We start from the raw sequence: 44,100 nt of genomic DNA, 5'->3' as shown, positions 1-44,100 counted from the left end.
AGCCGGTGGTCCAGGTGCGCGTTCAACGCCTCGCAGGTCTGGTCGAAGGTGTCCCGGTAGACGGGGTTGGTGGTGTAGAGGTCGGCGCCCATGCCCGGGTACTGGCTGCCCTGACCGGTGAAACAGAAGGCGGTGCGCCGGACGTCGGTCGCGGCCCCGGTGGCGGCGAGCGGATGCGGCCGCCCGTCGGCGAGCGCGCCGAGCGCGGCGACGAACTCGTCGCGGCCGGCTGCGGTGACCACCGCCCGGTACGGGAACCGGGTGCGCCGGGCGAGCGCGTCCCCGACCGCCGCCGGCGCCACGTCCGCCTGCGCGGTCAGCCACGTCCCCAGCCGCCGGGCGTACGCGCGCAGCGCCGGCTCGGTCCGCGCGGACAGCACCCATGACACCCACCCGTCCCCGGCCGCCCCGGCGGTGTCCACCGGGGCGTCGCGGACCACCACGTGGCAGGTCGTCCCGCCCATGCCGAACGACGACACCCCACCGCGCAGCGGCCGGCCCGGCCGGGGCCAGCCGGTCAGCTCCCGCTGCACCGTCAGGCCCAGGTCGTCCAGCGGGATGTCCGGGTGGGCGGTGACGAAGTTCAGGCTGGGCGGCAGCTCCCGGTGCCGTACGCAGAGCGCCAGCTTGACCAGGCCGACGATGCCGGCGGCGGCCTCCAGGTGCCCCACGTTGGTCTTGGCCGAACCCACCCGCACCGGGCCGATCCCGCCCCGTCCCCGGCCGACGACGGCGCCGAGCGCGGCCGCCTCCACCGGGTCGCCGACCCGCGTGCCGGTGCCGTGCAGCTCCACGTACTGCACCTCGGTCGGGTCCACCCCGGCCCGGCGGTACGCCGCGGCGAGCACCTGCTGCTGACCCTCGCGGCCGGGCACGGTCAGCCCCTCCGTCGCCCCGTCGTTGCCCACCGCCGAGCCGTCGATCACGCAGTAGACGCGATCCCCGGCGGCGACCGCGTCCGCCAGGGGCTTGAGCAGCACCAGCGCCCCGCCCTCGCCCCGCACGTAGCCGTTCGCCCGCGCGTCGAAGGTGAAACACCGGCCGTCGGGGGAGAGACCGCCGAACCGCTCGGCGCCGACCGCGCTCTCCCGCAGCAGGTTGAGGTTCACGCCGCCGGCCAGGGCCACCGTGGACTCGCCGGAGCGCAGGCTTTCGCACGCCAGGTGGACGGCGACCAGCGAGGACGACTGCCCGGTGTCCACCGCCAGGCTCGGCCCGCGCAGGTCGAACAGGTAGGAGATCCGGTTGGCGAGGATGCTGCGGTGCAGGCCGGTCACGGTGTGCGGGGTGATCCGCTCCGCGCCGTCCCGGTACGTGAGGTGGGCGTAGTCGTCCCAGATCGCGCCCACGAACACGCCGGTCGCGGTGCCGGCCAGCGCGGTCGGCGTGGTCCCGCCGTCCTCGACCGCCTCCCAGGCCAGCTCCAGCATCAACCGTTGCTGCGGATCCATCGCGGCCGCCTCGCGCGGCGAGACACCGAAGAAGTCGGCGTCGAAGCCACCGACGTCGTCGAGGAAGGCCCCGTGCCGCACCGTCCCGTCGGCACCCCACCGGTCCGCGGGCACCTCGCCGGCCGCGCTGGCCCCGGCGCGCAACAGCCGCCAGAAGGCCCCCGGCTCCGCCGCGCCGGGCAGCCGGCACGCCAGCCCCACCACCGCCACCGGGTACGGCCGACCACATCCCTCTCCAGGCGCGGTGTCAGGTCGGGTCATGTGCCTTCCCTCATCTTCCGTTCCTTGTGTGGTGGAGGGTCGGCGACAGTGGCACGCCATCCCGGATACGCATTTCCACATTTGTGAGGGACAGCGACGGAACCGGACTGTCTCGACAATGACGGAGGTCGGCGCCGACAATTCTCTGTCCAGTCGACAAGGATAGGTAGCGGCAATCAGCCCGGATAGCCCCTAGCGCCCCTACTTCGACCCCGCGACGCCGGTGCACAACCCCTGCTCACCCCTGTTCCGCAGGCATTTCGCGCGACCGTACCCGCAGCCCGTTCCCGGATTCGCAAGGGGTGTCGGCCATCCGTCGCCGGGCGGCTTGACTCGCCGGATCGGCTCCCATTACGTTCCCGTTCGACACATTTTCGTGCCGGCCGAATCTCCCCGTTGCTCACCCCCGATCGTGGCGAACGGACGTCGCCGGCGTTCCCGGCCGTACGTTCCCGCACGGTCCGGAATTGCGACGGCGCCGGCGTCCGTTCCCCACCGATCGGGAGGAAGAATGAATTCTCGGAAAACGGCGGTACGCGCCGGCGCCGGGTCGCGGCTGCGCCGCGGGCTGGCGCTCGGCGCGACGGCGGTGCTCGGTGCCCTGGCCCTCGGCTCGGCGCCGCCCGGCAACGCCGCGCCGGAGAGTTTCCCGGCGCTCGGCGACGACCTGGCCGCGGTCAACCGCTCCGCCACCGCCGCGCCCGCCCAGATGAGCCAGCTCGACTTCCTGCTCGGCGACTGGAAGTGCCTGGTCACCACGCAGATGCACGGCCAGCCGGCGATGACCAACACCACCTATCTCTCGGTGCGGTCCATTCTCGGCGGCCACTGGTACGAGCTGCGCTCGCTCCAACTGCCCAGCACCTCGAACCCGCAGCGGGTCGTCGCCCGGCAGGTCTACGGCTGGGACCCGGCGGCGCAGCAGTTCACCACCTACTACTTCGACGACGCGGAGGGGCAGGGCACCGGCAGCGCCCCGCAGGTCACCACCGGGCACGCCGTCTTCACCGGCACCTACCTGTTCAACGGGTTCCGCCACATCGGCCGGGACGACCTGTACTCGCCGGCGCCCGACAAGCTCTACAACGACGTCTCCATGGCGATGGAGTCCACTCCGGACCAGCTCTTCCCGGTGGGCACCGCCCGCTGCGACCGGCGCTGACCTCCTCACCGCCCCGGGGCGGGCCGCACCTCCGGCCCGCCCGGGGGCGGACCACTCGTCAGACCGTCACGCGGAGCCGCTCGATGCCGGGCAGCACCGACAGCAACGGCGGGTATCGCCAGTCCGGCGGCCGGATGGTCAGGTCGACCCGCAGCTGCCGCCCGGCACAGACCCGAAGCTCGTCCGACATGGCAACCAACAGCGACGGCGGGTGTCGGTCGTCCGTCGCCGGCCCGATCGCGGCCGCGAGCAGGTACCACCGGCCGACCGGCACCGGGTCCAGCCGGTACGGCCCCGGCTCCTGGACCAGCTCGGAGATGACCGGACGCCCCCGGGGGACGGGGCTGTCGAAGACGCCCACCAGGACCGGGGAATCGGCCCGCGGCACCGCCCGGATGGTGCCGGAGAGGATGCCGGCCGGACGGTCCCGCGGCGATCGCGGCTCGCCGTCCTCGGGGAGCGGCTCACCCTGGGCCACGCGACGGTAGGCGGTGGGGGAGAGGCCGACGCACTCGGTGAACCGGCGGGTGAAGGTGCCGAGGCTGCCGTAGCCGACCTGGACGCTGATCTCGGCCACGCTCAGCGTGGTGGTGGAGAGCAGATGCTTCGCCTCGCTGATGCGTACGGCGGAGAGGAACCGGCCCGGTGTCACGCCGGTGACCCGGCGGAAGGTCCGCAGAAAGTGGAATTTGCTTATCATCGCGGACCGGGCCAGGTCGTCGAGGCTCAGTGGCTCCTCGTACCGATCCCGGATTGCGTCAATGGCTTGCCGGATGCCGTCTTTCACCGTCGCCCCCCGCAATAATCGGTCTCCCAACGGGGAGTCTCCTGTCATCCGCTGCCAGAACGCGCACAGATCACTGTTATGCGAGGCCAGGCTGACGGCAGTTCCGGGAAGGCGTGCTCCACCGTTGCGAAACAGGAAGAAGAACCCGTATCGCGCCAAGATGGTACCGCAATCCTGGCGCTGAGTGACCGGGCAAGTTCGTTGAGTGGCCAAAACAGGTGGTTCCCGGCTAGCGACACCGAGCCCGACAGGCGAGGAAATGGACCGTTGTCGAGATCCGCGCCTTCTGTCGCATTTGGACGGTGAATGTCACTCCGCCACCCGGGTCCGCGTGGTCCACCGGAAGACCACCGGATCCGGGGACGACGCTACGCCGGCCGGCTCCCGCTCGAAGTGCTCGTAGCCGCCCCGGTGGTGAATCTTCACCTTCTGTCCGTCGGATGGCAGCCGCTGGCTGCGGACGGTTGCCGGCAGGTCGCTCGGTCCGCCGACGAGAATCGCCTCGACCATGTTTTCGACGACGTTTTCGGGCGAACTGGTCATCGCTGCCCCCATCCTGCGGGATATGTTTGCGAATTGACTGCTTTCATCATCGCTGGCGGATCTGCGATTGTGCACCCGTAATGCACCCCTATCCTCCGGTGGGGCCTGCGAAAATAGGGGCGCCGGCGGCCGGTGACGCATGCGGCGGCAAATACAATCACCCGAGGCGGTATCGCGCGCGCCACGCCAGCCGCCGTTCCCGGCCCGGCCGGACGCGCCGGCCCTCATTTCCCAGGACGGTGAATGCAGGTGACGACGGCTTTTTCCCAGGACGTCTGGACCCGCCGCTACCATGATGCGGGCCCGGACGCGGTGCGGCTGGTCTGCTTCCCGCACGCCGGCGGATCGGCCAGCTTCTACTTCCCGGTCTCCCGGGCGCTCGCACCGCGTCTCGAGGTGCTGGCCGTGCAGTATCCGGGCCGCCAGGAACGGCGCCGCGAGGCGGCGGTGGACTGCATCCACGAACTGGCCGACCGGATCGCCGAGGTGCTGCCGCTCGACGACGGCCGCCCGACCGCCTTCTTCGGACACAGCATGGGGGCGACCGTCGCCTTCGAGGTGGCCCACCGGCTCGAGCGTGACCGGGGCCGGTCGGTGCTGCATCTGTTCGCCTCCGGGCGGCGGGCGCCCGCCCGGGTACGCGTCGAGGACCTGCACCGGCGGGGTGACGACGCGATCGTCGCCGAGCTGCGGCGGCACAGCGCCACCGACGACCGGCTGCTGGCCGACCAGGAGCTGCTGCGCATGATCCTGCCGGCGCTCCGGTCCGACTACCGGGCCATCGAGACCTACCGGGCGCGCCCCGACACCCGCCTCCGCTGCCCACTGACGGTCCTGGTCGGCACCGCCGACCCGCTGGTCACCCCGGACGAGGCGGAGGCGTGGCGGGCGCACACCACCGGCCCTACCGACGTCCGCTACTTTCCGGGCGGCCACTTCTATCTCACCGAGCGGCCCGAGGACGTCCTCGGGGTGGTGACCGAGGTGCTCACCCCCGTCCGCCGCTGACCGGTCCGCCCCGCGTCGCCGGGCGACGCGGGGCGGCGGTGTGCGTACCCGGAAAGGGGTGTTAGAGGGGGATGTTGCCGTGCCGGCCGCGACGGTGCCGGGCGGCGGCGAACGCCTCGGCCAGCCGCCGGCGGGTGTCCGCCGGGTCGATCACCTCGTCGATCACGCCGAGCGCGAGTCCCCGGCGCACCCCGCCGGACTCCCGGCGGTGCTCCTCCACCAGGCGGGCGCGCAGCGCGTCCACCTCCTCCGGCGGCGCCGCCGCCAGCTCCCGCCGGTGCAGCACCCCCACCGCGGCCTCCGCGCCCATCACCGCCACCTGCGCCTCCGGCCACGCGAAGACCCGGGTCGCCCCGAGCGAGCGGGAGTTCATCGCGATGTACGCCCCGCCGTAGGACTTGCGGGTGATCAGCGTGATCCGGGCGACCTCGGCCTCGGCGAAGGCGTGCAGCAGTTTGGCGCCGCGCCGGACCACCCCCTCCCACTCCTGCCCGACCCCGGGCAGATAGCCGGGGACGTCGACCAGCACCAGCAGGGGTACGCCGAGCGCGTTGCACATCCGCACGAACCGGGCCGCCTTCTCGGCGCTCTGCGAGTCGAGGCAGCCGCCCTTGCGCAGCGGGTTGTTGGCCAGCACCCCGACCGTCCGCCCGGCGAGCCGGCCCAGCCCGACCACCATGTTCCGGGCCCAGCCCGGCTGGAGCTCCGCGAAGGTGGGCCCGTCGTCGTCCCGGTCGAGCAGGTGCCGCACCAGCGGCCGCACGTCGTACGCCCGCCGGCTGGACTCCGGCAGCAGCGCCCGCAGGTCCGGGCCGCCGGCCGCCGCGCCCAGGTCGATGTGACCGGGCCGGGCGAGCAGCTCGGTGATCCGGCGGGCGCGGGTGTACGCCTCCGCCTCCGATCCGGCCGTCACGTGCGCCACCCCGGACCGGCGGGCGTGCACCGACGGGCCGCCCAGCGACTCCATGTCGACCTGCTCGCCGGTGACGCTCTGCACGACGTTCGGGCCGGTGACGAAGACCCGCGCCGCGTCCGACATGATCACCAGGTCGGTGAGTGCCGGACCGTACGCGGCGGCCCCCGCAGCCGGGCCGAGCACGACCGAGATCTGCGGGATCCGCCCGGACGCCTTGGTCATCATGGCGAACATCCGGCCGACGCCGTCCATCGCCTCGACACCGTCGGCCAGCTTGGCGCCACCCGAGTGCCACAGCCCGATCACCGGCCAGTGCTTCCACAGCGCCAGCCGGATCGCCTCGATGATGTGGTCCGCGCCGGCCGCGCCGAGCGCCCCGCCCATCCTGCCCGCGTCGGTGCAGTACGCGACCACCGGGAAGCCGCCGATCCGCCCCCGGACCGCGGTCACGCCGCTGTCGTCGGCCGGGTGCATCGGCAGCAGGCTGCCCGGGTCCAGCAGCCGGCCCAGGCGGGTGGCCGGGTGCCGGTCGTCGGTGCGGACCGCCTCGTCGGCGCGGGGTGCGGTGAGTGTGACCGTCATGGTGGACCTCCGCAGCGCGGGCTGAGTTGTGAGGGCGTGTGGCTCACGCTAACGACGATCTCGCGCGCCGCTGAACCCCTAGGCCACCCCGGATCCGGTGCCGTCGAGAGGGAAATCCACATGCTCAGCTAGGGGTTGCCCAATCGCCGCGTACGCGCTTCGCTGTCCTCGGCGCCCGTTCGCGCGCAGGCGGACCTCCGCCCGGCAGGACAGCACGCGGACCGGGGCGGTCCACCGTGGCCGCCCCCTGATCGGGCGCGCCGCGCCGGCCGCGACGCCGGCAAGTCCGGCCGTACCCGGTGGAGGACCGTCATGACCCTGGCCGCGAGCAATGGGAAGCGAACCCGTCGACTGGACCGGGTGGTGATCCGGTTCGCTGGTGATTCCGGTGATGGGATGCAGCTCACGGGTGATCGGTTCACGTCGGAGACGGCGCAGTTGGGGAATGATATTTCGACGTTGCCGAATTTCCCGGCGGAGATTCGGGCGCCTGCGGGGACGCTGCCGGGGGTGTCGTCGTTCCAGGTGCATTTCGCTGATTACGACATCTTGACGCCGGGGGATGCGCCGAATGTTCTGGTGGCGATGAACCCGGCGGCGTTGAAGGCGAACCTGACGGATCTGCCGCGGGGTGCGGACATCATCGTGAACACCGATGAGTTCACCCGGCGCAACCTGGCCAAGGTGGGTTACACGGTCAGTCCGCTGGACGACGACTCGCTCGCCGGCTACGTCGTGCACCCGGTGGCGCTGACCTCGATGACGGTCGGCGCGCTGGCCGAGCAGGACGTGTCCAAGAAGGACGCCGAGCGGGCCAAGAACATGTTCGCCCTCGGCCTGTTGTCGTGGATGTATTCGCGGCCGTACGAGTCGACGTTGCGGTTCCTGGAGCGTAAGTTCGCCGCCCGTCCCGAGCTGGTCGCGGCGAACGTGGCCGCCTTCCGGGCCGGCTGGAACTTCGGGGAGACCACCGAGGACTTCTCCGTCCGGTACGAGGTGAAGCCGGCGAAGATGCTGGCGGGCACCTACCGCAACATCACCGGCAACCAGGCCCTGTCGCTGGGTCTGGTGGCCGCCGGGGTGCGGTCGGGGTTGCCGGTGTTCTTGGGGGCGTATCCGATCACCCCGGCGTCGGACATTCTGCACGAGTTGTCCAAGCACAAGCGGTTCGGTGTGGTCACCGTGCAGGCCGAGGACGAGATCGCCGCGGTCGGCGCCGCCCTCGGGGCTTCCTACGGCGGCTCGCTGGGTGTGACCACCACCAGCGGCCCGGGTGTCGCGTTGAAGAGCGAAACCATCTCCCTGGCCGTGGCCCTCGAACTTCCGCTGGTGATCGTGGATGTGCAGCGGGCCGGGCCGTCCACGGGGATGCCGACCAAGACCGAGCAGGCCGACCTGAACATGGCGTTGTACGGCCGACACGGTGAGGCCCCGGTGGCGGTGATCGCGCCGAAGTCGCCGGCGGACTGTTTCCACGCGGCCATCGAGGCCGCCCGGATCGCGTTGACGTATCGCACGCCGGTGATCCTGTTGTCGGACAACTACGTCGCCAACGGCTCCGAACCCTGGCTGCTCCCCGACGTGGAGTCGCTGCCGGACCTGCGGGTGCAGTTCGCGACCGCCCCTAACGCCGAGGACGGCACCACGTTCCTGCCGTATCTGCGGGACCCGCAGACCTTGGCCCGGCCGTGGGCGATCCCCGGCACACCCGGGCTGGAACACCGCATCGGCGGCCTGGAGAAGGCCGACAAGACCGGGGACATCTCCTATGACCCGGCCAACCACGACTTCATGGTCCGCACCCGCGCCGCCCGCATCGAGACGATCCTGGTACCGCAGGTGGAGGTGGAGGACCCCGACGGCGACGCCCGCGTCCTCGTGTTGGGCTGGGGCTCGACCTACGGGCCGATCGGGGCGGCCTGCCGCGGCCTGCGCCAACGCGGCCTGAAGGTCGCGCAGGCGCACCTGCGGCACCTGGCGCCGATGCCCGCCAACCTCGGTGAGGTGCTGCGTGCCTACGACCGGGTGGTGATCCCGGAGATGAACCTCGGCCAGCTCGCCCACGTGATCCGCGCCCGGTTCCTGGTCGACGCGATCGGCTACAACCAGGTCCGCGGCCTGCCGTTCACCGCCGCCGAGCTGCAGACCATGCTGGAAGAGGTCGTCAAGAATGTCTAACCCCACCCCGGTCAAGCTGACCGCGAAGGACTTCAAGTCCGACCAGGAAGTGCGCTGGTGCCCCGGCTGCGGCGACTACGCCATCCTCGCCGCCGTCCAACAGTTCATGCCCGAACTGGGCATCCCCCGGGAGAACATCGTGTTCATCTCCGGGATCGGCTGCTCGTCGCGCTTCCCCTACTACATGAACACCTACGGAATGCACTCCATCCACGGCCGCGCCCCCGCCATCGCCACCGGCCTGTCCGTGACCCGCCCCGACCTGTCGGTCTGGGTGGTCACCGGCGACGGTGACGCCCTGTCCATCGGCGGCAACCACCTCATCCACGCGCTGCGCCGCAACGTCAACCTGAAGATCCTGCTGTTCAACAACCGGATCTACGGCCTGACCAAGGGCCAGTACTCCCCCACCTCAGAAATCGGCAAGATCACCAAGTCGACCCCGGTGGGCTCAGCGGACGCCCCGTTCAACCCCCTGTCCCTGGCGCTGGGCGCGGAAGCCACCTTCGTCGGCCGCACCATCGACTCCGACCGCAAACACCTCCAGTCCGTGCTGCGCGCCGCCGCGCAGCACGAAGGCTCAGCGTTCGTGGAGATCTACCAGAACTGCAACATCTTCAACGACGGCGCCTTCGACCAACTCAAAGAACCCGCCACCCGGGACGACTACCTCATCCGGCTGGAACACGGCCAACCGATCACATTCGGCGCCCACGGCCAATACTGCGTCGTCCACCCACCCGGCGGGTTCGGCCTCGAAGTCCGCGACACGACGGCCACCCCAGCCGACGACATCGTGGTACACGACGCAACCGTCACCGACCCCGCCTACGCCTTCGCCCTGTCCCGCCTGCCCGGACCCGACCTGCGCAACACCCCCATCGGCGTGTTCCGCAACGTCACCCGCCCCGCCTACGACACCGTCGTGCAGAAACAGGCGACCACCGCCAAAACCAACGTCGACGAAACCCCCGAACAGCAACTCGCCGGACTCCTCGCCAGCGGCGACACCTGGACCATTGACTGACCGGTCGCGGTCGAGCCGGTGCGCCGCAGCGGCTCAGCCCAACCGGGACTTCTGCACCTTGCCGAGCGCGTTGCGGGGCAGGGCGTCCAGAAAGTGGATCCGCCGGGGACGCTTGTGGACGGCGAGCTGCCGCGCCACGAAGTCGATCAGCTCCGGCTCGGCGGCGCCGTCGGCCACCACGTACGCCGTCACCCGCTGCCCGAGCTCGTCGTCCGGGACGCCGACCACCGCCGCCTCGCGTACGGCGGGGTGGGCCAGCAACGCCTCCTCCACCTCCCCGGCGCCGATCCGGAACCCGCCGCTCTTGATCAGGTCGGTGGCGGCCCGCCCCACGATCCGGTGCCGCCCGTCCGGGTCGATCGTCGCCACGTCCCCGGTCCGGAACCAGCCGCCGGCCAGCCGCACCGCCGCGTCGGCGTCCGGCCGGCCCAGGTAGCCGTCGCACAGCGTCGGCCCGCGGACCAGCAGCTCACCCATCGCCACGCCGTCGGCGGGCACCGCCCCGAGGCGTTCGTCGACCAGCCGGGTCTCCACCCCGGGCAGCGGCCAGCCCACCGTGCCCGCCAGCCGGGACCGGTCCGCCCGCGCGCTCACCGTGATCAGCGTCTCGGTCATGCCGTACCGCTCCACCACCCGGTGCCCGGTGAGCGCGTGCAGCCCGTCGAAGACCGTGGCGGACAGCGGCGCGCTCCCCGACACCAGCAGCCGCGCCCCACGCAACGCCCGGGCGGCGGACGGGTCGGCACAGACCCGCGACCAGACCGTCGGCACCCCGAACAGCAGCGAGCCGCCGGCCGCCGCGTACCGCTCCGGTCGGGGCCGCCCCACGTGGTCGAGCCGGCCGCCGAGGCGCAGCGGCCCCAGCACGCCCAGCACCAGCCCGTGCACGTGGAACAGCGGCAGCCCGTGCACCAGCCGGTCGTCCGGCGTCCAGGCCCAGGCGTCCGCGAGACCGTCGAGGCAGGCGGCGATCGCCCGCCGGGACAGCAGCACGCCCTTCGGCAGCCCGGTCGTCCCGCTGGTGTAGAGGATCAACGCCGCCCGGTCGCCGGCCGGCTCCGGATGGCGGCTCGCCGAGCGGTCCCGTGGTGACACCGGCACCACCGGCAGGTCGCCCGCGTCGACGTCGGCCCCCTCCGGGGCCAGCACCGCTGCCACGGCGGAATCCCGCAGGATGTGCGCCCGTTCCATCGGGCCCGCGTCCGGCGGCACCGGCACCACCGTCACGTCCGCCAGCAGCGCCCCGACGATCCCCACCACCGTCTCCAGCGTGGCGGTCGCCGCCACCGCCACTCGGTCCAGCCCGCGGATCCGGTCGGCCACCGCCGACGCGCACTCCAGCAGGCGGGTGCCGGGGAGCGCCCGCCCGGCGACCCGGACCGCGTCGGGACGCTCGTCCGGCGCGTGCGACAGTGCCGTCAGCAGGGCCACGTGGCAGCCTTCCGTGCAGCGCGGGGCGCGGCCGGTGACCCGGCCGGCCCGGAGCCCGACGGGCCCGGGCCGACCGTAACGAGGCCCCGGGACGCCGCACCACCCCTAATCGTCGACCCCGCTGCTATCGTCGGCGTCCGGCCGGCGGCGGACCGGCCGTCCAGTCAGGAACAGGCGGTCACCGGTGGCCCGAGTACGCAACGTCCTCCCGCCGGTGCTGCTCGGCTTCGTGCTCGTCGCGCTGGTCGTCTCCGGTCTCCGGCCGTACGACCGGCTCACCTGGCTGCTGGAGACGGTCTGGGTGATCGTCGGCGTGCCGGTGCTGCTGCTCACCTGGCGCCGGTTCCCGCTCACCACGCTGCTGTGCTGCCTGCTGGCGCTGCACGCGCTGATCCTCATCGCCGGCGGCCACTGGAGCTACGCGCGCACCCCGCTCGGCGATTGGGTGCGGGACCTGTTCGACCTGTCCCGCAACCCGTACGACCGGCTCGGCCACTTCGCCCAGGGCTTCGTGCCGGCCATCCTGGTCCGGGAGATCCTGGTCCGCCGCTCACCGCTGCGCGGCAGCCGCTGGCTCGGCCCGCTGGTGGTCTGCGCGTGCCTGGCGTTCAGCGCCTTCTTCGAGCTGATCGAGTGGTGGGCCGCCCTGGCCGGCGGTTCGGCCGCGGACGACTTCCTGGCCACCCAGGGCGACGTCTGGGACACCCAGTGGGACATGTTCCTCGCCCTGATCGGCGCCATCACCGCACTCGTCCTGCTCAGCCGGTGGCACGACCGCGAACTGGCGGCCCTGCCGCCGCCCCGGTAGGAGAGCGGCTGCCGGCCGCGGGTTCACTCGTCGCCGACGGTCTCCGTCTCGCCGTCGTGCTGGAACTGGGCGGCCAGGTGCTCGTCGGGCTGCGGGGCCTGCGCGATCCTGTGATGCGGGTCCCCGTCCGTGGAGAAGAGCACGTCGTCGGTCTTGCGGCTCTTCTCCTGCTGCTCCTCGGGCTCCGTCACGTCGGGCTCCTCGTCAATCGCCGTCGCCGTCTGGTCACCGCCGGAGATCCCGGTGGGCCGGTCGTACCCACCCTAGGCAGGCGCGCAGCGACTGCGCAGGCGTTCGCCGCCGCTCGCGGAACCGCCGAAACCGCCCGAACGGCGGCGGGAATGCGGGATCGTGGGCAGGGAGGTGACGGGTGCCGACCAAGGAGATCATCCAGCGGATCGGGGCGCTGCTGGATCTGGCCGGAGTGCTGGTCATCGCCCTGGGCGTGGGCGTCGCCACGGTGGTGTTCCTGCTGCGCTGGTGGCGCACCCGGCAGTTGGTCGACCACTACCGGGCGTACCGGCAGGGCGTCGGCCGGGCCATCCTGCTCGGGCTGGAGTTCCTGGTCGGCGGGGACATCATCCGTACCGTGGCGGTCTCGCCCACCTTCACCAGCGTCGGGGTGCTCGCCCTGATCGTGCTGGTCCGGACCTTCCTCAGCTTCTCGCTCGAGGTGGAGCTCGACGGACGCTGGCCGTGGCAGGGCAAGGGGCCGACCGTCGGCCCGAGCGTGGGGGCCGCACCGCGATAAACCGGCGGCGTTGGTCGTACCCGGCCGGGGAGAATGCCGACCGTGACGCCGCTGCGGATCATCAAGGGCGACGCGACCAGCCCGCAGGCGAAGGGCCGCAAGGTGGTCGCGCACGTCTGCAACGACCTGGGCGGCTGGGGCAAGGGCTTCGTGCTGGCGATCTCCCGGCGCTGGCCGGGCCCAGCGCGGCACCCGGCCGGGCAGTGCCGGGCCGCCGATCCGCTACGACGCCCTCGAACGCTGCCTCGCGGCCCTCGCCGAGCAGATCGAGGGGCTGGGCGGCGCCTCGGTGCAGATGCCGCGGATCGGCTGTGGCCTGGCCGGAGGCCGGTGGTCACGGGTCGAGCCGCTGATCACCGCCACGCTCTGCGCGCGGGACATCCCGTCACCGTCTACGACCACGACTGAACGGGGCGAACCCGCAGGTCGTCGCCGGGCGGGTGGGCCGGGCGCCGGATACAGTCGCGCGGTGACGAATCGAGGACCGGGTTGGCTGTCCGAACGTGAGGTGGCCGCGGAGCGGGTCGTGGGCACCCCGTTCGACCTCACCGACTGCGTCCGGGAGCCGATCCATCGGCTCGGGGGCATCCAGTCCCACGGGGCGCTGCTCGGTGCGTCGGGCGGCATGATCGCGGTGGCCAGCGGCAACGCCGAGCCGACCCTCGGCGTCGCCGACCTGCTGGGCGCCCCGATCTCCCGCGTCCTGGCCGGTGAGCAGGTGACCGCGGTCGAGGCGCTGGCCGATGCGGACACCGGTGAGACGGCGATGCTGCCGGTCACGGTCGGCGACCGGCGGTTCGACCTGACCGTGCACCGGTCGGACGGCCTGCTGGTGCTGGAGTTCGAGCCGGCTCTCGCCGCCGCGGTCCACTCCTTCGCCGGCTTCTACGCCCCGATCCGGCAGGCGTTGATCCGGCTCCAGCAGGCCGGCACGGTCCGCGAAGCGTGCGAGGCCGCGGTCCGGGAGGTCCGCGCGATCACCGGCTTCGACCGGGTGGTGGCGTACCGGTTCGAGTCGGCGGACGGGCCGGGCGAGGTGATCGCCGAGGACGTGATCGACGAGTGGGAGCCGTGGCTGGGCCTGTGGTTCCCGGCCACCGACATTCCGCCGCAGGCCCGCCGGCTGTACGAGAAGAACTGGATCCGGGTGATCGCCGACGTCGACGATCCGACGGTCCGCCTGGTGCCGGAGACGCTGCCCGGCACCGGCGAGCCGCTGGACCTGTCGCTCTCGGTGCTGCGTACGGTCTCGCCGTTCCATCTGGAGTACCTGCGCAACATCGGGGTGACCTCCTCGATGTCGGTGTCGTTGCTGGCCGGCGGCCGGCTGTGGGGTCTGATCGCCTGCCACGGGCGCGCCCCGAACCCGCTCGGCCCGGAGCTCCGGGCCGCCTGCGAGTTCTTCGGCGTCGCCCTCTCCCTGCACCTCGCGGCGCTGCGCGAGCGCGACGAGACGGCGGCCCGGGAACGTGCCCGGACGGTCATCGCCCGGCTGCTGGAGACCATGACCGACGACCTGCCGACGGGTTGGGCGGACGGCCCCGCCGGACTGGACCGGCTGATGGCGTGCGACGCGGTGGCGGTCCGGCTCGGCGCCCGGGTGGTGGTGCACGGCGCCGACCCGGGGGACGCGGCGCTGCACGCGTTCTGGGCGGCGCTGCCCCCGCTCAAGGCCGGGGAGCTGTGGCACAGCGACCGGGTGGGCGAGACGTTGCCCGACCTGGCCCCGTACGCGGCCGACCTGGCCGGCGCGCTGGTGCTGCCGCTGGGCGGCGCCGGTGACTGCATCGCCTGGTTACGGCGGGAGCGCGCGACGCAGCGTCGCTGGGCCACCGACCCGGAGCAGCCGGTCCGGCTCGGCCCGAACGGTCGCCGGCTGACCCCGCGCGGCTCGACCGCGGTCTTCCTGGCGACGGTGAGCGGGCAGAGCGTGCCCTGGTCGCCGACCGACCTGGTGATGGCCGCTGAGCTGGGCCGCGCGGTGGTCGAGGTGGCGCTCGCCCACGCCCACGCGGTCTCCGCGCTGAACAGCCAGCTCAGCCGCAGCAATGTCGACCTGGAGTCGTTCGCGCACGCCGCCGCGCACGACCTGAAGGAGCCGCTGCGGGGGATCGCGAACAACGCGGCGTTCATCGTCGAGGACACCGGGGCCGAGCTGGACCCCACGACGGCCCGGCGGCTGGGGTCCATCCAGCGCCTGGCCACCCGGATGGACGAGCTGCTCAACTCGCTGCTCTACTTCTCCCGGCTGGGCCGGGCCGGGCTGCGCCGGGAGATCGTCGACCTGCGGGTGGCCGTCGACCGCGCGTTGGAGGTGGCCGGGCCCCGGCTCGTCGAGGCGGGAGTGGAGCTGGGCCGGCCCGAGCCGGGCGCCGTGCTGGTCAACGCCGACCCGGACCGCCTCGACGAGGTGTTGGTGAACCTACTGGTCAACGCCGCCAAGTACGTCCGCCCCGAGCGGCCCCGGCGGGTCGCCGTCGGCGGTGGCCCGGTCGTCCCACCCGGTGCCGTCGATCCGGTGCCGGGGGTGTACGTCATCGACAACGGCATCGGTATTCCGACCCACCTGCGGAACGAGGCGTTCGAGCTGTTCCGGCGGCTGCACCCGCAGGGCGCCCTCGGCGGCGGGTCCGGGGTCGGCCTCGCGGTGGTCCGCCGGATCGTGGAACGCCACGGCGGTCAGGTCTGGCTGACCGAGCCCGACGGCGGCGGGACGACGATCTGGTGCACGTTCCCGGCGGAGCCACCCGCCGAGCGGGAACGCCAGTAGTCGACGGTGCCGCGCAGCACGGTCTGGAAGAGCGCAAAGTTGATCGGCTTGTAGATGTAGCTGTCCGCGCCGGCGGCGTAGCACGCCTCCGCCTCGGCCGGCTCGGTCGACGAGGTGAACACCACGATCGGCAGGCCCGCGAGTTCGGTGCGGGTCCGTACCTGGCCCAGGACGGCCAGCCCGCCCTCGCCGGGCATGTTGAGGTCGAGCAGGACGAGGTCCGGCGTCCGGCCCTTCGGGTCGGTGAGCCGGGGGAGCACCTCGGCGCCCGAGCGCAGGAACTCCAGCTCGATGTCCGGGAAGGCGCGGCCCAGGGCCCGTTCGATCGCCTCGACGTCCTCGTCGGAGTCCTCCACGACCAGGATCAACTCCTCAGCCATTCCCATCCTCCTCCCGCCATCCGACGCTGCGCCGCCCGTCCGACCACCAGCCCGGCCCCGAGCCGCCGGGCCGCTCCACCGCCACCTCGACGCGGCACCGTCCGGCCAGCTCGGTGACGGTGACGTCCCAGTGCGCCGGGCCGGCCGGCGCCGTCGCGGCGAGGGCGACGACGAGCCGGCCCGCGTCCTCGCCCAGCTCGGCGGCGACGGCCCCGCCGAGCCCGCGCGCGTCGCCGGACACCCGGGTCCGCCCCCGGACGACGCCCGGGGCGCGGACCCCCAGCACCGCCATGTCGTCCAACCCGCTGCCCCGGAAGTCCACCGCCTCCCGGACCAGTTCGTGCACCAGCACCTCCACCGGGGCGGCGCGCAGCCGCTCCAGCACGGCGGTCAGCGCCGACTCCTCGAACATCCCGCCGAGCGCGTCCCTGGCCTCGGAGAGCCCGTCGGTGAACAGGACCATCGTGTCCCCGGCGGCCAGGCGCAGCCGGGAGCGACGCAGCGACACCTCGTCGCGTACGCCGAGGACCACCCCGCCACCGCGACCGGCCAGCGGCGGGCCGGCGCGGCGGACCACCGCCGGCGCGGGATGGCCGGCGGAGACCACCTGGGCGTCGAGCCCGTCCGCGACGGGACGGAAGGTCGCCACCGCCGCGGTGACGAACCGCCACGACCCGGTCTGGCGCAGCGCCGTGTTCAGCCGGCCCAGCGCCCGGGCGGGGGAGACCCCCTCCTGCAGGAGGGTGCCGAGGGTGTGCCGGGCCATGCCGGTGAGCGCGGCCGCCTCGGCGCCCCGGCCGCAGACGTCGCCGATCACCGCCGCCGCGCCGCCGTCCCGGGGCAGCACGTCGTAGAAGTCGCCGCCCACGTCCAGCCGCAGGTCGCCGACCGCGTACGCGGCGGCCAGCTCGACGCCGTCGACGTCGGGCAGCCGCGCCGGCAGCAGATGACGTTGGAGGGTGACCACCTCGCTGCGCCGCTGCTCGTACAGCTGTGTGTTGTCGATGGCGAGCGCCGCCCGCCGGGTCAGGTCGGCGAGGAACTCCGACTCGTCCTCCACGCCGGGCCGGTCGAACAGGAAGGCCAGCGCGCCGAGCGTGCGGCCCCGGGCCCGCAGCACGTGGACGCTGGCGGTACGCGCGCCGAGCACCGGTGCCAGCGTGGCCGGCACGGGCGCCGTGGCGGGCCCCTTCCCGTCGGCGATCACCTCGCCGGCGAGGCGGTTCAGCCAGCCCATCGCGGGGCTGTCGCCGGTCAGCGCGGACTGCCGGCGCACGTCGACGTGCACCCCGGTGTGCGGCGCCGCCCGGCCGCGATCGCACAGATAGACCAGGCAGCCCTCGGCGATCGCCGGCACGGTCATCCGGGCCACCCGGTGCAGCGTGTGCGCCGCGTCCAGCACGGCGTCCATCTGCAACGACGCCTCGGCGAGCAGCGCGTCCCGGCTCCGGGTGTCCTCGTCGGCCCGCTCCCGGGCCAGCCGCTCGACGGTCTGCCGTCCGACGTCGGTCACCTGCGCCAGCCGGTGTGGCGCCGGGCCGTCCAGCCCGTCGGCGAGCGCCGTGAGCAGGACGGCGTGGCCGTTCGCGCCGCCGTCGAACCCGGCGAGCAGCACCCGCCGGGCACCCCGCGCGGCCAGCGCCGGGCCGAGCGCGCCCCACGCGGCGTCCGACGCGTCCAGGTCGACCGGCGACCCGTGGTCGGCGGTGAGCAGCGGCGGTAGTTCGGCGGGCGGTTCGGCCAGCCCGTGCCAGCGCCGGGCGAGGACGCGGCCGGCGCGGTCGTGCCAGACCACGCCGGCGGCCGCCGCGGGCAGGGCGAGGAGGGCGGTGAGGACGGCGGCGTCGAGGCCCGCCCGGTCGGAGACCGCCGCCGCGCCGGACCAGAGCCGGTGCAGGGCGTCCGACCATCGGACGTTCGACGCCTCGCTCATCCACACCCCCTCGGACACCTGTGTGAGCAGGCCAATCTAACGGACCGGCCGGTGGGCGCAGGTCGGCCTGCCGACACCGCGCACCGCCGGGCCGGCGGACCTGGTGCATTGCCCGGCGCGCCGCCGGGGAAAACTACGGCCGGCCGGCCACGGCGCGGCGCAGCCGCAGCGGTGGATGGGCGAGCGGGCGGGCCACCGCGTACAGCGGGGCGAGCCACCGGCGCGGCGGTACCGGCGCGCGCCGTCCGGCGGCCCAGCTCCGGAAGCCGCCCCGGCCAGCCCAGCGGGCCCGCCGCCGAGCTCCACTGTGGTCCGGTCAGATGTTGGCCGAGTCGGCCGGGACGTCGGCCGGCAGCGCGGGCGCGCCGGCCGACGGCGCCTCCCGCCGGCAGCGCAGCCCGAGGGTGTACGCGGTCATCGACAGCGACCCGTACGCGTACCCGTCGACCAGCACCTCGGGCCGGCCCTCGGCGGCGCCGGCGAGCCCGGCCAGGTAGAGCAGCGGGATGAAGTGGTCCGGGGTGGGCACGGCCAGATCGTAGTCGCGGTGCCCGTCCAGCTGGGCCGCCTCGGTGGGAGCGTCCAGCACGATCTCCCGGGCGGCGTCGTCGAAGCGGCGGGCCCAGTCGAAACCCTCGTCGGCCAGGCGCGGATCCACTCCGCCCAGGTTGTGCACCACGTTGCCGCTGGCCACCACGAGCACCCCGCGCTCGCGCAGCGGGGCGAGCCGGGCACCGAGGTCGAGGTGGTAGTCCAGTGGCTTGAACGCGTTGACGCTCAGCTGCACCACCGGGATGTCCGCGTCGGGGAAGGCGTGGGTGAGCACCGACCAGGTGCCGTGGTCGATGCCCCAGGAGTCCAGGTCGGCGCCGACCCAGGTGGGGTGCACCACGTCGCTGATCTCCTCGGCCAGTTCGGGCAGGCCGGGCGCGGGGTAGCGGACGTCGAACAACGGCTGCGGGAAGCCGTAGAAGTCGTGGATGGTGCGGGGCCGCGGCATGGCGGTGACCGCGGTGGCGCCGATGTACCAGTGCGCGGAGACCACCAGGATCGCGCGGGGCCGGGGCACCGCACGGCCGAACTCCCGCCAGGCCGAGGTGTAGCGGTTGACCTCCAGGGCGTTCATCGGGTTGCCGTGCCCGAAGAACGCCGCCGGCATCGTCGTCCGCGTCGTCTGCTCGCTCATCCCGCTCCCCGCCGCCGGCCGTGTCCCCGAGGCTAACCCGGTCCGGCCGCCGGTGTCCGGACAAAGCGGTCGGGCCCGGTAGGCGAGGCCGCGGCGGCCGGCTGACCGCCGCTCAGCCCGTCGGGGCGTGTGCGGCCAGGTCGCCGCGGGCGTGGTCGGGCAGGTCGCGGTCGGTGTGGTCGGCGTGGAACAGCGCCTCGTCCAGCAGCGCCCGGACGTGCACGTCGGCCGCCGAGTAGTAGACGAAGGTGCCTTCACGGCGGCCGCGTACCAGCCCCGCCAGGCGCAGCTTGGCCAGGTGCTGGCTCACCGCCGTGGGGGCCGCCCCGACCAGCTCGGCCAGGCAGGCGACCGAGGACTCGCCCTGGAGCAGCGCCCAGAGGATCTTGATGCGGGTGGGGTCGGCGAGCATCCGGAAGCTCTCGGCGGCGAGGTGGACCTGCTCGTCGTCGGGCATCCGGAAGTCCGGGAGCGAGGTGTGCACCCGACCAGCGTAACGGTGCTCGGTTGGCTGGCTGCTTGAATACCTGCGAACTGATGCAGGTAATGTGGCGTCGCGTGACCCTGACGACCGATCCCCGGCGTACCGCGCCGACCCCCGCTCCCGCCCTCCGTAGCCGGAGCCTGGCGGCGCGCCTCTGGGCGCTGACGGAGGTGCGCTGGGCGGCGGCGGCCACCCTGCTCTTCGCGCTGGGTGGCCTGGCGCAGCTCGCCGACGCGCCCGCCCCGCTCTGGTGGACGCTCTACCTCGCCTGCTACGCGGCCGGTGGCTGGGAGCCGGCGCTCGCCGGGCTGCGGGCGCTGCGCGAGCGGACCCTCGACGTCGACCTGCTGATGATCGTCGCCGCGCTCGGGGCCGCCGGGATCGGTCAGGTGCTCGACGGGGCGCTGCTGATCGTCATCTTCGCCACCTCGGGTGCCCTCGAGGCGTTCGCCACCGCCCGTACCGCCGACTCCGTCCGGGCCCTGCTCGACCTCGCCCCGGAGCGGGCCGCCCGGGTCCGGGCCGACGGCGTCGAGGAGGTGGTGGCCAGCGCCGACCTGGACGTCGGCGACGTGATCCGGGTCCGCCCCGGTGAGCGGATCGGCGCCGACGCGGTGGTGGTCGACGGGGCCAGCGACGTCGACCAGGCCGGTGTCACCGGTGAACCGCTGCCCGCGCCGAAGCACCCGGGCGACGAGGTCTACGCCGGCACCGTCAACGGGGCGGGCACCCTGCTGGCCCGGGTGCACCGGCCGGCGGCCGAGTCGGTGGTGGCCCGGATCGTCGCGCTGGTCGAGGAGGCGTCGGCCACCAAGGCGCGCACCCAGTTGTTCATCGAGAAGGTGGAGCGGCGGTACTCGGTCGGAGTCGTGGTGGCCACCCTGGCGCTGTTCGCCGTGCCGCTGGCCTTCGGGGCGGCGCTGCAACCGACGCTGTTGCGGGCGATGACCTTCATGATCGTCGCGTCGCCCTGCGCGGTGGTGCTGGCGACCATGCCGCCACTCCTGTCCGCCATCGCCCTGGCGGGGCGGCACGGCGTGCTGGTGAAGTCCGCCGTGGCGGTCGAGCGGCTGGCCGACACCGACCTGGTGGTCTTCGACAAGACCGGCACGCTGACCGAGGGCACGCCCCGGGTCGCCGAGGTCCACCCGCTGCCCGGCGGCCCGGACGGCGACACGATGCTGCGGCTGGCCGCCGCCGCCGAGCACCCGAGCGAGCACCCGCTCGCCGGGGCGCTGCTGGCCGCCGCCGGCGAGCGCGGCCTCACCCTGCCGCCCGTCGCCGACTTCACCGCCACCCCCGGCCGGGGCGTCGCGGCCACCGTCGAGGGCCGGCGGGTCCTGGTCGGCAGCCCGGCGCTCCTCGACGGGTTCGCCTCGACCGCCGCGTCCCGGCTGGTCTACGCGGAACAGGCGGCCGGGCGTACCGCGGTCGTGGTGGTGGTGGACGGCGCGCCGGCCGGGGTCCTGGGTCTGGCGGACCGGGCGCGGCCCGGCGCGGCCGAGACCGTCACCGCGCTCACCGCGCTGACCGGGACCCGGCCCGCGCTGCTCACCGGCGACAACGCCGGCGCGGCCGGCCGGCTCGCCGCCGACACCGGCATCGCCGAGGTGCACGCCGGCCTGCTGCCCGAGGACAAGGTGGACCGGGTGCGGGCCCACCAGCGCGACGGCCGGCGGGTGCTGCTGGTCGGTGACGGGATCAACGACGCCCCGGCGCTCGCCGCGGCGGACACCGGCGTGGCCATGGGGCGCCAGGGCTCCGACCTGGCCCTGCGCACGGCCGACGCGGTCCTGGTCCGCGACGACCTCGCCGCGCTCCCCGCGCTGGTCGGGCTGGCCCGCCGGGCCCGTCGCCTGGTGGTCGCCAACCTGATCGTCGCGGCGACCTTCATCGCGGTGCTGGTCACCTGGGACCTGGTCGGACACCTGCCGCTGCCGCTCGGCGTGGCCGGCCACGAGGGCTCGACTGTCATCGTCGGCCTCAACGGGCTGCGCCTGCTGAGCGCCCGGGCCTGGCGGCGGGCCGAACAGGCGCGGTGAGCCGGCGACGCGACCGCAGGTGCGACATCCGGCCCACCGTTCGACCCGTCGATGCGAGGCCATAATGCTCTTCCCCTTCGCATCTGCGGGCCGCTAGGGTGGCCGGGTGACGGTGTTCCGGATCGGCGAGGCCGCCGAACTGCTCGGGGTCAGCGCGGACACGGTCCGCCGCTGGATCGACGCCGGGCGGCTGCCGGCGACCCGCGACGAACACGGCCACCGGGTGATCGACGGGGTGGATCTGGCCGCGTTCGTCCGCGCCCCGGGGCATCCGGAGCTGTCGTCCGCGCGTAACCGGCTGCGCGGCATCGTCACCGCCGTCGTCAAGGACACCGTGATGGCCCAGGTCGACATCCAGGCGGGGCCGTTCCGGATCGTCTCGCTGATGAGCCGCGAGGCGGTCGACGAACTCGACCTCCAGGTCGGCGCGGTGGCCGTCGCCGTGATCAAGTCGACCACCGTCGTGGTCGAACGCGCCGCCGCCTCGAAGGGAAGGACCAGCCCGTGACCGTACGGTGGATCCGCGCCGCCCTCGCCGGGGCGGCCGCGCTGGCGCTGGGCCTGACCGGCTGCGGCGGCACCGACGACGACCCGGCCGTCCGCGACGGCGGCGGCCGGGTGACCGTGTTCGCGGCCGCCTCGCTCACCGAGTCCTTCACCAAACTGGGCAAGGACTTCGAGGCGACGCACCGCGGCACCACCGTCACCGTCAACTTCGCCGGCAGCTCCGCGCTCGCCACCCAGATCACCCAGGGCGCCCCGGCCGACGTCTTCGCCGCCGCCTCGCCGGCCACCATGAAGACCGTCACCGACGCGGGCGACGCCGCCGGCGCGCCGGCCACCCTGGTCCGCAACCAGCTCGTCATCGCCGTGCCCAAGGGCAACCCCGGCAAGGTCGCCGCGCTCGCCGACCTGGCCCGCCCCGGGGTGAAGGTGGCCCTCTGCGCCGAGCAGGTCCCGTGCGGGGCCGCGGCGAAGACGGCCCTCGCCGCGGCCGGCATCCGGCTCACCCCGGCCACCCTGGAACAGGACGTCAAGGGCGCGCTGGCCAAGGTGAGGCTCGGCGAGGTCGACGCCGCCCTGGTCTACCGCACCGACGTCCGGGCCGCCGCCGGCGAGCTGGACGCCGTCGAGTTTTCCGAATCCGCGCGGGCGGTCAACGACTACCCGATCGTGGTGCTGAAGCACGCCGGCAACCCGGACGGCGCCCGGGCCTTCGTCGACTACGTCCGCTCCGACGCGGGCCTCGCCGTGCTCACCGCCGCCGGGTTCCAGGCGCCACCGAACCGGTGAGCGTACGCCTCCGGCAGCGGGTGCCGCTCGCCCTGCTGATCCCCGCCGGCCTCGGACTGCTCTTCCTCGTCCTGCCGCTGCTCGGACTGCTCGTCCGCGCGCCGTGGACCACCCTGCCCCGGCGGCTGGCCGAGCCGGGCGTGCGCACCGCGCTGCGGCTGTCGTTGGAGACCGCCACCCTCGCCACGCTGCTCTGCGTCGCCCTCGGCGTACCCCTGGCCTGGCTGCTCGCCCGGGTCGAGTTCCCCGGCCGGCGGCTGGTACGTGCCCTGGTCACCGTGCCGCTGGTGCTGCCCCCGGTGGTCGGCGGGGTGGCGCTGCTGCTGGTCTTCGGCCGGCGCGGGCTGCTCGGCTCGTGGCTGGACGCCACCTTCGGGGTGACCCTGCCGTTCACCACCGCCGGGGTGGTGCTCGCCGAGGCGTTCGTGGCCATGCCGTTCCTGGTCATCGCCGTCGAAGGGGCGCTGCGCGGCGCCGACCGGCGGTACGAGGAGGCGGCCGCCACCCTCGGTGCCGGGCGCTGGACCACCTTCACCCACGTCACCCTGCCGCTGGTCGCCCCGGGCGTCGCCGCGGGCGCGGTGCTCTGCTGGGCCCGGGCGTTAGGCGAGTTCGGGGCGACCATCACCTTCGCCGGCAACTATCCCGGCCGGACCCAGACCATGCCGCTCGCCGTCTACCTGGCCCTCGAGAGCGACCTGCAGGCCGCGATCGTGCTCAGCCTCATCCTGCTCACCGTCTCGGTCGCCATCCTCGCCGGCCTGCGCGACCGCTGGATCGGTACGCGGTGACCGCCCCGCCGCTGCTCGACGCGCACCTGGTCGCCGACCGGGGCGCCTTCCACCTCGACATCCGGCTGCGGATCGCCGTCGGGGAGGTGGTCGCGCTGCTCGGGCCGAACGGGGCCGGCAAGACCACCGCCCTGCGTGCCCTGGCCGGGCTGCACCCGCTCACCGCCGGCCACCTCACCCTCGGCGGGACGGACCTGGACCGCCCCGACCGCCGGGTGTGGATCCCGCCGGAACGGCGGCCGGTCGGTGTGGTCTTCCAGGACTACCTGCTCTTTCCGCACCTGAGCGCGCTGGACAATGTCGCCTTCGGGCCGCGCCGGCGGGGCGCCGGCCGCCGGGCCGCCGGGGCCCGGGCGCAGGACTGGCTGGACCGGGTGGGTCTGGGCGGCCGCGCCCGGGACAAGCCCCGGCAGCTCTCCGGCGGCCAGGCCCAGCGGGTCGCCCTGGCCCGGGCCCTCGCCGTCGAACCCACCCTGCTGCTGCTGGACGAGCCCCTCGCCGCGCTCGACGCCCGCACCCGGCTGGACACCCGCGCCGAACTCCAGCGGCACCTGGCCGAACACGCCGGCGCCACCCTGCTGGTCACCCACGACCCGCTGGACGCCCTGGTGCTCGCCGACCGGCTGGTCATCGTCGAGCACGGCCGGGTGGTCCAGGAGGGTGACGCGGCCACCGTCACCGCCCGGCCGCGCACCGACTACGTGGCCCGGCTGGTCGGCCTCAACCTGCACCGGGGGCGCGCCGACGGGCATGCCGTCACCGTCGGCGGGCTCACCCTCACCACGGCGGACACCGTGCACGGGGAGGCCTTCGTCGCCTTCCCGCCAGCCGCCGTCGCGCTGCACCCGACCCGCCCCGACGGCAGCCCGCGCAACGTCTGGCCGGCCACCGTGACCGGCGTGCAGCGGCACGGCGACAACCTGCGCGTGCAGCTCGACGGGCCGGTCCCCGTCGCCGCCGACGTCACCCCTGCCGCGGCCGCCCATCTGGGGCTGCGCCCCGGCCAGCCCGTCTGGGCGGCGGTGAAGGCAGCCGAAACGCGTTCGTATCCGGCGTGACGGACACCTCTGGACGCTCGTTGATACGTGAGAAAGGTTTGACCTGGCTCCGCCCGGTCAGTGAACAGGGGAGCAACGAGGAGAGGGGAACGGGGTGCCCGACACGACTCACATCCGGTCCAGCCACGAGGTCGCGTTGCCTGACGACGTGACCGACCCGCTGCTCTGGCGGGCGGCCTACGACGTGGCCGCCGCGCACCAGCCCGACGAGACGGGCCGCTGCCCCAGCCTGCTCTGCGGCGGCCAGCCCGCGCCCTGCGACACCCTGGTCGACGCCCGCCGCGCGATGAGCCTGGCCCGCGCCGACGCCCCGGCCGAAGACCCCGCCCCCGCCCGCGACGCCTCGACCCCGCGCCCCCGCTCCCGCCGCCGCAAGGCCGCCTAACCCACCCCCGCCCCCCGCCCCGCCCCGCAGGTGGCAGGCTCGCACAACTTCGGGGAAAGTGCTGCCTCCCGGCGCGGCGAGGCAGCACTTTCCGGGAAGATGGGCGGATCTTGGCGACGCGAGCGGCGCCGGGTCAGTGGTCGGGGGTGGGACCGAAGGCGGTGAGGAAGCGGTCCCGGAAGGTGTCCATCCGCCAGACCGGGGCCTGCGGGCCCGGGCGCAGACCGGGCTGCCAGGCCCAGGCGGCGATCCGGTCCAGCACCTTCGGATCCTTCGCCACGATCGTGATCGGCACGTCCCGGCCGGCGCCCTCGCCGGTGACCGTGGCGGCCGGTTGGTGGTCGCCGAGGAAGACCAGCACCAGGTCGTCCCCGCCGTACGTCAGCACGTACGACACCAGGGTGCCCAGCGTGTACCGGATGGAGTTCGCGTAGTCGGCGCGGATCTGGCCGCTGTCCCGCTGCACCACGTCCCGGCCGCCGCCGGTGCGGGTGGACGCCTCGTCGAAGATCGACCCGTCGCCGACGGCGTCCCACGGCACCGGCTTCGGGATGGCCGACCAGGGGGAGTGGCTGGAGACCAGCGGAATCTCCGCCATCAGCGGGGCGTGCGCCCGCGCCCGCTCCAGACGTTGGAAGGTGGCCAGGGTGTACTGGTCCGGCATCGGCGCGTAGCTGAACTTCGGGCCGCGGTAGCCGAGCCGCTCGGCGTCGTAGTAGCGGTCGTAACCGAAGAACCTGCCCTCCGGCCACGGCTGGGTGGCCGCCGGCAGCACGCCGACGGTCTGCCAGCCGGCCCGGTGGAACGCGCCGTTGAGGGTGAGCCGGTCCCCGGCCAGCAGGTCCCGGTGGCGCTGGTCGTTGTCGATCCACAGCCCGGAGAGCAGGGTGGCGTGGGCCAGCCAGCTGCCGCCGCCGAAGGTGGGCGAGGTGAGGAAGCCGCTGCGGGCGTCGTACCCGGCGGCGCGCAGTCGCCGGTAGCCGTCGTCGAGCACCGCGGTCACGCCCGGCGAGAGCTCGGGATCCTCCACGGCGTCCCGCCCGTAGCTCTCCACGAACGCGACCAGCACGTCCTTGCCGCGCAGCCCGGTCAGCAACCGGTCGCCCGGTACGTCCCGGTACGCGTCGGCGGCGGTCTCCCCGGCGAACACCTCCCGGTCGCGCAGCCCGGCGCGGATCTGCCCGGCGTGCGCGGCCAGCAGGGCGGCCGCCTCCCGGTCGGCCACCGGCACCCCGGCGGTGAGCCGTACCCCGAACAGGGCGCAGCCCAGCCAGAGCACGGCGAGGGCCGCGACCACCCGCGCCGACGCGGCCCGGTGCCGGGCGAGCGGCCGGGTCAGCCGCAGCACCGCCATGGTCACCAGCACCAGCAGGCCTACGGCGAGCAGCAGCGCCCCGGCCGCCGCCGCGAGCGCGGTGACCCGTCCGGCCGAGTCGGTGAGGTAACCGAACGCATCGTCGAACAGCCCCCAGTCGAGCAGTACGTCGAACGGTCGGTCCCGGGCCAGGAAGAAGCCCATGTCCAGCAGCTTCAACACGGCGAGCAGGCCGAGCAGCAGCCCGGCGAGGGCGGCGACAGGCCGGCGCGCCCGGGCCGGGAGGACGAGCAGCAGCGCCACCGCGATGAGCGCCTCCACCGGGATCCGCAGCACGGCCGCGGGCCCGATCCGGTCCAGCTCGTCGGGGAGCACGAGTGCGGCCCCCACCAGCAGCGCGGCGAGCCCGGTGACGACCGCAGCGGCGATCCGTCGACCCCGGGACGGCGCGGGCACCCCGTCCGGCAGGGTGGCGGTGCCCTCGGCCGGCGGCCCCGCCGAGGGGGTCGGCGGTGTGGTCGGGCCGGGGCTGGCGGGCTCGCTGGTCGGGGCGTTCCCGGCCGATCGGCGGAGGCGGGCGAGGAGTGACACGGGGGCATCCTTCGGCGGGCGGGGGCGGGGGCGGGGGTGGGGGAGCCGGGCGAACCGGCGTCAGACGGGCTGGTGGGCGGGGATCCGGACGGCCAGCGGCACCGGACGTGCTGCCGGGCCGGCCGGGCGAGCGGCCCGGGTGGTGGGCTCGAGGACGATCCGGGTGGGCCGCTGCGCGCCGGACGCGACGCCGCCGACCGGGTGTACGCCGATGACCACCGTCCCGGAGGCGTCGCCGGCCGGTCGCCCGCCGACGACCACCGGCCGGGCGGTGCGGCCAACCGCCCGCGCGGCGACCGGCACCGCGGCCCTGCCGGGACGGTGCCGCCACAGCCAGGCCACGTCGCGGCCGAACGACTCGACCAGCAGCACCAGCGCGCCCGCCACCACCGCGGTCGTGATCACCGGCGGCAGCAGCCCGCTCGCTGCGACGGTCAGCAGCACGCCCTGGGTGGCGGCGACGACCTTGCGCCAGTAGCGCGGCGGCAGCGGGTGTCGCATCCAGGCCAGCACCCAGCTCGCGGCGACGAAGGCGTACCGCATCCCGCCGATGGCCAGGACCCAGCCGCCGACCGCCGGCGCCAGGTGCACGCTCAGCACCAGGATCAGGAACGCGTCGACCTCCATGTCGAAGCGCGCGCCCAGCGGGCTGGCCGTGCCGGTGCGCCGGGCCACCCGGCCGTCGACCGCGTCCAGCATGAGCGCCACCGCGGTGAGCGGGACCAGCACCGCCTCCGGCGCCGGCCCGGTGCCGGCGGCCACGACCAGGGCCAGCACCCCGCCGACCAGCAGCGCCCGGGCCAGGGTCACCCGGTCCGCCGGGCCCAGCCGGTCTGCGCCGGCCGCCCGCAGGCCGCGCCGCAGCAGGCCGCAGAGCACCACCGCGTACGCCAGGCCGGCGAGCCAGCCCGCCACGCCGAGGCCCACCGTGGCGGCGAGCCCGGTGAGCAGGACGACCTGGACGGCCAGCCCGACCAATGGGCCATTTCGAACCGTGGACACCTGGCCTCCGTGTCTATGATCGACAACCCTGCCACCAACTACGGGGAAAGTGCCCGTTCGGTTCGGCCCGAAGCGCCGGAAGAGGAGAATTCGTGATCCGCGCCGCCCGCGCCTTCTGGCTCCGCGCCCCCGGCGAAGGCGAACTGCGCCCGGTCGACCTGCACCCTCCCGGCCCCGACGAGGTGCTGGTCCGGACCCGGTTCTCCGGGGTCAGCCGGGGCACCGAGACCCTGGTCTTCACCGGACAGGTCCCCGCCGACCAGCACGCCACCATGCGCGCCCCGTTCCAGGAGGGCGACTTTCCCGCCCCCGTGAAGTACGGCTACCTCAGCGTCGGCACGGTCGAGGCGGGACCGGAGGCGCTGCGCGGCCGGACCGTCTTCTGCCTGCACCCGCACCAGACCGCGTACGTCGTCCCGGCCGACGCGGTGCTGGTCGTACCGGAGGGGGTGCCCGCGGCCCGGGCGGTGCTCGCGGGCACGGTGGAGACCGCGGTGAACGCCCTCTGGGACGCCGCGCCGCTGGTCGGCGACCGGGTGACCGTGATCGGCGGCGGGATGGTCGGCTGCTCGGTCGCCGCCCTGCTGGCCCGTTTCCCCGGCGTACGCGTGGAACTGGTCGACGCGGACCCGGCGCGGGCGGCGGTGGCTGCCGCGCTCGGGGTCGACTTCGCCCTCCCGGCCGACGCGGCCGGGGGGCGGGACCTGGTGGTGCACGCCAGCGCCACCGCCGCCGGGCTGCAACGGGGCCTGGACCTGCTCCGCCCGGAGGGCACCGTGCTGGAGCTGAGCTGGTACGGCGACCGGCCGGTCACCCTCGCCCTGGGCGGGGCGTTCCACAGCCGGCGGCTCGGCATCCGCAGCAGCCAGGTCGGCACCGTCTCGCCCCGGCGGGCCGACCGCAGCTACACCGACCGGCTGGCGCTGGCCCTGGACCTGCTCGCCGACCCGAGGTTCGACGCGCTGCTCACCGGCCGGTCCCGGTTCGACGAGCTGCCCGACGTGCTGGACCGGCTCGCCTCCGGCCGGCTGCCCGCGCTCTGCCACCTCATCACCTACGCCGAGGAGTGATCGTGTTCAGCGTGACCGTCCGGGACCACATGATGGTCGCCCACAGCTTCCACGGCGAGGTGTTCGGCCCTGCCCAGCGGCTGCACGGCGCCACCTTCGTCGTCGACGCCACCTTCCGCCGGCCCGACCTCGACGCCGACGGGATGGTGGTCGACATCGGCCTGGCCACCGAACAGCTCAAGGCCGTCCTCGGCGAGCTGACCTACCGCAACCTGGACGACGAGCCGGCCTTCGCCGGGGTGAACACCACCACCGAGGTGCTGGCCCGGACGGTGGCCGACCGGCTCGCCGAGGCGGTCCACGCCGGGCGCCTCGGCGAGGGCGCACGCGGCCTCGCCGGGATCACCGTCACCCTGCACGAGTCGCACGTCGCCTGGGCCAGCTACGAGCGTTCCCTCTAGGTCATGCTCCACAGGACCGTGCCCGGCCGCGCCGGACCCGGACACCGGCGATGAGCGTCGTCCACGTGGTGCTGCCGGGTGACATCGACGACCCGGCCAGCCCCAGCGGCGGCAACGGCTACGACCGGCGGGTCTGCCGGGGCCTGGCCGCGCTCGGCTGGACCGTGCGCGAGCACCCGGTGCCCGGCGGCTGGCCGCGCCCGGCGGCGGGGGAGCGGGCCGCCCTCGCCGCGGTCCTCGCCGCGCTGCCCGACGGCGCCCTCGTCCTGCTGGACGGCCTGGTTGCCTCGACGGTGCCGGAGGTGCTCACCCCGTACGCCCGGCGGCTGCGCCTGGTGGTGCTGGTGCACCTGCCGCTCGACGACGAGGTCGAGGCGCGGGCCCTGGCGGTGGCGGCGGGCGTGGTGTGCACCAGCGAGTGGACCCGGCAGTGGCTGCTCGACCGGTACCCGCTGCCCCCCGAACGGGTGTCCGTCGCCGCGCCCGGCGTGAGCGGGGCACCGCTCGCCCCCGGCACGCCGACCGGCGCCCGGCTGCTCTGCGTCGCCGCGGTCACCCCGCTCAAGGGCCACGACGTGCTCGCCGCCGCCCTGACCTCGGTCGCCGACCTCGGCTGGACCTGCGACTGCGTCGGCGCGCTCACCCGGGACCCGGCCTTCGTCGACCGGCTGCGCCGGCAGCTCGCCGACGCCGGCCTGGCCGACCGGGTACGCCTGCCCGGCCCGCTGGTCGGGGCGGCGCTGGACGCCGCGTACGCCGCCGCCGACCTGGTCGTCCTGCCGTCCCGGCTGGAGACGTACGGGATGGTGGTGACCGAGGCCCTGTCCCGGGGCCTGCCCGTGCTGGGCAGCGACACCGGCGGTCTGCCCGACACCCTGGGGCACGCCCCGGACGGCACCCGACCCGGGCTGCTGGCCCCGCCCGGGGACCCGGACGCGCTGGCCGGCGCGCTGCGCCGCTGGCTGACCCGGCCGCAGCTGCGGGCCCAGCTGCGGCACGCCGCCCGGCAGCGGCGAGACACCCTCACCGACTGGACGGTCACCGCGGACCGGCTGGCGGCGGCCCTCGAGGAGGCGACGGCATGACCACCCAGCTACCCCCCGACTTCGCCGACTGGCTGCGGCTGCGCGAACCGGTCGACGCGGCCGCCCGCTCGGCCGAGCTGGTCGACGCGGTCCGCCGCCGGCTCCCCGCGGACCGGCCCCTGGTCGTGCACGACCTGGGCAGCGGCACCGGCGCCATGGCCCGCTGGCTCGCCCCGCGGCTACCCGGCCCGCAGCGCTGGGTGCTGCACGAGCGGGACGCCGACCTGCGGCGGCTCGCCGAGGCCGAGCCGGTGCGCGCCGCCGACGGCAGCCCGGTCACCGTCGAGACCCGCGGCTCGGACATCACCCGGCTCACCGCCGCCGACCTCGCCGACGCCCACCTGGTCACCGCGTCCGCACTGCTGGACATGCTCACCGCCGAGGAGGTCGAGCGGATGGTCGCCGCCTGCGCTGGCCACCCCACGCTCTTCGCGATCTCGGTACTCGGCCGGGCCGAGTTCACCCCGGCCGACCCGCTCGACGCCGGGTTCGAGGACGCGTTCAACAGCCACCAGCGCCGCACCGTCGCCGGACGGGGGCTGCTCGGCCCGGACGCGGTGGCCGCCACCGTGGCGGCCTTCCGCCGCCGGGGCGTGCCGGTCCAGGTCCGGCCCAGCCCGTGGCGGCTCGGCCCGGAGCAGGCGACGCTCACCGCCGACTGGCTGGTCGGCTGGCTCGACGCGGCCGTCGAGGAGCGACCGGAGCTGGCCGGGATGGCCGGGGCGTACCGGCAGCGGCGGCTGGTGGAGGCGGCGGCCGGCCGGCTGCGGGTGGTGCTGCACCACGCCGATCTGCTGGCCGGGTGAACCGCGCGGCGTCCTGGCACGTGACATCGGGTGGACCCAGGGAGGACCGCTTGTCACACGCCACCGTCGCGGCGCCCGCCGCCGGCCCGCGGCTCGTCGCCCCGGCCCTGCCCGTCCGCCCGGTCACGGCGGCCGCGCGCGTCCCGGCACCGCCGTCGGCCGGCGACGCGCCGGCCCGGTCGCCCTGGGCGTGGGTACGCACCCTCGGCGGCCTGGGCCTCCTCGCCGCCCTGGTCTGGTGGGTGGGCACCGGCCCGTTCCTCGCCGGGCTGCGGCTGATCGACGCGCCGGCCCTCGCCGCCGCGCTCGCCATCGGCGCACTCACCACCGTCTGCTGCGCCTGGCGCTGGTCCCTGGTGTCCGGCGCTCTCGGCGTACGGCTGCCGCTGGGCGAGGCCGTCGCGCACTGCTACCGGGCGGTGTTCCTCAACTCCACCCTGCCGGGCGGGGTGCTCGGCGACGTGCACCGGGCGGTCCGGCACGGCCGGGACACCGGGGACGTCGCCCGGGCCGTGCGGGCCGTGGTCTGGGAGCGGACCGCCGGCCAGCTCGTCCAGCTGGTCATCGCCGTGCTGGTGCTGGCGGCGCTGCCCTCGCCCGTCCGGCCGTACCTGCCGGCGCTGGTCACCGCGCTGGCCGTCGGCGCGGCCGGGCTGGCGCTGGCCGCCCGGGCGGTGCCCCGCTCCGGGGCCTCCCGCTGGGCCCGGGCGGCCCGGACCGCGGTGGCCGACGTCCGCGCCGGGCTGCTCGCCCGCCGCACCTGGCTGGGCGTGCTGACCGCCTCCGCCGTGGTGGTCGCCGGACACCTGGCCACCTTCGTGGTCGCGGCCCGGACCGCGGGCGCGGACGCTCCGCTGTCCCGGCTGCTGCCGTTGACCCTGCTGGCCCTGCTCGCCATGGGACTGCCGGCGAACGTGGCCGGCTTCGGCCCGCGCGAGGGGGTGGCCGCCTGGGCGTTCGCCGCCGCCGGCCTCACCGCCGCCCAGGGGGTCGCCGCCGCCACCGTGTACGGGGCGTTGGTGCTGGTCGCCAGCCTGCCCGGCGCAGCGGTGCTGGCGTGGCGCCGGCCGGCTTCCCGGCTGCCCGGCGACTGTCGGTGATCGGGCCTACGGTGAGGGTGCGAGGTGTGCGTTGCCGGCCCGTCCGGCAGCCCCGGACGGAGGAGACCGATGGACGAAACGCTGCCCACCGCTACGGTCCGGACCCAGGTCACGGTCCCGCTGCGCTTCCCCGACGGATACGTCACCACCGCCCGGGTCTACTCCTTCCACGGTCTGGCCGACGGCCGGGAGCACCTCGCGTTCGGGCTCGGTGACCGCGCCGCCGGCGACCGGCCGGACGCCGACCTGCCCCCGCCGCTGGTCCGGCCGCACAGCGAGTGCCTCACCGGGGACGTCTTCGGCAGCCAGCGCTGCGACTGCGGGCCACAGCTGCGGGAGGCGGTCGAGCGGATCGCCGGGGCCGGGGGATACCTGCTCTACCTGCGCCAGGAGGGCCGGGGCATCGGCCTGTACGCCAAGCTCGACGCGTACGCGCTGCAGGACGGGGGCCTGGACACCTACGAGGCGAACCTGGCGCTCGGCCGGGGCGCCGACGAGCGGGACTACACGGTGGCCGCGCAGATGCTCGCCGCGCTGGGCGTGCGCCGGGTCGCCCTGCTCAGCAACAACCCGGACAAGGCCGACCAGCTCGACCGGCTGGGCGTGACCGTGCTCGACCGGGTGTCCACCGGGGTGCACCTGTCCCCGACCAACGCGGGCTACCTCGCGGCCAAGGTGGCCCGCGCCGACCACGCCCTCGACCTGCCCTTCGTGCCGTGAGCACCCGGCCGTACGTGCTGCTCAGCTGCGCGATGTCGATCGACGGCTACATCGACGACGCGTCCGCCGAGCGGCTGCTGCTCTCCAATGACGCCGACCTCGACCGGGTCGACGAGGTGCGGGCCGCCTGCGACGCGATCCTGGTCGGCGCGGCCACCGTCCGGCGGGACGACCCGCGGCTGCTGGTGCGCGCCGAGCGGCGGCGCGCCGCCCGGGTGGCGCGCGGCCTGCCCCCGTCGCCGGTGAAGGTCACCGTCACCGGCAGCGGCGACCTCGACCCGACGGCCCGGTTCTTCACCTTCGGCGACGGCGCGAAGCTGGTCTACTGTCCGACCGGCGCGGTGGAGAAGACCCGCGAGCAGGTGGGCGACGCGGCGACCGTGGTCGACGGCGGTGAGCCGGTCACCCCGGAGGCGGTGGTCGACGACCTGGCCGCCCGGGGTGTGCGCCGGTTGATGGTGGAGGGCGGGGGTAGCCTGCACTGCCAGTTCCTCACCGCCGGCCTCGCCGACGAGCTGCACCTGGTGGTCGCGCCGTTCTTCGTCGGGGACTGCCGGGCGCCGCGCTTCGTCGGGGACGGCCGCTTCCCCTGGCATCCGGGCCGCCGTGCCCGCGCGGTCGAGGTGCGCCAGATCGGCGACGTGGTGCTCACCCGCTACGCCCTCTCCGACCGCTGCGACGCCTAGGATCGGGCGCGGCCCGACCGGCGTCGCCAGGTCGGCGAGGTGGCGCGGTCCGCGGCGTCGGAAAGCCGCCACCTCGGCCATGCGCGGGCGGGCCCGGCGGTCAGGACGCCGGACTTGGCAGGCCCAGCGCCTCGTCGACCCGGTTGAGCACCGCCACGTCGTCCTCGCCGACCCCGCGCAGCAGGTCGATCGCGGTGGCCCGGATCTGGCCGACGATCATGACGACGGGCAGCGGTGGATCGGACTCCAGCAGCTCGGCCGCGATCCGCACCGCCGACAGGGCGGCCTCGTCGGCCCGGCCGGCGTGCCCGTCGGCGTCCTCACCGGTCAGGTCCGTGGCCAGGGCCGCGCCGGCGGCGCGTACCGCCTCGGTGAGGGAACGCAGCGCCGCGCCCAGCTCGGGCGGGGTGGCCGTGTGCAGCCGGGTCAGGGCGGCCCCGTTGCGGGCCAGCACCCGGATGTTGCGTACCGCGTAGTCGAGCTGCCGGGCGGTGACCTCGACCTGGTCGAGCTGGCCGAGGTGCCGGCGGCGGCGGACCCGCAGCCGCAGCGACTCGGCGGTGGCCTGCACCGCGGCCCGCAGCCGCTCCACGCAGCCGTCCAGTTCCCGGGCCCTTTCCAGCGCCGCCTGGGCGGCCTCGGCGTCGCAGCGGTCGAGCGCGGCGTTCACCCGGTCGAGCAGGTCGGCGAGGTCGGCGTACGTCTGCCGGGCCTCGGCGACCAGCGGCGCGAGCGGGTTCCGGGCGACCACGAGCTGGCTCGCGGCCAGGGCGACGGCCCCGCCGATCAACGCGTCGACGAACCGGAACGGCCGGAAGTCGCCCTTCGGCGCGGCCACCACCACCAGGTAGAGGGCGGAGATGGTGGTCTGCAGGATCAGCGTGCTGCTCGCCCCGGCCGCCACGGTGACGCCCAGGGTGACCAGCAGGACCAGCAGCATCGTCAGGGTGCCCGGGCCGAGCGCGTGGATCACCAGATCGGCGGTGAGTACGCCGCCGGCGACCCCGAGCACCAGCTCGACGGTCTGCCGTACCCGCCGTCCCCGGGACTCGCCGAGCACCATCAGCGCCGCGCTCGGCGCGAAGAACGGGTCGGGGTGCCCGATCAGCCGGGCGGCGATCAGCCAGGCCACGGTCGCGGCGAGCGCGGCCTCGACCACCGGCACCCATGCCTGCCGCAACCGCCCCACGGCGGCCTTCCCCCACTCGCGCACTGACGCCCGTCCTTCCCTCGACGGACCGGCGCACCCACGGACCGTCCGTTCCGGCCGGAACGCCTTCTACCCGCCAAGTTGATCGCCCTAACCGGACGGTTCCCGCAGTTGGCGGCCGTACGCCCCCGGCCCCGCCACCGGAGGACGGGGGTGGCGGGTCGGTGGCGTACCGAGGTCAGAGCACCTGGGACAGGAAGCGCCGCAGCCGCGGGTGCTGCGGCGACTCGAAGACGGCGGCCGGTTCACCCGCCTCGAGGACCACGCCGGCGTCCATGAAGGCCACCGTGTCGGCGACCTCGCGGGCGAAGCCCATCTCATGGGTCACCACCACCATGGTCATGCCGGCGGCGGACAGGTCGGCCATCACCCCTAGCACGCCCTTGACCAGCTCGGGGTCGAGCGCCGAGGTGGCCTCGTCGAAGAGCATCACCTGCGGCCGCAGGGCCAGCGCCCGGGCGATCGCCACCCGCTGCTGCTGGCCGCCGGAGAGTTGCGCCGGCCGGGAGTCGGCCTTGCCGGCCAGCCCGACCAGGTCGAGCTGCTCCCGGGCGATCCGCACCGACTCGTCCTCGGGGAGCTTCTTCAGCCTGCGCAGCGCGAGGGTGATGTTGCGCAGCACGGTCATGTGCGGGAAGAGGTTGAACTGCTGGAACACCATGCCGATCCGCTGGCGCAGCGCGTCCGGGTCGTCGCCCAGCACGCTGCGCCCGTCCAGCAGCACGTCGCCCCGGTCCGGCTCGATCAGCCGGTTGATGGTCCGCAGCAGGGTGGACTTGCCGGAGCCGGACGGTCCGATCACGCAGGCGGTGGCGCCCCGGGCCACCGTCATATCGGCGCCGCGCAGCACCCGGTGCGTGCCGAAGGCCAGGTGCACGTCCCGGACAGCGAGGCTGACCGAGGTGGCGGTGGCGGTGGTGGCGGTGCTCATCGCGGGTCCTTCCCGGTCGGGTCGGCGGGCACGAGCTCGGCGTCGAGGTCGGGGGCGGCGACCGCCCGGCCCTGGCGCAGCCGGCGGTCGATCCAGTTGACCACGTGGGTCAGCGGCACGGTCAGCGCCAGGTAGAACAGGCCGGCCAGCAGCAGCGCGGACTCGTTGCCGGTGGTGGCCGCGTAGTCCTGGCCGATCCGGAACAGCTCGCGCTGGCTGGCCACCAGGCCGAGGAAGTAGACCAGGCTGGAGTCCTTGATCAGGGCGATCAGCTGGTTCACCCAGGCGGGCAGCACCCGGCGTACCCCCTGCGGGACGATGACCAGGCGCATCGCCTCGCCCCAGGAGAAGCCCAGCGCCCGGGCCCCCTCCAGCTGGGCGGCCTCCACGCTCTGGATGCCGGAGCGGAAGATCTCCCCGATGTAGGCGGCGGCGATCAGCGACAGCGCCAGCACGCCGAGCGGGTAGGGGTTGGGGCCCCAGACCTGCATGCCCAGCGGCGCCAGGCCGACGCCGATGAGCAGGATGGTCGCCGCCGCCGGCAGGCCGCGGAACACGTCGGTGTAGACCCGGGCCGGCCACCGCAACCACCGGGTACGCGAGATACCCGCGATCGCCAGCAGCATGCCCAGCACCGAGCCGAGCAGGGCGGCGGAGACCGCCAGGATCAGTGTGTTGGGCAGCCCGACGGTGAGCATCTCGGGCAGCGCCTCGCGCATCGAGGCCCAGTCGAAGAAGGTCTCCCAGAGGGTGCTCAGTGGATCCATGGCTCCGTCCGCCCTGCTCGTCTCCGTCGCTCCGGTCAGGAAGCCGCCGAGGCCGACGGCACCGCGACGCTGCCGCTGCCCGGCTTGAAGTCGGCCGGGAGCGGCCGGCCCGGGTAGTACTGCGCCTGGAGCCGGCTCCAGGTGCCGTCGGCGATCACCTCGTCGAGGCCCTTGTTCAGCGCCTCGCGCAGCTTGTCGTTCCCCTTCGCCACCGCGTACGCGGTCGGGGCCGGGCTGAGCTGCTTGGCGGCCACCTTGATCTTGCCGGCGCTGTCCGCGGCGGACTTGTCGCCGATCTCGGCGGGGGCGATCCAGGCGTCGGCGGTGCCGGCCTTGAGCTGGTTGATCGCGCCGTTGTAGTCGGGCACGCGCACCGGGTTCAGGTTCTGCTTGGTGGCGTAGTCGTCCTGGACGGTGCCCTGCACGACCACCACCCGCTTGCCGGCGAGCTGGTCGAAGCCGGTGATCGGCGAGCCGGCCGGCACGTCGAGCCCGAAGTAGCCGAAGTCGTAGCCGTTGCCGAAGTCGACGGTCTTCTTCCGTGCCTCGGTGATGGTGATGGACGAGCTGCCCACGTCGAACTTGTGGTTGTTGACCTGGGACAGCAGGGCCGAGAAGTCGGTGCCGACGAACTCCACCTTCAGGTCCGCCTTGGCCGCGACCGCGGTGAGCAGGTCGTTGTCGAAGCCGGTGAACTTGCCGTCCTTCAGGTAGACGTTCGGCGGCGCGTCGGTGAGCGTGCCGGTCCGGATCACGCCGGGCTCGAGCAGCCCGTACGGGTTGGCGGCCTCGTTGGTGGAGCCGCTGTCGCCGCAGGCGGTGAGGGCGGTGGCGGCGAGCACGGCGGCGGCGCCGAGCGTGGCGACGCGGGTCAGGGCGGAACGGATGCGCACGATTTTCTCCAGAGTGGACCGCGGCGCGGGACGCGCGCCGACGACGGCGCCGCCGGACAGGGCGGAGCCGTGAAGGTGGAACGAGGGAAAAGGGGAGTGGCGCTCAGCGCGCGCCGGCGCGACGACAGGCGTCGCTACACACCCGCATCAGGTCGACGTGCCGGCGCTTGACCAGCGCGAAGCGGGCCGGGTAGGCGACGCCGTCGACGGGCGGGATGCGGAAGTGAGCAGACATGGTTCTCCCTGGTCGTTGCTGACCTGGGTACCAGGCCACGCTTGCACCGGCGGCTGCCGGTGCCTGGTCCTCACCCGGGGCACCCCACCGCGGAGGAGGGTTGCCGGCCAGCGAGCCGGGGCTTGGCGCTGGCGCTCATGACCTGCCGAGAAGGCTAGCAGCAGTCCCGCCCCGCGCGTCCAGCGGTTATGACCACCCTCACGCGCCGACCCTTACCGGCGGGCCGGGACGATCGGCGCGTCCCGCCCGGTGCCGTGCCGGGACGGGCTCCTGCTCTCGTGGTAGTCCTGCTCGACGTTGACCGTCCAGACGTCGTGGTCCGCGCCGTGCGCGATGTTCTCGGCGGCGAGCATGGCGGTGAGCATCGAGTGGTCCTGGTTGTTGTAGCGGTGCATGCCGTTGCGGCCGACCGGGTGCACGTTCGGCACCTCGCGGGCCAGCCAGTCCCGGATCGTGTCGAGGTTGTGCTGGTAGCGCTCGTCGTACACGGGATAGGCCTTCGGCATGCGGACCACGTAGCCGGTCTCCACGCAGCCGGGTCGGACCAGCCCGAGCCGCTCCAGCTCGGCGGTGGCGAAGGCGACCAGCTCCGCGTCCGGGGTACGCCACATCTCGTCGTCCTCGAAGACGAAGTACTCCAGCCCCAGGCAGGTCCGCCCGTCCTTCACCAGATGGGGTGACCAGGAGCCGAAGTTCTGGATCCGGCCCACCTTCGCCGCCGGGTCGTGCACGTAGATCCAGTTGTCCGCGAAGGAGAACTCCTCCGGCACCACCAGCGCCACGGTCAGGAAGTCCCGGTAGCGCAGGCCGTCGGCGGCGGCCCGGACCTCCGCCGGCGCCGCCGGCTGCATGGCGTGCACCAGCGCGGAGATCGGCATCGAGGAGATCACGTGGTCGGCCGGCTCGATCCGCTCCCCGTCCGCGTCGACCACGGTCACCCCGGTGGCCCGGCGGGCCGCCGGGCTCCGGTGCACCGCGCCGACCCAACTGCCCGTCCGGACCGTGCCGCCCCGCTTCTCCACCTCCTCGGTGCAGCGCTCCCACATCATCCCGGGGCCGTGCTTCGGGTACTGGAACTCCTCGATCAGGCTGGTCACGTCCGTGCGGTTGCGCCGGGGCAGCAGGGCGTTGAGCATCGCGGTGGACAGCGAGAGGTTCTTGATCCGCTGGGCCGCCCAGTCCGCCTGCAACCGGTCGGCCGGCATCCCCCAGACCTTCTCGGTGTACGTCTTGAAGAAGATCGAGTAGAGCCGCCAGCCGAACCGGGCGGAGACCCAGCCCTCGAAGTGGGACTGGTCCCGCGGCGGGCGCAGCCGGGCCCGCCCGTACGAGCCGACGCAGCGCAGCGCCTCCAGCAGACCCAGGTTGCGCAGCGCGTTGCCGGCGTTGAGCGGATAGTCGTAGAGGGCGCCCCGGTAGTAGATCCGGCTCATCCGCGGCCGGAGCAGGAAGTCCTCGTCCGGCAGGATCTCGTGCCAGAAGTCCTCCACCCGGGAGACCTTGGTGAAGAACCGGTGCCCGCCGATGTCGAACCGCCAGCCGTCCCGCTCCACGGTCCGGCTGATCCCGCCGACCACGTCGTCGGCCTCGTAGACCCGGACCGGTTCGCCGTGCCGCAGCAGCTCGTACGCGGCGGTCAGGCCCGCCGGTCCCGCCCCGATGACCACGGTGCCGTTGTCGCCGTCCATGCCGTCCGTGCCCCCCGCCGCCAGCGTGCCGATCGCGGCAGCGCCCTTACCCGTCCCGCGCCCCGACTCACCTGCCGGACGCGACTCGAAGGGATGAACCAGCGCAGCCCGGTCGACAGGTGTAAACCGGCACGAACCGGGAATGTGGGCCGGTGGCTCGCGGGGTGATCGGTGGGGGCGGGATGGCGGACGAGCGGAGAGCCGCCCCGGCGGCGAGCGCCGGAGCGCGGTGGAAGGACCGGCTGGCCTCGGCCGGTTCGAGCCTGGCCGCGCGGATCCCCACCCCGTGGGGGTTCGTGCTCGCCGTCTTCGTCGGCTCGAAGGTCCTGCTCACCCTGGTCGGCGTGCTGGTGCTGACCGCCTGGGACCTGACGACCGGAGGGCCGCCCGCCGACGAGACGATGATGCGGACCCAGCAGGCGGCCGTCTCGTCGCACCGCTGGATCTCGCTCTGGTTCGCCTGGGACTCGTTCCTCTACGACAACCTGGCCCGGCTGCCGCTAACCCAGCCGTGGAAGGACTTCGGCTTCCCGCTGCTCTACCCCTTCCTGGCCCGGCCGCTCGCACCGCTGCTCGGCGGGCACACCGCCTGGGCGCTGTTGCTGGTCAGCAACGTCGCGCTGGTGTTCCTGCTCTACTACGCGTACCGGCTCGGCGGACGGCTGCTGGGCGCGGACGGCGACGACCCGGGGCACGGCCGCCGATTCACCCGCTACCTGCTGCTGTTGCCGACCGCCTTCCTGTTCCAGGCGGCACTGACCGAATCCCTCTTCGTCTGTCTCGCCCTGGCCGCCTTCTGGTACGCCGAGCAGCGCCGCTGGCTCGTGGTCGGGGTGGTCGGGTATCTCCTGGCGTTGAGCCGTTCGGTCGGTTTCCTGGTGGTGATCCCGCTCGCGCTGGTGCTGCTGCGTCAGCACGGCTGGCGCCTGAACGGCCGCAGCCTGCCGCGGTACCTGCGCCTGGGCTGGCCGCTGCTGCTCGTCCCCGCCGGCTGGCTGACCTTCATGGCCTTCTGCCGCTGGCAGAGCGGCGACTGGTTCGCCTACCAGCACGCCCAGGAGAAAGGCTGGGGGATCAAGGTGCAGAACCCCCTGTGGGTGGCCTGGCACGCGCTGACCGACGGCAACTCCGCCGACGCGTTCCGGGTCTGGATCGCGGTCGGGATGCTGGTCGTGGCGGCCGTCGGGCTGCGCCGGCGGGCCGAGTGGCCGTACCTGGTCTACACGCTGATCGTGGTGCTGGTGCCCCTGTCGATGGGACCGCCGGTGTACAAGAGCCTGCTGCGTTACCTGCTGGCCGCGTTCCCGGTCGCGTTGGTGCTGGCCCGGTGGGCCCGCCGCGCCCCCGGCGACACCTGGCTGACCGTCGGTCTGGCGCTGCTGCAGGGCGCGCTGTTCGCGGTCTGGCTGACGTACTGGACCCACTTCATCATCTGATCCACTCTTGCTATGCAACGAGTTGCATAGCAAGATGGCCGGCATGTCGCTGGAGCACGCCATCCTCGTCTCGCTGCTGGAGCAGCCCGCCTCCGGCTACGAGCTCGCCCGGCGCTTCGACCGCTCGATCGGCCGCTTCTGGACCGCCACCCACCAGCAGATCTACCGGGTGCTCAAGCGGATGGAGAGCGACGCCTGGATCACCGCCGAGGAGGTCGGCCAGGACGGCGCTCCCGACAAGAAGGTCTGGTCCGTCGGCCCCGCCGGGCGCACCGCCCTGGTCAGCTGGCTGCGTGCCCCGGTGCAGCCGGAGGCGGTCCGGCACGAGCTGGCCGTCAAGATCCGCGGCGCCGCGTTCGACGACGCCGCCGGGCGCGCCGCTCTGGCCGCCGAGGTCGAGCGCTACCGCGCCGACCACGCGGCCACCCTCGCCGGCTATGTGGCCGGCGAGCGCCGCGACTTCCCGGAACCCGCCGCCCTGGACGCCCGGGGATCGCTGCAGCACGTCGTGCTGCGCGGCGGCATCGCGTACGAGCGGATGGTGCTGGCCTGGCTCGACGACGTCCTGGCCACCCTCCGCGACCTCGACCCCGCCACCGGAAGGAAGACCGACTCGTGACCGATCCGCTGCTGTTCCACCCGCCCACCTACGACCCCGCCCACCTCGACGAGACCTCCCGGCGTCTGCTGCGCGCCACCGTCGACTGGTTCGAGACGCGTGGCAAGCAGGCCCTGGTCGACAGCTACAACCACCGCGAGTGGTACGGCGACTTCCTCGACTTCGCCGCGAAGGAGGGGCTCTTCGCCACCTTCCTCACCCCGGCGGCCGACGCCGACGGCGACCCGGACAAGCGCTGGGACACCGCGCGCAACGCCGCGCTCAGTGAGATCCTCGGCTTCTACGGCCTCGGCTACTGGTACACCTGGCAAGTCACCGTGCTCGGCCTCGGGCCGGTCTGGCAGAGCGGCAACGCCGCCGCCCGGGCCCGCGCCGCCGCGCTGCTCGACGAGGGGCACGTGATGGCCTTCGGCCTATCCGAGCGCCCGCACGGCGCCGACATCTACTCCACCGACATGCTGCTCACCCCGGACGGGGACGGCGGCTTCCGGGCCACCGGCGGCAAGTACTACATCGGCAACGGCAACGTCGCCGGGCTGGTCTCCGTCTTCGGCCGCCGCGCCGACGTCGAGGGCCCCGAGGGGTACGTCTTCTTCGCCGTCGACAGCCGCCACCCCGCGTACCGGCTGGTCCGCAACGTGGTCAACGCGCAGATGTACGTCAGCGAGTTCCGGCTGGAGGACTACCCGGTCCGCGCCGAGGACGTGCTGCACACCGGGCAGGCCGCCTTCGACGCCGCGCTGAACACCGTCAACGTCGGCAAGTTCAACCTGTGCACCGCCTCCATCGGCATCTGCGAACACGCCATGTACGAGGCGGTCACCCACGCCCACCAGCGGATCCTCTACGGCAAGCGGGTCACCGACTTTCCGCACGTGCGGCGCGAGCTCACCGACGCGTACGCCCGGCTCGTGGCGATGAAGGCGTTCAGCGACCGGGCGGTCGACTACTTCCGCTCGGCCGGCCCGGACGACCGGCGCTACCTGCTGTTCAACCCGATGACCAAGATGAAGGTCACGACCGAGGGCGAGCGGGTCATCGACCTGCTCTGGGACGTCATCGCCGCCAAGGGCTTCGAGGCCGACACCTACTTCGACAAGGCCGCCAAGGACATCCGCGGCCTGCCGAAGCTGGAGGGGACGGTGCACGTCAACCTGGCGCTGATCCTCAAGTTCATGCCGAACTACCTGTTCCGGCCGGCCGAACATCCGCCGGTGCCGACCCGGCACGACCCCACCGACGACGAGTTCCTGTTCCGGCAGGGTCCGGCCCGCGGCCTCGGCGCGATCCGCTTCCACGACTGGCGCACGCCGTACGACGCGCACGCCCACCTGCCGAACGTCGCCCGGTTCCGGGGGCAGGCCGACGGGCTCTGCGCGCTGCTCGCCGCGCACGCCCCGGACGAGGCCCAGCAGCGGGACCTGGACTTCCTGCTCACCCTCGGCCAACTCTTCGCGCTGGTCGTCTACGGCCAACTCATCCTCGAGCAGGCCGAGCCGACCGGCCTCGACGCCGACCTGCTGGACGAGATCTTCGACCTGCTGGTCCGGGACTTCTCCGGCTACGCCACGGAGCTGCACGGCAAGGCGGCCACCAGCGACGAGCAGGCGGCCTGGGCGCTCGCGCACGTCCGCCGCCCGGTCCGGGACGCCGGCCGCACCGCCCGGGTCTGGGACCGGGTCGTCGCCCTCGCCGGCACGTACGAGATGAACCGTTGCTGATCTTCTAGTCGGATATCAGCATTCCGGGTGTTTCCACTCGGAGGGTCCGTGACGGTGTCACCGAAGCGTGAGGGCTTCGGTGTCCTGATGACGGTCTCGCGTTTCCTCCTGCCGCTGGTGTAGCAGGATTGCGCCACCTGCCCGCCCACCCGTGGCCTTGCGGCTGCGGGTGGTGGCGCGGGTCTTGCGGTCGGCTCCACGCGGGTTCGACGCTTGCGCGTCCTGGTCTCCGGCCACTCCGGTACCAGTTGTTACGGCCGTCGCGAGGGCGGTGAGGTTGCGGGCTGCGTTCTCGTCCCGGTCGATGACCAGGCCGCAGGCGTCGCAGGCGAAGACTCGGACGTGCAGCGGCAGTTTGGCTTTCACGACGCGGCAGTTCGAGCAGGTTTTGGACGACGGGTACCAGCGGTTGGCGACGACGGTTTCGCCGCCGACCCAGCCGGTCTTGTAGGTGATCTGGCGGCGGATCTCAGCGAACCCGGCGTCGGCGATCTTGCGGGCCAGGCGGCGGTTACGGAGCATGCCGGCCACGTTGAGGTCTTCGACCACGACGGTGGCGTACTCGGCGGTGATGGCGGTGGTGAGCTTGTGCAGGCC

The 44,100-nt window shown here is 74.0% G+C and carries 41 protein-coding genes, 1 pseudogene and 1 riboswitch; of the genes and pseudogenes, 23 read left to right on the top strand and 19 right to left on the bottom strand.

What is annotated here, in order from left to right; all coding sequences use genetic code 11:
* The coding region (locus ACZ6S5_RS28935; protein WP_466005382.1) for a type I polyketide synthase at positions 1-1,712 on the bottom strand (1,712 nt) is incomplete at its 3' end.
* Between the two features lie 511 nt (positions 1,713-2,223).
* Between ACZ6S5_RS28935 and ACZ6S5_RS28930 the strand changes: the two genes are divergently transcribed.
* Positions 2,224-2,874 carry a DUF1579 family protein gene (locus tag ACZ6S5_RS28930; RefSeq protein WP_466005381.1) on the top strand — a complete coding sequence of 217 codons (651 nt, stop codon included), beginning with the start codon at positions 2,224-2,226 and terminating at the stop codon, positions 2,872-2,874.
* A 58-nt stretch (positions 2,875-2,932) separates the two neighbouring features.
* Here ACZ6S5_RS28930 and ACZ6S5_RS28925 read toward each other — a convergent pair whose 3' ends face one another.
* Both ACZ6S5_RS28925 and ACZ6S5_RS28920 read right to left on the bottom strand, forming a co-directional pair.
* Positions 2,933-3,709, bottom strand: coding sequence for a helix-turn-helix domain-containing protein (locus ACZ6S5_RS28925; RefSeq protein ID WP_466005385.1), 777 nt, complete (start codon positions 3,707-3,709; stop codon positions 2,933-2,935).
* Between the two features lie 261 nt (positions 3,710-3,970).
* On the bottom strand, positions 3,971-4,204 hold the full coding sequence (locus ACZ6S5_RS28920) for a DUF5988 family protein (RefSeq protein WP_466005380.1): 234 nt from the start codon (positions 4,202-4,204) through the stop codon (positions 3,971-3,973).
* Positions 4,205-4,447: 243 nt separating this feature from the next.
* On the opposite strand from ACZ6S5_RS28920, the gene ACZ6S5_RS28915 reads away from it, so the two are divergent.
* Entirely contained in the window at positions 4,448-5,212 is a 765-nt protein-coding gene (locus tag ACZ6S5_RS28915; RefSeq protein WP_466005379.1) for a thioesterase II family protein, read from the top strand.
* Between the two features lie 61 nt (positions 5,213-5,273).
* Here the strand turns inward: ACZ6S5_RS28915 and ACZ6S5_RS28910 are convergent, their stop codons facing one another.
* Positions 5,274-6,710: an acyl-CoA carboxylase subunit beta gene (locus ACZ6S5_RS28910; RefSeq protein ID WP_466005378.1), complete on the bottom strand. Its 1,437-nt coding sequence runs from the start codon at positions 6,708-6,710 to the stop codon at positions 5,274-5,276.
* 312 nt (positions 6,711-7,022) lie between these two features.
* Between ACZ6S5_RS28910 and ACZ6S5_RS28905 the strand changes: the two genes are divergently transcribed.
* Positions 7,023-8,888 (top strand): 2-oxoacid:acceptor oxidoreductase subunit alpha, encoded by a 1,866-nt coding sequence (locus ACZ6S5_RS28905; RefSeq protein ID WP_466005377.1) that lies wholly within the window; start codon positions 7,023-7,025, stop codon positions 8,886-8,888.
* On the top strand, positions 8,881-9,915 hold the full coding sequence (locus tag ACZ6S5_RS28900) for a 2-oxoacid:ferredoxin oxidoreductase subunit beta (RefSeq protein WP_466005376.1): 1,035 nt from the start codon (positions 8,881-8,883) through the stop codon (positions 9,913-9,915). Before ACZ6S5_RS28905 ends, ACZ6S5_RS28900 begins: the two co-directional genes overlap by 8 nt.
* A gap of 33 nt (positions 9,916-9,948) precedes the next feature.
* Here the strand turns inward: ACZ6S5_RS28900 and ACZ6S5_RS28895 are convergent, their stop codons facing one another.
* Entirely contained in the window at positions 9,949-11,346 is a 1,398-nt protein-coding gene (locus ACZ6S5_RS28895; protein ID WP_466005375.1) for an acyl-CoA synthetase, read from the bottom strand.
* 184 nt (positions 11,347-11,530) lie between these two features.
* Between ACZ6S5_RS28895 and ACZ6S5_RS28890 the strand changes: the two genes are divergently transcribed.
* Complete coding sequence (locus ACZ6S5_RS28890; RefSeq protein ID WP_466005374.1) at positions 11,531-12,154, top strand: DUF2238 domain-containing protein; 624 nt, start codon at positions 11,531-11,533, stop codon at positions 12,152-12,154.
* Positions 12,155-12,177: 23 nt separating this feature from the next.
* Here ACZ6S5_RS28890 and ACZ6S5_RS28885 read toward each other — a convergent pair whose 3' ends face one another.
* Complete coding sequence (locus tag ACZ6S5_RS28885) at positions 12,178-12,345, bottom strand: hypothetical protein (protein ID WP_466005373.1); 168 nt, start codon at positions 12,343-12,345, stop codon at positions 12,178-12,180.
* Positions 12,346-12,524: 179 nt separating this feature from the next.
* Between ACZ6S5_RS28885 and ACZ6S5_RS28880 the strand changes: the two genes are divergently transcribed.
* A complete protein-coding gene (locus ACZ6S5_RS28880) occupies positions 12,525-12,905 on the top strand; it encodes a DUF1622 domain-containing protein (protein WP_466005372.1) in 381 nt (126 codons plus the stop codon).
* Positions 12,906-13,374: 469 nt separating this feature from the next.
* On the top strand, positions 13,375-15,675 hold the full coding sequence (locus ACZ6S5_RS28875) for an ATP-binding protein (RefSeq protein ID WP_466005371.1): 2,301 nt from the start codon (positions 13,375-13,377) through the stop codon (positions 15,673-15,675).
* Here ACZ6S5_RS28875 and ACZ6S5_RS28870 read toward each other — a convergent pair.
* The 4 genes from ACZ6S5_RS28870 to ACZ6S5_RS28855 all read right to left on the bottom strand — a co-directional run bounded on the left by ACZ6S5_RS28870 (position 15,585) and on the right by ACZ6S5_RS28855 (position 19,658).
* On the bottom strand, positions 15,585-16,055 hold the full coding sequence (locus tag ACZ6S5_RS28870; protein WP_466005370.1) for a response regulator: 471 nt from the start codon (positions 16,053-16,055) through the stop codon (positions 15,585-15,587). The genes ACZ6S5_RS28875 and ACZ6S5_RS28870 overlap by 91 nt on opposite strands.
* A complete protein-coding gene (locus ACZ6S5_RS28865; RefSeq protein WP_466005369.1) occupies positions 16,048-17,988 on the bottom strand; it encodes a PP2C family protein-serine/threonine phosphatase in 1,941 nt (646 codons plus the stop codon). Before ACZ6S5_RS28865 ends, ACZ6S5_RS28870 begins: the two co-directional genes overlap by 8 nt.
* A gap of 316 nt (positions 17,989-18,304) precedes the next feature.
* The gene (gene ygiD / locus ACZ6S5_RS28860) at positions 18,305-19,174 is read right to left on the bottom strand and encodes a 4,5-DOPA-extradiol-dioxygenase (RefSeq protein WP_466005368.1); all 870 of its coding nucleotides are present in this window, start codon (positions 19,172-19,174) and stop codon (positions 18,305-18,307) included.
* A 112-nt stretch (positions 19,175-19,286) separates the two neighbouring features.
* Positions 19,287-19,658, bottom strand: a complete 372-nt coding sequence (locus tag ACZ6S5_RS28855) for an ArsR/SmtB family transcription factor (protein WP_466005367.1) — start codon at positions 19,656-19,658, stop codon at positions 19,287-19,289.
* Between the two features lie 74 nt (positions 19,659-19,732).
* Here ACZ6S5_RS28855 and ACZ6S5_RS28850 point away from each other — a divergent pair, with 74 nt between their 5' ends.
* The 6 genes from ACZ6S5_RS28850 (at position 19,733) to ACZ6S5_RS28825 (ending at position 25,227) form a co-directional block, all read left to right on the top strand.
* Positions 19,733-21,700 (top strand): heavy metal translocating P-type ATPase, encoded by a 1,968-nt coding sequence (locus tag ACZ6S5_RS28850; RefSeq protein ID WP_466005366.1) that lies wholly within the window; start codon positions 19,733-19,735, stop codon positions 21,698-21,700.
* A 106-nt stretch (positions 21,701-21,806) separates the two neighbouring features.
* Positions 21,807-22,208 (top strand): TOBE domain-containing protein, encoded by a 402-nt coding sequence (locus tag ACZ6S5_RS28845; RefSeq protein WP_466005365.1) that lies wholly within the window; start codon positions 21,807-21,809, stop codon positions 22,206-22,208.
* Positions 22,205-22,993 (top strand): molybdate ABC transporter substrate-binding protein, encoded by a 789-nt coding sequence (modA, locus tag ACZ6S5_RS28840; RefSeq protein WP_466005364.1) that lies wholly within the window; start codon positions 22,205-22,207, stop codon positions 22,991-22,993. Before ACZ6S5_RS28845 ends, modA begins: the two co-directional genes overlap by 4 nt.
* On the top strand, positions 22,990-23,784 hold the full coding sequence (locus ACZ6S5_RS28835; protein WP_466005363.1) for an ABC transporter permease: 795 nt from the start codon (positions 22,990-22,992) through the stop codon (positions 23,782-23,784). The genes modA and ACZ6S5_RS28835 overlap by 4 nt, the downstream gene beginning before the upstream one ends.
* Complete coding sequence (locus tag ACZ6S5_RS28830) at positions 23,766-24,842, top strand: ABC transporter ATP-binding protein (protein WP_466005384.1); 1,077 nt, start codon at positions 23,766-23,768, stop codon at positions 24,840-24,842. The genes ACZ6S5_RS28835 and ACZ6S5_RS28830 overlap by 19 nt, the downstream gene beginning before the upstream one ends.
* A gap of 94 nt (positions 24,843-24,936) precedes the next feature.
* Positions 24,937-25,227: a hypothetical protein gene (locus tag ACZ6S5_RS28825; protein WP_466005362.1), complete on the top strand. Its 291-nt coding sequence runs from the start codon at positions 24,937-24,939 to the stop codon at positions 25,225-25,227.
* 133 nt (positions 25,228-25,360) lie between these two features.
* Here the strand turns inward: ACZ6S5_RS28825 and ACZ6S5_RS28820 are convergent, their stop codons facing one another.
* Positions 25,361-27,133, bottom strand: coding sequence for a sulfatase-like hydrolase/transferase (locus ACZ6S5_RS28820; protein WP_466005361.1), 1,773 nt, complete (start codon positions 27,131-27,133; stop codon positions 25,361-25,363).
* A 309-nt stretch (positions 27,134-27,442) separates the two neighbouring features.
* Positions 27,443-28,135 (bottom strand): annotated as a pseudogene (locus ACZ6S5_RS28815) (CDP-alcohol phosphatidyltransferase family protein); the annotation flags it as partial.
* 92 nt (positions 28,136-28,227) lie between these two features.
* Between ACZ6S5_RS28815 and ACZ6S5_RS28810 the strand changes: the two are divergent.
* The 7 genes from ACZ6S5_RS28810 to ACZ6S5_RS28780 all read left to right on the top strand — a co-directional run bounded on the left by ACZ6S5_RS28810 (position 28,228) and on the right by ACZ6S5_RS28780 (position 34,003).
* A complete protein-coding gene (locus ACZ6S5_RS28810; protein WP_466005360.1) occupies positions 28,228-29,205 on the top strand; it encodes a zinc-dependent alcohol dehydrogenase in 978 nt (325 codons plus the stop codon).
* 2 nt (positions 29,206-29,207) lie between these two features.
* Complete coding sequence (locus ACZ6S5_RS28805; RefSeq protein WP_466005359.1) at positions 29,208-29,606, top strand: 6-pyruvoyl trahydropterin synthase family protein; 399 nt, start codon at positions 29,208-29,210, stop codon at positions 29,604-29,606.
* Between the two features lie 50 nt (positions 29,607-29,656).
* Positions 29,657-30,691: a glycosyltransferase family 4 protein gene (locus tag ACZ6S5_RS28800; RefSeq protein ID WP_466005358.1), complete on the top strand. Its 1,035-nt coding sequence runs from the start codon at positions 29,657-29,659 to the stop codon at positions 30,689-30,691.
* Positions 30,688-31,497 (top strand): SAM-dependent methyltransferase, encoded by an 810-nt coding sequence (locus tag ACZ6S5_RS28795; protein WP_466005357.1) that lies wholly within the window; start codon positions 30,688-30,690, stop codon positions 31,495-31,497. Before ACZ6S5_RS28800 ends, ACZ6S5_RS28795 begins: the two co-directional genes overlap by 4 nt.
* 212 nt (positions 31,498-31,709) lie before the next feature.
* Positions 31,710-32,597 carry a lysylphosphatidylglycerol synthase domain-containing protein gene (locus ACZ6S5_RS28790; protein ID WP_466005383.1) on the top strand — a complete coding sequence of 296 codons (888 nt, stop codon included), beginning with the start codon at positions 31,710-31,712 and terminating at the stop codon, positions 32,595-32,597.
* A gap of 69 nt (positions 32,598-32,666) precedes the next feature.
* A complete protein-coding gene (locus tag ACZ6S5_RS28785; RefSeq protein ID WP_466005356.1) occupies positions 32,667-33,317 on the top strand; it encodes a GTP cyclohydrolase II in 651 nt (216 codons plus the stop codon).
* Entirely contained in the window at positions 33,314-34,003 is a 690-nt protein-coding gene (locus ACZ6S5_RS28780) for a RibD family protein (RefSeq protein ID WP_466005355.1), read from the top strand. Before ACZ6S5_RS28785 ends, ACZ6S5_RS28780 begins: the two co-directional genes overlap by 4 nt.
* Before the next feature lie 100 nt (positions 34,004-34,103).
* On the opposite strand, the gene ACZ6S5_RS28775 is transcribed toward ACZ6S5_RS28780, so the two are convergent.
* From ACZ6S5_RS28775 to ACZ6S5_RS28750, 6 genes are all read right to left on the bottom strand, one after another.
* Positions 34,104-35,216 (bottom strand): FUSC family protein, encoded by a 1,113-nt coding sequence (locus ACZ6S5_RS28775; RefSeq protein ID WP_466005354.1) that lies wholly within the window; start codon positions 35,214-35,216, stop codon positions 34,104-34,106.
* A 175-nt stretch (positions 35,217-35,391) separates the two neighbouring features.
* Positions 35,392-36,144 carry an amino acid ABC transporter ATP-binding protein gene (locus ACZ6S5_RS28770; protein ID WP_466005353.1) on the bottom strand — a complete coding sequence of 251 codons (753 nt, stop codon included), beginning with the start codon at positions 36,142-36,144 and terminating at the stop codon, positions 35,392-35,394.
* Positions 36,141-36,911, bottom strand: a complete 771-nt coding sequence (locus ACZ6S5_RS28765) for an amino acid ABC transporter permease (RefSeq protein ID WP_466005352.1) — start codon at positions 36,909-36,911, stop codon at positions 36,141-36,143. Before ACZ6S5_RS28765 ends, ACZ6S5_RS28770 begins: the two co-directional genes overlap by 4 nt.
* Before the next feature lie 35 nt (positions 36,912-36,946).
* The gene (locus ACZ6S5_RS28760) at positions 36,947-37,804 is read right to left on the bottom strand and encodes an ABC transporter substrate-binding protein (RefSeq protein ID WP_466005351.1); all 858 of its coding nucleotides are present in this window, start codon (positions 37,802-37,804) and stop codon (positions 36,947-36,949) included.
* Between the two features lie 103 nt (positions 37,805-37,907).
* Entirely contained in the window at positions 37,908-38,039 is a 132-nt protein-coding gene (locus ACZ6S5_RS28755; RefSeq protein WP_466005350.1) for a hypothetical protein, read from the bottom strand.
* A 32-nt stretch (positions 38,040-38,071) separates the two neighbouring features.
* A riboswitch (SAM riboswitch) is annotated at positions 38,072-38,182 on the bottom strand.
* A 69-nt stretch (positions 38,183-38,251) separates the two neighbouring features.
* The gene (locus ACZ6S5_RS28750) at positions 38,252-39,727 is read right to left on the bottom strand and encodes an NAD(P)/FAD-dependent oxidoreductase (RefSeq protein ID WP_466005349.1); all 1,476 of its coding nucleotides are present in this window, start codon (positions 39,725-39,727) and stop codon (positions 38,252-38,254) included.
* A 152-nt stretch (positions 39,728-39,879) separates the two neighbouring features.
* On the opposite strand from ACZ6S5_RS28750, the gene ACZ6S5_RS28745 reads away from it, so the two are divergent.
* The 3 genes from ACZ6S5_RS28745 to ACZ6S5_RS28735 are packed head-to-tail and all read left to right on the top strand — an operon-like array spanning position 39,880 to position 43,503.
* Positions 39,880-41,163 (top strand): glycosyltransferase family protein, encoded by a 1,284-nt coding sequence (locus tag ACZ6S5_RS28745; protein ID WP_466005348.1) that lies wholly within the window; start codon positions 39,880-39,882, stop codon positions 41,161-41,163.
* 43 nt (positions 41,164-41,206) lie between these two features.
* Positions 41,207-41,782, top strand: a complete 576-nt coding sequence (locus tag ACZ6S5_RS28740; RefSeq protein ID WP_466005347.1) for a PadR family transcriptional regulator — start codon at positions 41,207-41,209, stop codon at positions 41,780-41,782.
* Positions 41,779-43,503: an acyl-CoA dehydrogenase family protein gene (locus ACZ6S5_RS28735; protein WP_466005346.1), complete on the top strand. Its 1,725-nt coding sequence runs from the start codon at positions 41,779-41,781 to the stop codon at positions 43,501-43,503. The genes ACZ6S5_RS28740 and ACZ6S5_RS28735 overlap by 4 nt, the downstream gene beginning before the upstream one ends.
* A 57-nt stretch (positions 43,504-43,560) precedes the next feature.
* On the opposite strand, the gene ACZ6S5_RS28730 is transcribed toward ACZ6S5_RS28735, so the two are convergent.
* Positions 43,561-44,100: RNA-guided endonuclease InsQ/TnpB family protein (locus ACZ6S5_RS28730; RefSeq protein ID WP_466005345.1), on the bottom strand; the 540-nt coding region annotated here is incomplete at its 5' end.

This window comes from Micromonospora sp. NPDC051924 (assembly GCF_055586005.1).
This window is presented reverse-complemented; position numbering and strand designations above follow the sequence as displayed.

Coding starts and splice junctions, on each gene's coding strand:
- ACZ6S5_RS28800 (WP_466005358.1), top strand. CDS start 29,657: ATGAGCGTCGTCCACGTGGTGCTGCCGGGTGACATCGACGACCCGGCC.
- ACZ6S5_RS28765 (WP_466005352.1), bottom strand. CDS start 36,911: ATGGATCCACTGAGCACCCTCTGGGAGACCTTCTTCGACTGGGCCTCG.
- ygiD (WP_466005368.1), bottom strand. CDS start 19,174: ATGAGCGAGCAGACGACGCGGACGACGATGCCGGCGGCGTTCTTCGGG.
- ACZ6S5_RS28770 (WP_466005353.1), bottom strand. CDS start 36,144: ATGAGCACCGCCACCACCGCCACCGCCACCTCGGTCAGCCTCGCTGTC.
- ACZ6S5_RS28920 (WP_466005380.1), bottom strand. CDS start 4,204: ATGACCAGTTCGCCCGAAAACGTCGTCGAAAACATGGTCGAGGCGATT.
- ACZ6S5_RS28905 (WP_466005377.1), top strand. CDS start 7,023: ATGACCCTGGCCGCGAGCAATGGGAAGCGAACCCGTCGACTGGACCGG.
- ACZ6S5_RS28870 (WP_466005370.1), bottom strand. CDS start 16,055: ATGGCTGAGGAGTTGATCCTGGTCGTGGAGGACTCCGACGAGGACGTC.
- ACZ6S5_RS28930 (WP_466005381.1), top strand. CDS start 2,224: ATGAATTCTCGGAAAACGGCGGTACGCGCCGGCGCCGGGTCGCGGCTG.
- ACZ6S5_RS28910 (WP_466005378.1), bottom strand. CDS start 6,710: ATGACGGTCACACTCACCGCACCCCGCGCCGACGAGGCGGTCCGCACC.
- ACZ6S5_RS28755 (WP_466005350.1), bottom strand. CDS start 38,039: ATGTCTGCTCACTTCCGCATCCCGCCCGTCGACGGCGTCGCCTACCCG.
- ACZ6S5_RS28795 (WP_466005357.1), top strand. CDS start 30,688: ATGACCACCCAGCTACCCCCCGACTTCGCCGACTGGCTGCGGCTGCGC.
- ACZ6S5_RS28740 (WP_466005347.1), top strand. CDS start 41,207: ATGTCGCTGGAGCACGCCATCCTCGTCTCGCTGCTGGAGCAGCCCGCC.
- ACZ6S5_RS28865 (WP_466005369.1), bottom strand. CDS start 17,988: ATGAGCGAGGCGTCGAACGTCCGATGGTCGGACGCCCTGCACCGGCTC.
- ACZ6S5_RS28750 (WP_466005349.1), bottom strand. CDS start 39,727: ATGGACGGCGACAACGGCACCGTGGTCATCGGGGCGGGACCGGCGGGC.
- ACZ6S5_RS28925 (WP_466005385.1), bottom strand. CDS start 3,709: ATGACAGGAGACTCCCCGTTGGGAGACCGATTATTGCGGGGGGCGACG.
- ACZ6S5_RS28785 (WP_466005356.1), top strand. CDS start 32,667: ATGGACGAAACGCTGCCCACCGCTACGGTCCGGACCCAGGTCACGGTC.
- ACZ6S5_RS28900 (WP_466005376.1), top strand. CDS start 8,881: ATGTCTAACCCCACCCCGGTCAAGCTGACCGCGAAGGACTTCAAGTCC.
- ACZ6S5_RS28915 (WP_466005379.1), top strand. CDS start 4,448: ATGCAGGTGACGACGGCTTTTTCCCAGGACGTCTGGACCCGCCGCTAC.